Source organism: Mesorhizobium sp. WSM1386 (assembly GCF_055901595.1).
This window is the reverse complement of the sequence record NZ_CM148373.1, coordinates 1,989,876-2,047,393: the sequence shown is the minus strand read 5'-3', so window position 1 is coordinate 2,047,393 and position 57,518 is coordinate 1,989,876. Positions and strand designations below refer to the sequence as shown.

General features: G+C 64.0%; 52 protein-coding genes (2 of these 52 cut by a window edge). 28 read left to right on the top strand and 24 right to left on the bottom strand.

Annotation, left to right across the window (positions count from 1 at the left end; translation table 11 throughout):
- The 11 genes from AC0NIH_RS10015 to AC0NIH_RS09965 all read left to right on the top strand — a co-directional run.
- On the top strand, positions 1 to 7 hold the end of the coding sequence (locus tag AC0NIH_RS10015; RefSeq protein WP_473465187.1) for an endonuclease/exonuclease/phosphatase family protein. 848 nt of this gene lie to the left of the window's left edge; the window shows 7 of its 855 coding nt (coding positions 849-855); the start codon falls outside the window, past its left edge; it ends in the stop codon at positions 5 to 7.
- Between the two features lie 62 nt (positions 8 to 69).
- Positions 70 to 405, top strand: coding sequence for a hypothetical protein (locus tag AC0NIH_RS10010; protein ID WP_084555498.1), 336 nt, complete (start codon positions 70 to 72; stop codon positions 403 to 405).
- Between the two features lie 100 nt (positions 406 to 505).
- Positions 506 to 1,108 (top strand): ANTAR domain-containing response regulator, encoded by a 603-nt coding sequence (locus AC0NIH_RS10005; protein WP_013893260.1) that lies wholly within the window; start codon positions 506 to 508, stop codon positions 1,106 to 1,108.
- A 2-nt stretch (positions 1,109 to 1,110) separates the two neighbouring features.
- Positions 1,111 to 2,349 (top strand): CmpA/NrtA family ABC transporter substrate-binding protein, encoded by a 1,239-nt coding sequence (locus AC0NIH_RS10000; RefSeq protein WP_473465215.1) that lies wholly within the window; start codon positions 1,111 to 1,113, stop codon positions 2,347 to 2,349.
- 354 nt (positions 2,350 to 2,703) lie between these two features.
- On the top strand, positions 2,704 to 4,020 hold the full coding sequence (locus AC0NIH_RS09995; protein ID WP_473465212.1) for a CmpA/NrtA family ABC transporter substrate-binding protein: 1,317 nt from the start codon (positions 2,704 to 2,706) through the stop codon (positions 4,018 to 4,020).
- Positions 4,021 to 4,150: 130 nt separating this feature from the next.
- A complete protein-coding gene (gene ntrB / locus AC0NIH_RS09990) occupies positions 4,151 to 5,041 on the top strand; it encodes a nitrate ABC transporter permease (protein ID WP_473465184.1) in 891 nt (296 codons plus the stop codon).
- Between the two features lie 10 nt (positions 5,042 to 5,051).
- Positions 5,052 to 5,849 (top strand): ABC transporter ATP-binding protein, encoded by a 798-nt coding sequence (locus AC0NIH_RS09985; protein WP_013893256.1) that lies wholly within the window; start codon positions 5,052 to 5,054, stop codon positions 5,847 to 5,849.
- 4 nt (positions 5,850 to 5,853) lie between these two features.
- Entirely contained in the window at positions 5,854 to 8,304 is a 2,451-nt protein-coding gene (gene nirB / locus AC0NIH_RS09980; RefSeq protein WP_473465182.1) for a nitrite reductase large subunit NirB, read from the top strand.
- A gap of 217 nt (positions 8,305 to 8,521) precedes the next feature.
- Entirely contained in the window at positions 8,522 to 8,851 is a 330-nt protein-coding gene (gene nirD / locus AC0NIH_RS09975) for a nitrite reductase small subunit NirD (RefSeq protein WP_013893254.1), read from the top strand.
- 2 nt (positions 8,852 to 8,853) lie between these two features.
- Positions 8,854 to 11,700: a nitrate reductase gene (locus tag AC0NIH_RS09970; protein ID WP_473465179.1), complete on the top strand. Its 2,847-nt coding sequence runs from the start codon at positions 8,854 to 8,856 to the stop codon at positions 11,698 to 11,700.
- A gap of 426 nt (positions 11,701 to 12,126) precedes the next feature.
- Positions 12,127 to 13,041: a hypothetical protein gene (locus AC0NIH_RS09965; RefSeq protein WP_023765711.1), complete on the top strand. Its 915-nt coding sequence runs from the start codon at positions 12,127 to 12,129 to the stop codon at positions 13,039 to 13,041.
- A 114-nt stretch (positions 13,042 to 13,155) separates the two neighbouring features.
- On the opposite strand, the gene amaB is transcribed toward AC0NIH_RS09965, so the two are convergent.
- The 9 genes from amaB to AC0NIH_RS09920 all read right to left on the bottom strand — a co-directional run bounded on the left by amaB (position 13,156) and on the right by AC0NIH_RS09920 (position 27,005).
- On the bottom strand, positions 13,156 to 14,670 hold the full coding sequence (gene amaB, locus AC0NIH_RS09960; RefSeq protein WP_473465176.1) for an L-piperidine-6-carboxylate dehydrogenase: 1,515 nt from the start codon (positions 14,668 to 14,670) through the stop codon (positions 13,156 to 13,158).
- Between the two features lie 179 nt (positions 14,671 to 14,849).
- Entirely contained in the window at positions 14,850 to 16,124 is a 1,275-nt protein-coding gene (locus AC0NIH_RS09955; RefSeq protein WP_023778441.1) for an RNA polymerase sigma factor, read from the bottom strand.
- On the bottom strand, positions 16,121 to 16,495 hold the full coding sequence (locus tag AC0NIH_RS09950) for a YciI family protein (protein WP_023765714.1): 375 nt from the start codon (positions 16,493 to 16,495) through the stop codon (positions 16,121 to 16,123). The genes AC0NIH_RS09955 and AC0NIH_RS09950 overlap by 4 nt, the downstream gene beginning before the upstream one ends.
- A 106-nt stretch (positions 16,496 to 16,601) precedes the next feature.
- Entirely contained in the window at positions 16,602 to 17,693 is a 1,092-nt protein-coding gene (locus AC0NIH_RS09945; protein ID WP_473465172.1) for a DNA topoisomerase IB, read from the bottom strand.
- A 197-nt stretch (positions 17,694 to 17,890) separates the two neighbouring features.
- The gene (locus tag AC0NIH_RS09940; RefSeq protein WP_473465169.1) at positions 17,891 to 18,829 is read right to left on the bottom strand and encodes a glycosyltransferase family 2 protein; all 939 of its coding nucleotides are present in this window, start codon (positions 18,827 to 18,829) and stop codon (positions 17,891 to 17,893) included.
- Between the two features lie 147 nt (positions 18,830 to 18,976).
- Positions 18,977 to 19,861, bottom strand: a complete 885-nt coding sequence (locus AC0NIH_RS09935; protein WP_473465167.1) for a transglutaminase family protein — start codon at positions 19,859 to 19,861, stop codon at positions 18,977 to 18,979.
- A 57-nt stretch (positions 19,862 to 19,918) separates the two neighbouring features.
- Positions 19,919 to 22,330: a circularly permuted type 2 ATP-grasp protein gene (locus tag AC0NIH_RS09930; RefSeq protein WP_473465165.1), complete on the bottom strand. Its 2,412-nt coding sequence runs from the start codon at positions 22,328 to 22,330 to the stop codon at positions 19,919 to 19,921.
- 6 nt (positions 22,331 to 22,336) lie between these two features.
- The gene (locus AC0NIH_RS09925; protein ID WP_473465162.1) at positions 22,337 to 25,699 is read right to left on the bottom strand and encodes a transglutaminase family protein; all 3,363 of its coding nucleotides are present in this window, start codon (positions 25,697 to 25,699) and stop codon (positions 22,337 to 22,339) included.
- Positions 25,700 to 25,808: 109 nt separating this feature from the next.
- Positions 25,809 to 27,005, bottom strand: coding sequence for an acyl-CoA dehydrogenase (locus AC0NIH_RS09920; RefSeq protein ID WP_352709948.1), 1,197 nt, complete (start codon positions 27,003 to 27,005; stop codon positions 25,809 to 25,811).
- A gap of 103 nt (positions 27,006 to 27,108) precedes the next feature.
- Between AC0NIH_RS09920 and AC0NIH_RS09915 the strand changes: the two genes are divergently transcribed.
- Complete coding sequence (locus tag AC0NIH_RS09915) at positions 27,109 to 28,020, top strand: LysR family transcriptional regulator (protein WP_473465160.1); 912 nt, start codon at positions 27,109 to 27,111, stop codon at positions 28,018 to 28,020.
- On the opposite strand, the gene AC0NIH_RS09910 is transcribed toward AC0NIH_RS09915, so the two are convergent.
- From AC0NIH_RS09910 to AC0NIH_RS09875, 8 genes are all read right to left on the bottom strand, one after another.
- A complete protein-coding gene (locus tag AC0NIH_RS09910; RefSeq protein WP_023765722.1) occupies positions 28,021 to 30,342 on the bottom strand; it encodes a Tex family protein in 2,322 nt (773 codons plus the stop codon).
- Positions 30,343 to 30,468: 126 nt separating this feature from the next.
- Complete coding sequence (locus AC0NIH_RS09905) at positions 30,469 to 31,647, bottom strand: serine hydrolase domain-containing protein (protein ID WP_473465157.1); 1,179 nt, start codon at positions 31,645 to 31,647, stop codon at positions 30,469 to 30,471.
- 35 nt (positions 31,648 to 31,682) lie between these two features.
- The gene (locus AC0NIH_RS09900) at positions 31,683 to 32,879 is read right to left on the bottom strand and encodes a serine hydrolase domain-containing protein (RefSeq protein ID WP_473465154.1); all 1,197 of its coding nucleotides are present in this window, start codon (positions 32,877 to 32,879) and stop codon (positions 31,683 to 31,685) included.
- Between the two features lie 63 nt (positions 32,880 to 32,942).
- Positions 32,943 to 33,977, bottom strand: a complete 1,035-nt coding sequence (locus AC0NIH_RS09895) for an extracellular solute-binding protein (RefSeq protein WP_023765725.1) — start codon at positions 33,975 to 33,977, stop codon at positions 32,943 to 32,945.
- A gap of 23 nt (positions 33,978 to 34,000) precedes the next feature.
- A complete protein-coding gene (locus tag AC0NIH_RS09890; RefSeq protein ID WP_023765726.1) occupies positions 34,001 to 34,801 on the bottom strand; it encodes an ABC transporter permease in 801 nt (266 codons plus the stop codon).
- Positions 34,794 to 35,714 (bottom strand): ABC transporter permease, encoded by a 921-nt coding sequence (locus AC0NIH_RS09885; protein WP_473465151.1) that lies wholly within the window; start codon positions 35,712 to 35,714, stop codon positions 34,794 to 34,796. The genes AC0NIH_RS09890 and AC0NIH_RS09885 overlap by 8 nt, the downstream gene beginning before the upstream one ends.
- Entirely contained in the window at positions 35,714 to 36,808 is a 1,095-nt protein-coding gene (locus AC0NIH_RS09880; protein WP_473465209.1) for an ABC transporter ATP-binding protein, read from the bottom strand. Before AC0NIH_RS09880 ends, AC0NIH_RS09885 begins: the two co-directional genes overlap by 1 nt.
- A 142-nt stretch (positions 36,809 to 36,950) precedes the next feature.
- On the bottom strand, positions 36,951 to 38,630 hold the full coding sequence (locus AC0NIH_RS09875) for an amidohydrolase (protein ID WP_473465148.1): 1,680 nt from the start codon (positions 38,628 to 38,630) through the stop codon (positions 36,951 to 36,953).
- A gap of 259 nt (positions 38,631 to 38,889) precedes the next feature.
- Between AC0NIH_RS09875 and AC0NIH_RS09870 the strand changes: the two genes are divergently transcribed.
- Positions 38,890 to 39,543: a TetR/AcrR family transcriptional regulator gene (locus AC0NIH_RS09870; protein ID WP_023765730.1), complete on the top strand. Its 654-nt coding sequence runs from the start codon at positions 38,890 to 38,892 to the stop codon at positions 39,541 to 39,543.
- Positions 39,544 to 39,566: 23 nt separating this feature from the next.
- Positions 39,567 to 40,598 (top strand): histone deacetylase family protein, encoded by a 1,032-nt coding sequence (locus AC0NIH_RS09865; RefSeq protein WP_287269848.1) that lies wholly within the window; start codon positions 39,567 to 39,569, stop codon positions 40,596 to 40,598.
- Between the two features lie 63 nt (positions 40,599 to 40,661).
- On the opposite strand, the gene AC0NIH_RS09860 is transcribed toward AC0NIH_RS09865, so the two are convergent.
- A complete protein-coding gene (locus AC0NIH_RS09860) occupies positions 40,662 to 41,855 on the bottom strand; it encodes a TMEM43 family protein (RefSeq protein ID WP_224686216.1) in 1,194 nt (397 codons plus the stop codon).
- Positions 41,856 to 42,362: 507 nt separating this feature from the next.
- Here AC0NIH_RS09860 and AC0NIH_RS09855 point away from each other — a divergent pair.
- Complete coding sequence (locus AC0NIH_RS09855; protein ID WP_023765733.1) at positions 42,363 to 43,073, top strand: helix-turn-helix transcriptional regulator; 711 nt, start codon at positions 42,363 to 42,365, stop codon at positions 43,071 to 43,073.
- Entirely contained in the window at positions 43,070 to 43,840 is a 771-nt protein-coding gene (locus AC0NIH_RS09850) for a helix-turn-helix transcriptional regulator (RefSeq protein WP_473465145.1), read from the top strand. The genes AC0NIH_RS09855 and AC0NIH_RS09850 overlap by 4 nt, the downstream gene beginning before the upstream one ends.
- A gap of 68 nt (positions 43,841 to 43,908) precedes the next feature.
- Here AC0NIH_RS09850 and AC0NIH_RS09845 read toward each other — a convergent pair whose 3' ends face one another.
- Genes AC0NIH_RS09845 through motA form a run of 6 tightly spaced genes read right to left on the bottom strand, consistent with a single transcriptional unit; the run spans position 43,909 to position 48,743 of the window.
- Entirely contained in the window at positions 43,909 to 44,343 is a 435-nt protein-coding gene (locus AC0NIH_RS09845) for a hypothetical protein (protein WP_013893227.1), read from the bottom strand.
- Positions 44,340 to 45,422 (bottom strand): flagellar biosynthesis protein FlhB, encoded by a 1,083-nt coding sequence (gene flhB / locus AC0NIH_RS09840; protein WP_023778456.1) that lies wholly within the window; start codon positions 45,420 to 45,422, stop codon positions 44,340 to 44,342. Before flhB ends, AC0NIH_RS09845 begins: the two co-directional genes overlap by 4 nt.
- Positions 45,423 to 45,425: 3 nt before the next feature.
- Positions 45,426 to 46,436: a flagellar motor switch protein FliG gene (locus AC0NIH_RS09835; protein ID WP_013893225.1), complete on the bottom strand. Its 1,011-nt coding sequence runs from the start codon at positions 46,434 to 46,436 to the stop codon at positions 45,426 to 45,428.
- Positions 46,437 to 46,482: 46 nt separating this feature from the next.
- Positions 46,483 to 46,869 (bottom strand): flagellar motor switch protein FliN, encoded by a 387-nt coding sequence (gene fliN, locus AC0NIH_RS09830; RefSeq protein WP_013893224.1) that lies wholly within the window; start codon positions 46,867 to 46,869, stop codon positions 46,483 to 46,485.
- 18 nt (positions 46,870 to 46,887) lie between these two features.
- A complete protein-coding gene (locus tag AC0NIH_RS09825; protein ID WP_473465141.1) occupies positions 46,888 to 47,835 on the bottom strand; it encodes a FliM/FliN family flagellar motor switch protein in 948 nt (315 codons plus the stop codon).
- Positions 47,836 to 47,867: 32 nt separating this feature from the next.
- Positions 47,868 to 48,743 carry a flagellar motor stator protein MotA gene (motA, locus tag AC0NIH_RS09820; RefSeq protein WP_023765737.1) on the bottom strand — a complete coding sequence of 292 codons (876 nt, stop codon included), beginning with the start codon at positions 48,741 to 48,743 and terminating at the stop codon, positions 47,868 to 47,870.
- A 158-nt stretch (positions 48,744 to 48,901) separates the two neighbouring features.
- On the opposite strand from motA, the gene AC0NIH_RS09815 reads away from it, so the two are divergent.
- From AC0NIH_RS09815 to flgH, 12 genes are all read left to right on the top strand, one after another.
- Positions 48,902 to 50,023 (top strand): DUF1217 domain-containing protein, encoded by a 1,122-nt coding sequence (locus AC0NIH_RS09815; protein ID WP_473465138.1) that lies wholly within the window; start codon positions 48,902 to 48,904, stop codon positions 50,021 to 50,023.
- Positions 50,024 to 50,025: 2 nt separating this feature from the next.
- Positions 50,026 to 50,748 carry a flagellar basal-body rod protein FlgF gene (gene flgF, locus AC0NIH_RS09810; protein WP_473465135.1) on the top strand — a complete coding sequence of 241 codons (723 nt, stop codon included), beginning with the start codon at positions 50,026 to 50,028 and terminating at the stop codon, positions 50,746 to 50,748.
- 1 nt (position 50,749) lies between these two features.
- Positions 50,750 to 52,150 carry a flagellar protein export ATPase FliI gene (fliI, locus tag AC0NIH_RS09805; protein WP_473465132.1) on the top strand — a complete coding sequence of 467 codons (1,401 nt, stop codon included), beginning with the start codon at positions 50,750 to 50,752 and terminating at the stop codon, positions 52,148 to 52,150.
- Positions 52,131 to 52,976, top strand: a complete 846-nt coding sequence (locus AC0NIH_RS09800; RefSeq protein ID WP_473465130.1) for a hypothetical protein — start codon at positions 52,131 to 52,133, stop codon at positions 52,974 to 52,976. Before fliI ends, AC0NIH_RS09800 begins: the two co-directional genes overlap by 20 nt.
- A 171-nt stretch (positions 52,977 to 53,147) precedes the next feature.
- Positions 53,148 to 53,528, top strand: a complete 381-nt coding sequence (flgB, locus tag AC0NIH_RS09795; protein ID WP_023778463.1) for a flagellar basal body rod protein FlgB — start codon at positions 53,148 to 53,150, stop codon at positions 53,526 to 53,528.
- Positions 53,529 to 53,530: 2 nt separating this feature from the next.
- A complete protein-coding gene (gene flgC, locus AC0NIH_RS09790) occupies positions 53,531 to 53,947 on the top strand; it encodes a flagellar basal body rod protein FlgC (protein WP_023765742.1) in 417 nt (138 codons plus the stop codon).
- On the top strand, positions 53,944 to 54,267 hold the full coding sequence (gene fliE / locus AC0NIH_RS09785) for a flagellar hook-basal body complex protein FliE (RefSeq protein WP_473465127.1): 324 nt from the start codon (positions 53,944 to 53,946) through the stop codon (positions 54,265 to 54,267). Before flgC ends, fliE begins: the two co-directional genes overlap by 4 nt.
- Before the next feature lie 10 nt (positions 54,268 to 54,277).
- Positions 54,278 to 55,066, top strand: a complete 789-nt coding sequence (gene flgG / locus AC0NIH_RS09780) for a flagellar basal-body rod protein FlgG (protein WP_013893214.1) — start codon at positions 54,278 to 54,280, stop codon at positions 55,064 to 55,066.
- Between the two features lie 2 nt (positions 55,067 to 55,068).
- Positions 55,069 to 55,617, top strand: coding sequence for a flagellar basal body P-ring formation chaperone FlgA (flgA, locus tag AC0NIH_RS09775; protein ID WP_473465125.1), 549 nt, complete (start codon positions 55,069 to 55,071; stop codon positions 55,615 to 55,617).
- On the top strand, positions 55,614 to 56,855 hold the full coding sequence (locus AC0NIH_RS09770; RefSeq protein WP_473465122.1) for a flagellar basal body P-ring protein FlgI: 1,242 nt from the start codon (positions 55,614 to 55,616) through the stop codon (positions 56,853 to 56,855). The genes flgA and AC0NIH_RS09770 overlap by 4 nt, the downstream gene beginning before the upstream one ends.
- A 3-nt stretch (positions 56,856 to 56,858) precedes the next feature.
- On the top strand, positions 56,859 to 57,443 hold the full coding sequence (locus tag AC0NIH_RS09765) for a MotE family protein (protein WP_473465120.1): 585 nt from the start codon (positions 56,859 to 56,861) through the stop codon (positions 57,441 to 57,443).
- Positions 57,440 to 57,518, top strand: partial view of a flagellar basal body L-ring protein FlgH gene (flgH, locus tag AC0NIH_RS09760; protein WP_023778466.1) — the start only. 632 nt of this gene lie beyond the right edge of the window; 79 of the gene's 711 nt are visible here — the first part of the coding sequence; the start codon lies at positions 57,440 to 57,442; the stop codon falls past the right edge of the window. The genes AC0NIH_RS09765 and flgH overlap by 4 nt, the downstream gene beginning before the upstream one ends.

The following is a 57,518-nucleotide window of genomic DNA, read 5'->3' as shown; positions in this document are numbered from 1 at the left end:
CGTGTAGATGCAACGGGAACGCCCGGTTCTTCCATGAGTTTATACCTCTTGGACAGGCAGGAGGATGAAATGAAAAAATTGATTTTGGCTTCCATGCTGGCATTTGCCGCGACAGCGGCAGTGACTGCACCAACGCGAGCCGCAAGCGTGATTATCCAGTCCGACGACGGCAACCGATATTCATCCGACGATGATTCCGACAGCGGAATTGTTATCCGCCGTCACCACAATCGGTATTATGACAACCAGTATGATGACGACCAGAGCGTCCAGTACGACAGTGATAGCGATTACCGGGATCGCGTATACCGGCGCCACCACCGGCACCATCGCTGCCACGTCGAAACGGTCGTGCATTGGCGCCACCACCACAAGGTGATTGAAGACGTTCGCGTCTGCGGCTGATCTCATGCGGCGAACGCCATGACGCGCATGGCTGCGGTCTCATTGATGGACATGGCTATGCCGCATTGCACAATTTGACGGCCTTGCCCACAATGCAGGCATGATCCGCCCCGCCCTAGCCGTCCTGGTGATCGATGAAAATCGCATCCGCGCCTCGATAATCGAGGCCGGCCTGCGCGAGGCCGGCCATCAGCAGGTCACCGTCATTCACGATGTCACCGGCATTGCGCGGCGGATCGCCGAGATCGAGCCTGACGTCATCGTCATCGACCTCGAAAACCCCAACCGCGACATGCTGGAAAACATGTTCCAGCTGTCGCGCGCCGTGAAGCGCCCGATCGCCATGTTCGTCGACCGCTCCGACCAGGCCTCCATCGAGGCCGCGGTCGATGCCGGCGTTTCGGCCTATGTCGTCGACGGCCTGCGGCAAGAACGCGTCAAGCCAATCCTCGACATGGCCGTAAGCCGCTTCAACGCCTTCTCGCGCATGGCGCGCGAACTGGAAGAGGCGCGCAGCGAACTGGAGAGCCGCAAGGTGATCGACCGTGCCAAGGGCATCCTGATGAAGTCGCGCGGCCTGACGGAAGAAGCCGCCTACACGCTGCTGCGCAAGACCGCGATGAACCAGAACCGCAAGATCGGCGACATCGCCCAGAGCCTGGTGACTGCCGCCGGGCTGCTGGGACCGGCGGAGGACGAATGACGATGGGCGCCGAGCACCAGATAACCGCCGGCTTCATGCCGCTTTTCGACAGCGCCGTGCTGGTCGCCGCCGGCGAGCTTGGCTTCGCCAGGCGCGAAGGCATCGACCTGACGCTGCATCGCGAGACCTCATGGGCCAACATCCGGGACCGCATCGCCATCGGCCACTTCCATCTCGCGCATATGCTGGGACCGATGCCGCTCGCCTGCAATCTCGGGCTGACACCGCTCGCTTCCGAGACCATCGTGCCGTTCTCGCTCGGGCTCGGCGGCAATTGCGTCACCATCTCCAATGCGGTGTGGGAAGGCATGGCGGCGCACGGCGCGGCGCCCGATCTCGATCCGGCGCGCGCGGGTGCGGCACTTGGCGCGCTCATCCGCGAACGCGCGGCCGCTGACCATGATCCGCTGCGCTTCGCGGTCGTGCACCCGCATTCAGGGCATAATTACGAACTGCGCTACTGGCTGGCCGCTTGCGGCATCGATCCCCAGCGCGAGATCGAGATCGTCATCGTGCCGCCGCCCTTCATGGCGGACGCACTGGCCGCCGGCCGCATCGATGGCTATTGCGTCGGCGAGCCCTGGAACAGTGCCGCGGTGGCGGCCGGCACCGGCCATATCGTCACCGTCAAGGCGCTGTTGTGGCGCAACAGCCCGGAGAAGGTGGTCGGCGTGCGCAAAGCCTGGGCCGAGCAGTCCCCCGAAGCCCTGGCGGCGCTCTTGCGCGCGCTGCATCATTCGGCGCGCTGGTGCCAGGATCCGGCGAACCGCGCCGAATTGGCCGATGTGATGGCCAAAGCTGGTTTCCTCGGCCTGCCGCCGGCTGTGCAGATGCCGATCCTCACCGGCCATCTCCAGTTGGGTGGCGGGGCGGACCTGGATATCGACGACTTCTTCGTGCCCTTCGACAAGGCGGCGAACTTCCCGTGGAAGAGCCATGCCTTGTGGTTCTACACGCAGATGGTGCGCTGGGGGCATGTCGCGCACACGCCCGACAATCTCGCCATTGCCCGCGACTGCTACCGTCCCGACCTCTACCGTTCGGCGCTGAAGCCGCTGGGCGTGGCGCTGCCGGGTGCCAATTCGAAGGTCGAGGGCGCGCTCAAGGCAGCAACCGCGGTCGGCGCGACCGGGGCGGGCCTGGTGCTTGGCCCCGACGGTTTCTTTGACGGCCAGATCTTCGATCCGGACCGGATCGAAGCGTATGTCGAGAAGCAGAAATCGGCCCGCGCGGAAGCTTGATCGTTTCCGCGCCATTCTTGTGCATTGCACAAAAATTGTGCGCGCGATTGCTCTGGTGAACAATCTTTGGTCTGCTCGCCATGGCGCCTGACGCTTTGACGATCGGCGTTTAGCAATGATTTCATTGATATTTTTCCCTCACCGTCAAACTGGCACGGTTCCTGCTTTGAAATAAACAGGCCCTTCGCGGGTCACGGAACAGGCGTCCAATGGCGGGCGCCACAGGCAAAGCTGCCGCTCAGGTCAAGACGCGATCCGATTCCCGGACGCGACGACCTGGCCGGCGGCTTTTTTGTTTTTGGGTCAATCGACGGCGCGGATCGCGTTCAACCGGAGACGACGATGAAGAAGACAATGAAGAAATTAATCGGCACCGGCACATCGCTCGGGGATGTGACGCGTCGTGATTTTCTGGTCAGCAGTGCGATGACAGCCGGCCTGTTCATCGCCGCCCGCAAACTCTTTCCGTCCGGCGCCCATGCCGCTACCTCCGCTCCGGAAGTCACTGGCGCCAAGCTCGGCTTCATCGCGCTGACAGATGCCGCACCGCTGATGGTCGCCAAGGAGAAGGGGCTGTTCGCGAAATTCGGCATGCCCGATGTCGAGGTGCTGAAACAGGCCTCGTGGGGCGCGACGCGCGACAATCTGATGCTCGGCGGCGCCGCCAACGGCATCGACGGAGCCCATATACTGACGCCGCTGCCCTATCTCATGCACACCGGCAAGGTGACGCAGAACAACCAGCCGATGCCGATGGCGATCGTGGCGCGGCTCAACTACGACAGCCAGGGCATTTCGGTCGCACAGGAATATGCGGCAACCGGCGTCGGCCTCGATGCCTCGAAACTCAAGGACGTTTTCGCGGCCAAGAAGGCGGCCGGCAAGGACATCAAGGCCGCCATGACCTTCCCGGGCGGCACCCACGATTTGTGGCTGCGCTATTGGCTGGCCGCCGGCGGCATCGATCCCGACAAGGACGTCTCGACCATCGTCGTGCCGCCACCGCAGATGGTGGCCAACATGAAGGTCGGCAACATGGACGTGTTCTGCGTCGGCGAGCCGTGGAACGAGCAGCTCGTCCACCAGGGCGTCGGCTTCACCGCGGCCACGACGGGCGAGTTGTGGAAGGGCCATCCGGAAAAGGCGCTCGGCCTGCGCGCCGAGTTCATCGACAAGTACCCGAACGCCACCAAGGCGATCCTGATGGCCGTCATGGAGGCCCAGCAATGGTGCGAGGCCACGCAGAACAAGGACGAGATGGCCGCCATCATCGGCAAGCGGCAATGGATGAACGTGCCGGTCGCCGACATCATTGGCCGCCTCAAGGGCGACATCAACTACGGCAATGGCCGCGTCGCCACCGGCACCGATCTCTACATGAAGTTCTGGAAGGGCGGCGTCTCCTATCCTTTCAAGAGCCATGACAGCTGGTTCCTCGCCGAGAACATACGCTGGGGCAAATTCGCGCCCACCACCGACATCAAGGCGCTGGTCGACCAGGTCAACCGCGAGGATCTGTGGCGCGAGGCGGCCAAGGATCTCGGCATTGCCGCCGCCGACATCCCGGCATCCTCCTCGCGCGGTGTCGAGACCTTCTTCGATGGCAAGGTCTTCGATCCGGCCAACCCGTCCGCCTATCTCGACAGCCTCAAGATCAAGGCTTCGGCCTGACCTTCGCAAACGGCGCGTTGCGCCGTTTGTCGTGACCAGCGCAAACGGCACGTTGCGCCGTTCTCGTCCCCAGGCAACGGACCGTTCGACCGCCGGCCCTTACCATCTGCCCACGGAGTTTTTCCCAGACATGTCTATCCAGACTATCGAGGACACCAAGGTGAAGGCCTTTCCAGCCAAACCGGCCGAAGTCATCACCTTCACCGTCAAGGCTCGACGCCGCTTCGATCCGGTCGCGATCGCCGGAAAGCTGGCGAGCACGCTGGTGCCGCCGGTCGTCGTCATCGCTTTGATGCTCGTCGTCTGGCAAATCGCCTGCTCGTCGCCGACATCAAGCCTGCCGCCACCCAGCCAAGTGTGGAACGAGGCCTACGACCTCATCGCGCATCCGTTCTTCGACAACGGCCCGCAGGATATCGGGCTGGCCTGGCGGGTGCTGATCTCGCTGCAGCGTGTTGCCATCGGCTTCGGCATGGCGGCGGTCGTCGGCGTTGCACTTGGCGCGCTGGTCGGCCAGTCGATCTGGGCGATGCGCGGCCTCGATCCGGTGTTCCAGATCCTGCGCACCGTGCCGCCGCTCGCCTGGCTGCCGCTGTCGCTGGCCGCGTTTCGCGATTCAAGCCCGTCGGCGCTGTTCGTCATCTTCATCACCTCGATCTGGCCGATCATCATCAACACCGCCGTCGGCGTGCGCAACATCCCGCAGGATTACCGCAACGTCGCCCGCATCCTGCGGCTCAACCCGCTCGAATTCTTTATCAAGATCATGGTGCCGGCCGCGGCACCCTACATCTTCACCGGCCTCAGGATCGGCATCGGCCTGTCGTGGCTCGCCATCGTCGCCGCCGAAATGCTGACCGGCGGCGTCGGCATCGGCTTCTTCATCTGGGACGCGTGGAACTCGTCGCGGCTGCCCGACATCATCGTCGCGCTCGCCTATATCGGCGTCACCGGCTTCTGCCTCGACCGCCTGGTCGCCGCGGTCGGCGTCTTCGTCACCCGCGGCACGACGGCAAAGTGAGGAGAGCGTGATGACCGCCTATCTGAAACTCGACCATATCGACAAATCCTTTGCCCGCGGCGGCCAGGTCAGCGAGGTCCTGAAGGACATCCGGCTGACCATCGACAAGGGCGAATTCGTCTCGATCATCGGTCACTCCGGCTGTGGCAAGTCGACCTTGCTCAACTTGATCGCCGGGCTGACCACCGTGTCCGCAGGCGCCGTGCTGCTCGAGAACAAGGAGGTCGACAGCCCCGGACCCGAGCGCGCCGTGGTGTTCCAGAACCACAGTCTTTTACCGTGGCTGACGGTCTACGAGAACATCAACCTGGCGGTGTCGAAGGTCTTTGGCCGTTCCAAGAGCAAGGCCGAGCGGCACGACTGGATCATGCGCAATCTCGATCTCGTGCAGATGGCGCATGCAAGGGACAAGCGGCCGGCGGAAATCTCGGGCGGCATGAAGCAGCGCGTCGGCATCGCGCGCGCGCTGGCCATGGAGCCGAAGATCCTGCTGCTCGACGAGCCGTTCGGCGCGCTCGACGCGTTGACCCGCGCCCATCTGCAGGACGCGGTGATGGACATCCATTCCAGGCTCGGCTCGACGACGATCATGATCACCCATGATGTCGATGAGGCGGTGCTGCTCTCCGACCGCATCGTCATGATGACCAACGGCCCGGCCGCGACCATCGGCGAGGTGCTTCCCGTGCCGCTGGCCCGTCCGCGCCGGCGCATCGAACTCGCCTCGGACCGCACTTTCCTGCGCTGCCGCGAGGCGGTGCTGAAATTCCTCTACGAACGCCACCGCTTCGTCGAAGCCGCGGAGTAGACCAATGACCGAAAAGCTCGTCATCATCGGCAACGGCATGGCCCCTGGGCGCATGCTGGAGCACCTGTTGGAGCAGGCCCCGGGCCGCTACCAGGTCACCATCTTCAACGCCGAGCCCAGGGTGAACTACGACCGCATCATGCTGTCGCCGGTGCTGTCCGGCGAAAAGGCGTATGAGGAAATCATCATCCACGGCGATGGCTGGTACATCGCCAACGACATCACGCTGTACAAGGGCCACAAGATCGTCGCCATCGACCGGACGGCCAAGACCGTCACCTCGGACCACGGCGTCACCGAACCCTACGACAAGCTGGTCATCGCCACCGGCTCGGTGCCGTTCATCATCCCGGTGCCGGGCCACAATCTGCCCGGCGTGCTCACCTATCGCGATCTCGACGACGTCCAGGCAATGATGCTTGCCGCCCAGTCCAGGTCCAAGGCCGTGGTCATCGGCGGCGGCCTGCTTGGGCTCGAGGCAGCGGCCGGCCTGAGCGCCCAAGGCATGGACGTCACCGTGCTGCACGTCATGCCGACGCTGATGGAGCGCCAGCTCGATCCGGCCGCCGGCTATCTCCTGCAGCGCGCGGTCGAAGAACGCGGCATCAAGGTCATCACCAAGGCCAACACACAGGCGATCACGGGCAACGGCAAGGTGGAGCAGGTCGAACTTGCCGACGGCACAGTCATCCCGGCGACTTTGGTGGTGATGGCGGTCGGCATCCGGCCCAATGCGGCGCTGGCCAAAGAGGCGGGCATTGCCGTCAATCGCGGCATCGTCGTCGACGCCGGCATGCGCAGCAACGACCCCGACATCTTCGCGCTCGGTGAATGCGCCGAGGTCAACGGCATGGTCTATGGGCTGGTTGCGCCGCTCTACGAGATGGCGCGCGTTGCCGCGAGCCAACTCGCCGGCGACGAGGCTGCTGCCTTCGTCCACATGGACACGCCAACCAAGCTCAAGGTCACCGGCATTGACCTGTTCTCGCTCGGCGATTTCGCCGAAGGCGAGGATCGCCAGGAGATCGTGCTGCGCGACGCCGCCGCCGGCGTCTACAAGCGGCTGGTGCTCAAGGACGACCGCATCATCGGCACCGTGCTTTATGGCGAGACGGCGGACGGCGCCTGGTTCAACGACCTCAAGAAGAAACAGACCGACATATCGCATATGCGCGATACGTTGATCTTCGGCCAGTCCTACCAGGGGGGTGCCCCGCTGGACCCTATGGCGGCCGTTGCAGCCTTGCCGGATGATGCGGAAATCTGCGGCTGCAACGGCGTCTGCAAGGGCAAGATCACCAGCGCGATCACGGCCAAGGGCCTGACCTCGCTCGACGACGTCAGAGCCCACACCAAGGCCTCGGCTTCCTGCGGGTCCTGCACCGGGCTTGTCGAGAAACTGATGGTGCTGACCATCGGCGACAACTACAACCCGGCCGCCGTGCAGCCCATGTGCGGCTGCACCACGCTCGGCCATGACGAGGTGCGCCGGCTGATCAAGGCCAAGGGGCTGAAGACCATTCCAGCCGTCATGCAGGAACTGGAGTGGAAGACCTCCTGCGGCTGCGCCAAATGCCGGCCGGCGCTCAACTACTACCTCGTCTGCGATTGGCCGGACGAGTACGCCGACGACTATCAATCGCGTTTCATCAACGAGCGCGTCCACGCCAACATCCAGAAGGACGGCACCTATTCGGTGGTGCCGCGCATGTGGGGCGGCGTCACCAATGCGGCCGAGCTGCGCGCCATCGCCGATGTCGTCGACAAGTTCGAGATCCCGATGGTCAAGGTCACCGGCGGCCAGCGCATCGACATGCTGGGTATCCGCAAGGAAGACCTGCCGGCGGTGTGGGCCGATCTCGGCCAGGCCGGCTTCGTCTCCGGCCACGCCTACGCCAAGGGCCTGCGCACGGTGAAGACCTGCGTCGGTTCCGACTGGTGTCGCTTCGGCACGCAGGATTCGACCGGCCTCGGCATCCGCATCGAGAAATTCATGTGGGGCTCGTGGACCCCGGCCAAGGTCAAGATGGCGGTGTCGGGCTGCCCGAGGAACTGCGCCGAGGCGACCTGCAAGGATGTCGGCGTCATCTGCGTCGACAGTGGCTACGAGATCCATTTCGCCGGTGCCGCCGGCCTCGACATCAAGGGCACCGAAGTGCTCGGCCTCGTGAAGACGGAAGACGAGGCGCTGCAGCATGTCGTGGCGCTGACGCAGATGTACCGCGAGCAGGGCCGCTATCTCGAGCGCATCTACAAATGGGCAAAGCGCATCGGCATCCCCGAGATCAAGCGCCAGATCATGGACGATGCGGACAAGCGCAAGGCCTATTACGAGCGCTTCGTCTTCTCGCAGAAGTTCGCCCAGGTCGATCCGTGGTCGGAGCGCGTTTCGGGCAAGGACAAGCACGAATTCCGGCCGATGGCTTCGGTCGGGTTTGCCGAGGCGGCGGAGTGATGGAGATGTTTGCGCGAGGCGCCCCCCTCTGGCCCGCCGGCCATCTCCCCCTCAAGTGGGGAGATCGGATGTCGTTTCGGTTTTCGCCAATCTCCAAAGCCGGCAGCTGGATGCCACCGTCGAAGCTGCCAATCTCCCCCCTTGCGGGGGAGATGTCCGGCAGGACAGAGGGGGGTGCCTGGGCGCATTTCTATCAAAGAGAGACACGGGTGCCCACATGAACTGGATCGCAATAGGCACCCTTTCCGACATTCCGCGCCGTGGCGCGCGTTGCGTCGCCACGCCAGAGGGCAAGGTCGCTGTCTTCCGCACCGCCGACGACCAGGTCTATGCCATCGATGACCACTGTCCGCACAAAGGCGGGCCGCTTAGCCAGGGCATCGTCCATGGCGCCGCGGTGACCTGCCCCCTGCACAATTGGGTGATCTCGCTGGAGACTGGCAAGGCGCTCGGCGCCGACGAGGGCGCGGTGCGCACCATCCCGGTGAAACGGGAAGGCGAACATCTGTTCATCGCGCTGGAAGCGCTTGCCAGCCGCGCGGCCTGAACATGGAGATTGACGCAGCGCGCGAGGTGAGGACCACCTGCCCCTATTGCGGGGTGGGCTGCGGCGTGCTGGCGAAGGTCGCCGCGGACGGGCAAGTGTCCGTCCGCGGCGACCCCGACCATCCCGCGAATTTCGGCAGGCTCTGTTCGAAAGGTTCGGCTTTGGCCGAAACCATCGACCTCGACGGCAGGCTGCTTCATCCCGAAATCCACGGCCTCCGGGCCGGCTGGGACGAGGCGCTCGACCTTGTCGCCTCGACCTTCTCGCAAACCATCGCCGAGCACGGACCGGATGCGGTCGCCTTCTATGTCTCCGGTCAGTTGCTGACCGAGGACTATTATCTCGCCAACAAGCTGATGAAGGGTTTTGTCGGCTCAGCCAACATCGACACCAATTCGCGGCTCTGCATGGCCTCGTCGGTCGCCGGCCACCGCCGCGCCTTCGGCTCCGACACGGTGCCAGGGAACTACGAGGATCTCGAGCTTGCCGACCTGATCGTGCTGGTCGGCTCCAACCTCGCCTGGTGCCATCCCGTCCTCTACCAGCGCATCGCCGCGGCCCGCGAAAGGCGGCCGGACATGAAGATCGTGCTGGTCGACCCGCGCCGCACCATGACCTCGGACATTGCCGACATGCACCTGGCGATCGCGCCGGACGGCGACGTCGCCTTGTTCACCGGTCTGCTCGCCTGGCTCGGCCAGCACAATGCGCTGGACCGCGCCTATATCACCGCGCACACCACCGGCTTCGGACAAGCGCTTTTCGCCGCCTCGGCGCTCGATCTGGCGGGCGTTGCCGCAGCGACGGGCCTCGGCGAAGAAGAGCTTGTCCGTTTCTACAGCCTGTTTGCCGCGACCGCGAAGACGGTGACCGTCTACAGCCAAGGCGTGAACCAGTCGTCCTCAGGCACCGACAAGGTCAACGCCATCATCAACTGCCATCTCGCCACCGGGCGTATCGGCAGGCCTGGAGCCGGACCATTTTCGGTGACCGGCCAGCCCAACGCCATGGGCGGTCGCGAGGTCGGCGGCATGGCCAACATGCTCGCCGCCCATATGGAGATCGAGAACTCCGAACACCGTGACCGCGTGCGGCGCTTCTGGAATGCATCTGATGTCGCGCAAAAGCCTGGCCTGAAGGCGGTCGAGATGTTTCAAGGTGTGGCCGACGGGCGCATCAAGGCGCTGTGGATCATGGCCACCAACCCGGTCGATTCGATGCCGGACGCCGATGCCGTCGAGGCCGCGATCAAGGCTTGCCCGTTCGTCGTGGTCTCCGACGTGCTGGCCAGCACGGACACCGTCCGCCACGCCCATGTCCGGCTGCCCGCCGCCGCCTGGGGCGAGAAGGACGGCACTGTCACCAATTCCGAGCGCCGCATCTCGCGCCAGCGCGCGTTTCTCAGCCTGCCCGGCGAAGCGCGGCCCGACTGGTGGATCATCGCCGAGGTGGCGCGTCGGATGGGATTTGGCGCGGCGTTTGCGCATGAGACGCCGGCGGCGGTTTTCGGCGAGCATGCCGCGCTGTCTGGGTTCGAAAATGAAGGCGCGCGGGATTTCGATATTGGTGCTTATGCTGGAATCGATGCGGAGGCCTATGAGGTGCTTGAGCCGTTCCAATGGCCAGCGCCGAGCTCAGGCACCCCCCTCTGGCCTGCCGGCCATCTCCCCCGCAAGGGGGGAGATCAGCTGTTGTCGCGGCCTTCGCCAATTACCGACGACGCAGGAGATATGCCGGCATCAAAGCTGCCAATCTCCCCCCTTGCGGGGGAGATGGCCGGCAGGCCAGAGGGGGGTGTTCAAGCTGGGCTTAAACCAGAGGGTGAAAGCACCCGCTTCTTCGCCAACGGCAATTTCTACACCCCCGACCGCAAGGCGCACTTCATCGCCATCCGCGCCACCACGGAAATCCGCACCACACCTGACTTCCCACTCGTCCTCAACACAGGCCGGATCCGCGACCATTGGCACACGATGACGCGCACCGGCAAAAGCCCACGTCTGTCCCAGCACATCGCCGAGCCCTTCGTCGAAATCCATCCGGCGGATGCAGAACACCATGGCATTGGCGATGCCGACATCGTGCGCATCTCCACCCCGCGTGGCGAAGTATTCGCGCGTGCGCTGATCACGGCCCGCCAGCGCCGTGGCAGCCTCTTCGCGCCGATGCACTGGACCGATCAGTTCGCCGCCAAAGGGCGGCTCGACACGCTTACCGCGCCGCTCACCGATCCAATCTCAGGCCAGCCGGCGCTGAAACACGTCGCGGCCCATATCGAGAAATTTGCGGCCAGGGCCTTTGGTTTCGCGGTGACGCGGCAACATCCCCAGGCAATTGCCGCTCCCTATTGGGCGGCAGCCCGCTGCAAGGGTGGGTGGCGGGTCGAGCTTGCTTTCGCCGAGGCCGAGGTCGATTGGACGGGCTTTGCCCGGTCACTGTTTGGTGTGGAGCCGCGAGCAGAAATGCTTGCCTATCACGACCGCGAGGCCGGCCAGCATCGCATTGCCGCTTTCGATGGCGAGCACCTTGTCGGCGCCTTGTTCGTCGCGCCCGGTCCGGTCGCGGTGTCGCGCGGCTGGGCGGCTGAACAGTTGGAAACATCCCACGCCGGCCAGCGCGAACGCTTCCGCATCGTCGCCGGTCGTGCCGGCGCCGAACGGCCCGATGCCGGCGCGACCGTCTGCTCCTGCTTCAGCGTCGGCGTCAACCAGATCGTGACGGCCGCGGCGGCCGGCTGCACGACCGTCGAAGCCATCGGCGATGCGCTGAAGGCCGGCACCAATTGCGGCTCCTGCCGGTCCGAGATCCGCGCCATCATCCTGGCCAACCGCGTCCAGGCCGCCGAATGAGCTGCGTCCAGCGCGACCGGATCAGCCATGTTCCACGCGCCGGCGGCCCGCCAAAGACAAGCAGGTCGCCGGCATTTTTGCCAATCACGATCTTCTTTCGATAATCCACTCAGTCACTTTTCGGAGTTGGAACGCGACAAAGCTTCGCCGCCAGGCGATGTCTTATCGCTCGTCAAACCATGGCTGGTCTGCACTCATGTCCGAAAGGCGTGCCCCGCCGCTCGGAATGACGCGGAAACCAAGCCTGTCCCTCATGAAGGTCAATTAAACGGGCGGCCGTTCGGCTGACTATTATTGGAAGGGGTTTTCCAAGCCCTAGCAATCAGTTAGCGGACTGGATCATGACCCATCGCCGTAGCTCCATGCCTTGGTTGGCCCAGTTCTCCGCAATTGGTACGTCTGGACACAAGTGTTGAAGACTGGAAAATGGGAAACGTAACTTCGCCATGCGAGTTTGATTCAAGCATCAGGAGACCAGCGCTGAATCTGGAAGACATAGCCCGACATCCGGCCCTGCACCGCTACGTTCAAGAACAGTCGAAGGCGCTGATCCGAATCTATGAGGAGAGCCCACGGCTAGCGTCCATTTTTGCCACGCAGCAGCGCTGGCTGTTGGGTCATGTCGGCCTGGCCATGCACTTCAGGCGCGACCCGAACGACCGCCGCAAGGACCTGACCGTATCGCGCTTCATCGAGGTCGTGCACAAGAACGAGGTAGCCAGCCGCAACACTGCGGACGCCTTCATCAAGGAGATGCTGCACTACAACATCGCCGAGTATGTGGCGGGTGGGGATGGCCGCACCCATCCCCTGCAACCGACGGCGGCCACCATCGAGAGATTCACCGGCTGGGTGATCGCCCATCTACGCACGCTTGACTATATCGATGGGGGCGACCGGCTGGCCAGATACCTGGACCGGCCCGACATGCTTGCCACGCTGCAGCCTCTGGTGGCTGACGGCCTGCTTGCCTCGAAGCCGGTGCGCGAACCCAACCGGACCTTTTCGCTGTTCATCTGGCTCAACAATGGCGGCATCGTCATGGACTGGCTGATGTCAGGCATCGATCCCGACCATGCCGACCTGGAGCGGATTCCGACCAGCGTGGTTGCGATCGGCGACTTCGCCAAATGGCTCAAGCTGTCGCGGACCCATCTCGGCCGCAAACTGCGCACCGCCGAGGAACTCGGCAGCATCGGCTGGCTCGGCCAGCGAGGCCATTCGGTGATGTGGGTATCACACGGATTCTACGAGGAATACATGACCGTCCAGGCCGCCAAGTTGGCCGTCGTCGACGATGCCTTCAAAGCTTGCTTCCCGCCATCGCAAGCCGGCACCTGAGAGGCGCCGCGCGAGAGGGACGCGGTCAAGCTGGCCATCATCGCCAACGCCTTGCCAAAGCCCGTGTCGATTGATGCTCGCCGAGCACACTGACACGGGCCTTGGTCGGCAAGCTCAATCGATGTCGAACGAGACGCCCTGGGCAAGCGGCAGCGCCTTCGAATAGTTCACCGTATTGGTGGCGCGCCGCATATAGGCCTTCCACGCGTCGGAGCCGCTCTCGCGGCCGCCGCCGGTTTCCTTTTCGCCGCCAAACGCGCCGCCGATCTCGGCCCCCGACGTGCCGATATTGACGTTGGCGATGCCGCAGTCCGAACCGTCGACGCCAAGGAAACGCTCGGATTCCTGCAGGTCGCGGGTGAAGATCGACGACGACAGGCCGGCGCCAACCGCGTTGTGCTCGTCGAGCACGGTATCGAAATCCGAATATTTCATCACATAAAGGATCGGCGCGAAGGTCTCTTCTGTCACCGGCGAGACCTGTTTCGGCATCTCGACCAGCGCCGGGTGCACGTAGTAGGCGTCCGGATGATCGTTCTCGACCCGCACGCCGCCAGTCACCGTGCCGCCATGGGACACCGCTTCCTTCAAGGCCTTCTGCATGTTGTCGAAGGCAGCCTTGTCGATCAGCGGCCCGACCAGCGAAGAGGTCTCCAGCGGGTTGCCGACCGACACACTTTCGTATGCCTTCTTCAGACGTGGAACCAAGGCGTCATAGACGCTGTCATGCACGAACAAGCGCCGCAGCGTCGTGCAGCGCTGGCCAGCGGTGCCCATCGCTCCAAAGGCAATCGCACGCAGCGCCATGTCGAGGTCCGCCGTCGGGCAGACGATGCCGGCATTGTTGCCGCCGAGTTCCAGCACGGCGCGCGCGAAGCGCTTGGCCAGGCGCGGCCCGACGTCCCTGCCCATGCGGGTCGAGCCGGTGGCCGAAACCAGCGGCACCTTGGGATGGTCGACCAGGATCTCGCCGACCGCCCGATCGCCGATCAGCACCGGCGCTAGGCCCTGCGGCGCGTCCGCGCCGAAGCGCTTGACGGCGCGTTTGAAGATCGCCTCGCAGGCAAGTGCGGTCAGCGGCGTCTTCTCCGACGGCTTCCACACCACCGCGTCGCCGCAGACCAGCGCCAGCGCTGCGTTCCACGACCACACCGCGACCGGGAAGTTGAAGGCCGAAATGACGCCGACGACGCCAAGCGGATGCCAGGTTTCCATCATCCGGTGGCCTGGACGCTCGGTGGCGATGGTCAGGCCGTACAATTGCCGGGACAGACCGACGGCGAAATCGCAGATGTCGATCATCTCCTGCACTTCGCCGAGGCCCTCGGACGGGATTTTGCCGACCTCGATCGACACCAACCGGCCGAGCTCGGCCTTATGCGCACGCAGTTCCTCGCCAAGCAGGCGCACCAGTTCGCCGCGCTTCGGACCCGGAACCAGCCGCCAGGATTGGAATGCCTTGTGCGCGGCATCGATGGTCTTGGCCGCCTCAGTCGGCGAGATGGTCTTCAGCGCCGCGATCTCCTCGCCCGTCACCGGGCTGCGCACGATCAGGTCGCCGCCAACAAGCGCGTCCTTGGCGACACCCAGTTTCGCCAGAAGTTCGGCCGTTTCCTTCGCTATCGTCATTTTTGTCCCTTTCAGATCCCGTCGCTCAGATGGCTTCGGTCAGAGCTTCGCGCCACGTTCCCGCGTGCCGGCTGGCATCTCGGGCACAGTCATGGCGTGGCATTACGCGTTTCAGGGGGAAATCGCCACCCCGGCATGGTCCAAGCCCAACCTGCACGATTGAGCCAGGCAGACGGAGCTTAGTTGGCCTTTTTTGCCGGCGCGCGCACGGCGCCGTCCTTCATCAAGCGGTCGATATGCATGCGGATATGGGCCGCTTCCGCAGCCGTATTGGCAAGCGCGATGGCGCGGTCGAAAGCGATGCGCGCCTCGTCGCCCCGGTCGAGCTGCATCAACAGCCCGCCCTTGAGGCCGAAGAAGTGGAAATAGCCGGAAAGCCTCGGCTCCAGCGGTTCGATCATGGCAAGGGCTGCTTCCGGGCCGCTCACCTTGGAGACCGCAACCGCGCGGTTGAGCGTCACCACCGGCGATGGCTGCATTTGTTCGAGCAGGCCGTAAAGCAGGTCGATCTCCACCCAGTCGGTATCCTCGGCCTTCGTAGCCCGGGCGTGCAGCGCCGCGATTGCCGCTTGCACCTGATAGGGACCCGGCTTGCGATGGCGCAACGCCTTGTCGACCAGCGCCAGCCCCTCATCGATCATCTTGCGGCTCCACAGGCCGCGATCCTGGTCCTCGAGCAGCACGATCTCGCCGTCTTGGTCGAAACGGGCCGGCGCCCGCGCATGCTGCAGCAAAAGCAGCGCCGTCAGCCCCATGATCTCCGGTTCGGTCTGGAACAACCTGAGCAGCAGCCGGGCCAGCCGGATTGCCTCCTCGCAGAGCGGCGCACGGGCCGGCGCCTCGCCGCTGTTGGTCGAATAGCCTTCGTTGAAGATCAGGTAGACCATGGCCGCCACCGCAGCCAGCCGTTCCGAGCGCTCGACCGCGCCCGGCGTCTCGAACGGCACGCCGGCGTCCGCGATGCGTGCCTTGGCGCGGGTGATGCGTTGTTCCATTGCGCTTTCGCCGACCAGGAAGGCGCGCGCGATCTGTTTGACGGTGAGACCGGAGACGATACGTAGCGCGACGGCGATCTGCTGTGTCGCGGGCAAATCAGGGTGGCAGCAGATGAACAGCAGCCGCAGGATGTCGTCGCGGTAATGCGCGCCGTCCAGCCGCTCGGCGATATCGCTTTCGGCATCCTCCAGATCGGAGATCTGGTCCTCTTCCGGCATCGGCGCCTGCTTGGCGCGCTTGCGCACCGCGTCGATGCCGCTGTTGCGGCCGACGAAGATCAGCCAGGCCGCCGGGTCGCGCGGTGGCCCGTTCTGCGGCCAGTTCTTCAACGCCCTGAGGCAGGCATCCTGGAAAGCTTCCTCCGCGGTGTCGAGATCGCGGAAATAGCGCAGCAGCGCGCCCATCGCCTGCGGGCGGGCGGCACTGATCGCGGAGCTGATCCAGGCAAGTTCGGTCATACGGCAACCTTGGTGGGATTGAAAATGGAGACCGGCCGGATCTCGTAGGAACCGCCGCTCGGGTTGACCTCGGAGAGTTCGCGCGCGAATTCGACCGCCTCGTCGAGATCGGCGCAATCAAGCGTGTAGAAGCCGAGGAACTGTTCCTTGGTCTCGGCGAACGGCCCGTCGATGACGACCGATTCGCCCTTGACCTTCCGCAGCGTCGTCGCCGCCGTCGTCGGCAAAAGCCGCGCCACCGGGCCGAGCCGGCCGGCATTGGCGTACTTCTGCTGAACGTCGAGGAGATCGGTCATGACCTTGTCGTCCTGCTCCTTGCTCCAGGAGCAGACGACGTCTTCGGAGGCATAGCAGAGGATGGCATAAAGCATGGGCGGTCCTTTTCTGTATCAAAGGACGAAACAGTAAGACCGATCCCGACATGACGTCGATAAAAAAATCCGACGGCTTTGGATTTGCCGCCGCTGGCAACCGCAATCAACCTTCATGTGCCCTCAACCATCTCAGCACGAGCGCTTCCTCCTCGTCGAGACCGTCGATGGAACGCTTGTGCCTGTTGGCTTCGGCCATTTCGGCAAGTAGGCGCCCCTGTGACCAGGCTTCGAAGACCCGCGGGTGGATATAGCATTTTCGGCAGACGGCGCGGGTGTTGCCCAACCGCTCGGCCACCTTGTCGATGACGCTGTTCATCACCCGCTTTTGCTGTGCCTGGCTTTCGGGCAATTCCGTCTGCGCAAACAGCGACGCGGCATGGATGGTGCCGCCCCATGTGCGGAAATGTTTCGAGCTGAACGCATCGCCGGCAGCGCCCCTGATATAGCGGTTGACATCGTCGGAGCGGACCGGACGCCTGTTGCCCTCCTCGTCGAGATACTGGAACAGCTTCTGGCCCGGCAGATCCTGCGCACCGCGCACGATGCCGGCGATGCGGCGGTCGACCAGCTTCAGTTTCCATTCCTTGCCGGATTTGCCCTTGAACGCAAAGCGCAGGCTCGATCCCTTGATGTCGACATGGCAGTCTCGCAACGTCGTCAGGCCGAAGCTCTTGTTGTCGCGGGCATAGGCGGCATTGCCGACGCGGATCATCGTGTTGTCGAGCAGCCAGACGATAGCGGCGACGACACGCTCGAACGGCAGGCCGTGACGGCGCAGGTCGCTGTCTATGGTGCGCCGCAGCTCCGGCAGGCTTTCGGCGAAGGCGACGAGGCTCGAATATTTGGCGCTGTCGCGTTCTTCGGCCCATTGCGGATGATAGCGATACTGCTTGCGCCCCCGCTGATCCCTTCCGGTCGCCTGGATATGCCCGTTCGCGTCGGGCGAAATCCAGACATCCGTCCAGGCCGGCGGAATGACGATCGCCTTGATACGCGCCCTCGCGGCATTCGAGACCGGTCGTCCGTCAGGTCCCTTGTAGGAAAATCCCTTGCCTGCCTTCAGCCGGCGAATACCGGGCTCGGCATCGCTGACATAGGTCAGCGCGGCGTGTTCGGCCGAGGTTTGCGCCCCGTTTTTCGGCACAGCGCCGCTGTCGGCCGACGTGCCGCGCGATAATCCGGATCTCTGCAGCATGACCGCTCCACGCCAAATATCCGTAGATAAGCCGTTGGCTGACCGCTGGTTCCACCGCCGGCCGCAAAGTCGATGGCAACCGACATCCGTCGGCCGGCGAGATGCGGGGAATCCAGAGCAATTCCAGGAAAAGTATGAAACGGTTTCCCGGAAAAGCGCAGCGCTTTCCCTTTGGGAATTGCGTCAAAAAGAAAGAGTTAGAGGGCGCTTTGCAGTTCTATCCGTGGTGCCGAGAGACGGCATCGCACGGCGAGCTTCAGCCTGTAGCGCAGGCAGCGCCAGGCTTCCGACCGCCGCTTCGGCGCGGCCGCGGCTACCGCCAGGAAGCGCGCGGCGGTGTCGAGGTCGCCGCGTGCATAGTGGACGCGCGCGATCTTGAGGGCGACAAGCCCCTCCCTGGTCTTCAGCGCCGAGACCGGGATGCTGCAATCGGTGAGTTTGCGCAATTCATGGCGCCACTCCAGGAAGCGCCGCACCGGGTTGATCGCGAAACGATCGTCGGAACGGGCCGGCGAAACCTCATAGACCATGACGGGCTGCGGAATCATGGCCAGCGACGCCTTGCTCATCAGCCGCGCCCAGAACAGCGTGTCCTCGTCATAGGCAAGGCTGACCGGAAACCGTGTTTCGCCGATCAGGCGCCGGGATGCCAGCACGCTGCCCACGGCCACCGAACGTATGTCGCCTTTGACATAGGCCGAAGCGTTTGCGAGGCAGGCGTCCTGATAGCCGTTCGGCACCTTGATCTGCCGGTCCTGGCCATTCACGCGTCGGCGGTAGGCGCCAACGATCATGTCGGCTTTCGGCTGGCTCTGCGCCTGCCGCAGCAGCGCGCGCAATCCACCTTGAAGATGCAGGTCGTCGGCGTCGATCAGATACACCCAGGGATGGAGCGCCTGCGCCAGCGCCGCGTTGCGGGCGCCACCGGCATCGCGGCAGTCGGCCGGCAACACGCGTAGCGGCAGCGACAGTTGTGCCGCCGCCTGCCGTGCGACCGCCGCCGTGTCGTCCGTCGATGCGTCGTCGACCAGCAGGACCTCGCCGATGACCTCCGCCTCGCCTCGCAGCGACGCCAACGTTGTCCCAATGGTAGCCGACGCGTTGTGGGCAGGAATGACGACGCTGACCGCTTTCAATTACAAAATCCCGCGCCTGCGCGCTCTAGCAGTATAATGATTGTCCCCTCGAAACGAACATAGAATAGCGGCCCCTTCGATGTTTGAGAAGCCGCTTCATCCACCCGCATTTGCAGCGACAGGGTGCGCCTCCTGTTTCGGTCCGCCTCATGCCTTTTCGAGGGCGACCGGAATGACGTCGACAGCCTGCTCGCCGACCTGCCCGCCGGTGGTCTTCAACACACCGACGATCGGTGCCACGTCCGAATAATCGCGGCCGAAGCCGACCGTGATATGGTCGTTGCTGGCCCGCATGCCGTTGGTCGGGTCGAACTCCTGCCAGCCGGCGTCGCGCCCGCACCACACCTTGACCCAGGCGTGCATGGCATCGGCGCCTTCCAGCCGTGGCCTCCCCTTCGGCGGAATGGTGCGCAGGAAGCCGCTGACATAGCCGGCCGGAATGCCGAGCCCGCGCAAACCGGCGATCATGATGTGCGAAAAATCCTGGCAGACCCCACGTTTCAGCTTGAAAGCATCGCTGGCCCGGGTCCGCACCGTCGTCGCCTCGCCATCATAGGTGAAGTCGCGATGGATGCGCTCGCACAGGGTCATCGCCGTACCGGCGGCCGAGTTGCCGACGCTGTCCTGCGCATAGGCGGTGATCGCCGCATCGATGCCCGCGTGGCTGCTGGCAGTCAGAAAGTGATGCGGCGAGGCAGACGCCAACGACCGCACCGCGGCGAGTTCCTGCCTGAGCCGGCCGATATCGGGCGACACATCGAGCCCCGGCTCGGGCCTCGACACCGAAACGCGCGCGCTCATCCTGATGTCGAGCGCGTCATGCGCATCGCGAAAGGCGATCGAGGTAACGCAGTTGCCGAAGAAGTCAGAGAAATCCGACCGTTCATTGGGCGCCGGCGCAAAGGACAGGGACGCCGCGATGACGCGCTGCACGCCGGAAATCGTCGACGGCAGAACACGGATCTGATGGCGGCCGCCGCCGGCGGCGGCTGCGTAGTCGTAGTGGAGATGAAGCCTGATGTCGTAAAGCATGCCCTACTTTTCTTGTCTTGGCCCGAGTTCCTGTCGCAAAACCGTGCGATCTGGGGCCTAGCCGAAATAGGCCTTCGAAAGGCTGCTGTAGAGGCCGCCTATCTCTCTGGCGAGATCGTCCAGAGCCTTTGCCGTCATGTCCGACGGCTCCTTGATGGCGATGGCCGTGTTGAGCTGCAGGATCTCCTTGGCCGCCGGCGACATATGCCCCTCGCCGCCAACCGAGGGCAACAGGCCGATCTCGGCCTTCAGCCTTTCGAGCTGGAACAAGATAGAGCGCGGATTGAGCGGATCGAGCGCCAGAAGATCGATCACCGTGCGACGGCCTGCCTGCACCGGATATTGCCGGCGATGGGTCATGACGCTGTCGCCGATCTCCAGCATCATGTCGAGCGCCCCGTCCGGCGCCTTGGTGCTGGTCAGCCGGGCGAGCGTGCGGGCGATCTGGATGCCGCGCTCCAGCCGCCGGCCGATCTCGAGGAAGCGCCAGCCGGCGAAGCGGTACATGTTCTCGTGCAGCAGGCCGGAGAAGCCGGCAAGCTTGCGCAGGATGACGGTCATGGCCCGCGTCGCGTCATCGCCCGGCGCCACCGTCGTTGCGAACTGATGAATGGTCTTCGACAGGTCCTTGAGCGCCAGCCAGCCATCCGGCGAGAAGCGGTCGCGGATCTGGCCCGCGCTGTAGACGGCGCTGTCCAGCGTACCGATCAGTCCCGACGGTATAGCCGTTTCGACGTCGATGCCGAACGGTTCGAGATAATCCCTGATGTCGGCCAGCAGCGGCATGTCCGGATCGGACGTCTCGGCGAGCCGCACATGATAGGCGCGCAGGATGCGCACCGTGTCTTCCGAGCGTTCGATGTAGCGGCCGAGCCAGGTCAGGTTTTCCGCCGCGCGGCTGGGCAGGCTGCCTGGCCTTGTGCGGTTGAAACTGTCGCCCTCCTGCGGCAGCAGCGTTTCGCGCTCCACCGGCCGGTCGCTGACCACCCAGACGTCGGCCGCCTGGCCGCCGCGCTGCATGGCGATCGCCGTCGGGTCGAGCGACAGGCCGACGCGGGCAAAACCGCCCGGCATCACCGTCCAGCCCTCGGGCGTGCGCGCCAGATAGACGCGCAGGCTCGCTGGCCGCGGCTCCAGCCAACCGCCGACATAGACCGGTGTCGTCGAAAGCGTCACCGCTTCCTGGCCGACGAAGGCGCCGCCCTCGCGTTCGATGTGCGCCACTAGCTCCGCCCGCTCTCCGGCCGACAGCGCCGAGCCGAGCTTGGTCTGGCCGTCATCCTCGAAGGCAAGCCTCGTCGATAGTGCCGGGCCGATCACCATGCGGTCGATATTGGCCAGCACATGCGCGCGTTCGGATTGTTGCCCGCACCACCATGTCGCCACGCTGGGCAACTTGAGTTCCTCCCCGCGCAGCTCGCGCGCGATCTTGGGCAGGAAGCCGAGCAGCGCCCGCGTTTCCATCAGCCCCGAACCCAGCGCATTGACCGTCGCAACCGCACCCTTGCGGATCGCCTCGACCAGCCCCGGCGTCCCGATCTGCGAATCCGATCTCAGTTCCAGCGGATCGGCGAAAGCGGCATCGAGCCGTCGCCATAACACGCTGATCGGCATCAGGCCCGACACGGTGCGGACCATCAGCCGGCCGCCGGAAACGGTCAGGTCCTCGCCTTCGAGCAGCATGATGCCGAGGTAGCGGGCGATATACGCGTGCTCGTAATAGGTTTCGTTGAGCGGCCCCGGCGTCAGGATGGCGACGCGGCCGTCGGTTTCCTTGGCCATGCCGATCAGCGCATCGCGGAAGCGACGGAAGAAGCCCGCGAGCCTATGCACATGCATCTCGCCATAGATGTCGGACAGTGCGCGCGTGGTGGCGACGCGGTTCTCCAGCGCGAAACCGGCGCCGGACGGCGCCTGCGTGCGGTCGCCCAGCACCCACCAGCTTCCGTCTGGTCCACGGCCAAGCTCGAAGGCGCAGAAATGCAGGAAATGGCCGCCGGCCGGCCTGGTGCCGACCACCGGCCGCAAATATTCCGGGCTGGCGGCAATCAGCCCCGCCGGCAGGATGCCCTTTTCGACAAGCCGGTTCGGCCCATAGATGTCGGCGATGGTTTCCTCGAACAGCTCGGCGCGCTGGACGAGGCCGGCGCTGATTTCGGCCCATTCGGCGTCTTCGATGAGCAGCGGCACATGCGCCAGCGGCCATTCGCGTTCAATGGCGCCGGCCTTGTCATAGACGCGGTAATAGACGCCGGCATCGCGCAGATACTGGTCGGCGCGAGCGAAGCGCTGGCCGAGCCTTTCGGCGCCGAGTTCGTCGAGCGCCTCGATGAAATGCTTCCAGACCGGGCGGGGATTGCCCGAGGCATCAACCATCTCGTCGACGACGCCGTCAATCGGCTGGTAGTGCTCCAGCAGGCTGTGGGTCTGCGGCTTGCCGCGTACCCTTCTGTGATTCCCCTTTGCCATCGCTGATCAGAGTCTTGCCGGCCGCCGAAGGTCAAGGGTCATCGGGAAATCTTCCGCCGGTTGTTCCTCGCGCAGCACATAGCCCGATGGCGTGTGGCCGCGCGGTTCGAAGCGGGCGAGCCGCCGTGCCTCGGCCTCGTTGCCGTTGACCGGGAAGGTGTCGTAATTGCGCCCGCCGGGATGCGCGACGTGGTAGACGCAACCGCCGACCGCCCGGCCGGACCAGCGGTCATAGATGTCGAACACCAGCGGCGTGTTGACCGGCAGCGCCGGATGAAGACCGGAGGCCGGCTGCCAGGCCTTGAAGCGGACGCCCGCCACCGCGACCTCGCGGTTGTCGGTAACCTTCATCGGCACGATCCGGCCATTGCAGACGATCGCATGACGCTCGGGGTTGAGACCCTCGGTCTTGACCTGCAGCCGCTCGACCGAGGAATCGACGAAGCGCACGGTGCCGCCGATGGCCCCCTGCTCGCCCATGACGTGCCACGGCTCCAGCGCCTGCCGCAGCTCCAGCTTGATGCCAGCATGCTGGACCTCGCCGCAGAAGGGAAAGCGGAATTCGAGCTGGGCGTCGAACCATTCCGGACGGAATTTGAAGCCATTGAGGTTGAGGTCGTCCAGCACATCGAGAAAATCCGCCCAGACATGATGCGGCAGCATGAAACGGTCATGCAGCGAGGTGCCCCAGCGCACGAAGCGCCCGTCGAGCGGGTTTTTCCACGCGCGAGCAATGATCGCCCTGACCAGCAATTGCTGTGCCAGCGACATACGCGCATTGGGCGGCATCTCGAAGCCGCGGAATTCGACCAGCCCAAGACGCCCTGTCGGACCGTCCGGCGAAAACAGCTTGTCGATGCAGATTTCCGAGCGGTGCGTGTTGCCGGTGACATCGGTCAACAAATTGCGGAACAGCCGGTCGACCAGCCACGGCAGAGGTGCAGAGCCGGTATTCGGATGCGGCACCTGCGCCATGGCGATCTCGAGTTCGTAGAGCGAATCGTGACGCGCTTCATCGAAGCGCGGCGCCTGGCTGGTCGGTCCGATGAACAGGCCGGAGAACAGATAGGACAGCGAGGGATGCCGCTGCCATTGCAGCACCAGGCTCTTCAGCAGATCGGGCCGGCGCAGGAACGGACTGTCATTGGGCGTCGCGCCGCCGACCACCACATGGTTGCCGCCGCCGGTGCCGGTATGGCGGCCGTCGATCATGAACTTGTCGGCGCCAAGCCGCGTCAGCCGCGCCTCCTCGTAGATCGCCGTTGTCGTCGCCACGCAGTCCTGCCAATTGGCAGCCGGATGGATGTTGACCTCGATGACGCCGGGATCGGGTGCCACGCGGATGACGTTGAGGCGCGGATCATGCGGCGGGCCATAGCCCTCTATATGCACGGGAAGACCTATGGCCTTAGCTGCATTCTCGGCGGCGGCAACCAGTTCGAGATAGTCCTCCAGCGCCTCGACCGGCGGCATGAAGACGCATAGCCGTCCATCGCGCGGCTCGACGGAGAGCGCCGTGCGCACGGCGCCGCCGATCTCGGTAATCTCCTGCTCGACCCGGTCCTGCTGTCCGGTCGCGGCGGTAAATGAGGCAGCCTGCTGGCGCCGCGCCATCTCGTCGGCGCCTTCAAGCTCGGCTGGCGCGGGCCCTGGCAGCATGGCTTCACGCGCGGGCAACGGGCCGCGCGGCAGCGACGGGTCCACCGGTACGATGTAAGGGAATTGCGCAGGCGGCACATAAGGCAGCGTGCCGAGCGGCAGCCGATAGCCGACCGGTGAATCGCCTGGCACCAGGAACAGCCGGCCGCGCCGCGTCGTCCATTTTTCGGACCGCCAGCGAGGGTCCGACGCCTGGCTGTTCCACCGCTGCACCGGCAGCACATAGCCCGACGGCTTGGTCAGCCCGCGCTCGAACACCCTGGCCATGCGGCTGCGTTCTTCCGGGTCTTCCAGCTTGGAGTTCGACGGATCGACATTCTCTGGCAGCTTGCCTTCCTTGAGCAGCCACTCGGCCGGATCCTCATAGGCCTCGCTGACCATGGACGTGTCGATGCCAAGCTCACCGGCGATCGCCGTCAGCAGGTTTTCCGCCTGCTGCGGGCCAACATTGTCGGCCGCGCTCTTTTCGTGCGCGATCAGCGACGGGTCGCTCCATACCGGCTGACCGTCGGTGCGCCAGTAGAGTGAAAAGGTCCAGCGCGGCAGGCTTTCGCCGGGATACCATTTGCCCTGGCCATAATGCAGGAAGCCGCCAGGCGCGAAGCGTTCGCGCAGCCTTCGGATCAGCGCATCGGCCTTTTCGCGCTTGGTCGGCCCGACGGCGGCGGTGTTCCACTCGGCGGATTCAAAATCGTCGATCGACACAAAGGTCGGTTCGCCGCCCATGGTCAGCCGCACGTCCCCGGCCGTCAGTACGGCATCGACCTTGTTGCCGAGCGCGTCGAGCGCCTGCCAGCTTTCGTCGGAGAACGGCTTGGTGATGCGCGGATGCTCGGCGATGCGATCGACCCGCATCTCGAAGCCGAACTCGACATTGGCGAAGCTCGCCATGCCGGAAATCGGTGCCGCATTGCGGAAATGCGGCGTTGCCGCCAACGGCACATGGCTCTCGCCGGTGAGCAGGCCCGAGGTCGGATCGAAGCCGATCCAGCCGGCGCCCGGAAGATAGACCTCGCACCAGGCGTGCAGGTCTGTGAAATCGACGGATGTACCGGCTGGACCGTCGAGCGCAACGAGATCAGGCTTGAGCTGGATCAGATAGCCGGAGACGAAGCGCGCGGCGATGCCGAGATTGCGCAGGATCTGCACCAGCAGCCAGCTCGAATCCCGGCACGATCCCTTGGCCGCGGCCAGCGTCTCCTCCGGCGAGAACACGCCGGTTTCCATGCGCACGATATAGGCGATCTCGCGCTGCAGCCTGGCATTGAGATCGACGAGGAAATTGACCGTATTCTCCGCGCTGCGGTCGATGGTCTTCAGGAAGGCCGAGAGCAGCGGTCCCGCCGGCTCCGGCGTGCGGTAGATGGCGAGGTCGTCGCAGATCTCTTCCGGATATTCGAACGGAAACGTCTCGGCGGACGGCTCGACGAAGAAATCGAACGGATTGTAGACCGTCATGTCGGCGACGAGATCGACCTCGATCTTGAGCTCCGTCACCGGTTCCGGAAACACGAAGCGGGCGAGGAAGTTGCCGTAGGGATCCTGCTGCAGGTTGACGAAGTGGTTCGCCGGCTCGACCTTCAGCGAATGGCTCAGCACCTTGGTGCGGGAATGCGGCGCCGGCTGAAGCCTGATGATTTGAGGACCGAGCACCACCGGCCGGTCGTATTTGTAATGGGTCAGGTGATAGACGGCTGCCAGAATTGCCATAGGGCCCCGGAATTCAGCGTTTCAAACGAACGCTAGACCCTGACACATCAGACGGCCATTCTCCAAGCAGAGATGTTGCGGTGCACCTAATTTAAGCAACGGTTGCCGCTCAGAAAAACGCCTGTATCCCCGTCTGCGCCCGCCCGAGGATCAGCGCGTGCACGTCATGCGTGCCCTCGTAGGTGTTGACCGTCTCCAAATTCTGCGCGTGGCGCATGACGTGGTAGCCGATCTGGATGCCGTTGCCGCCGTGCATGTCGCGGGCCTGGCGAGCGATGTCGAGCGCCTTGCCGCAATTGTTGCGCTTTACGATCGAGATCATCTCCGGCGCCATCTTGCCCTCGTCCATTAGCCGCCCAACCCTGAGCGAGCCCTGCAGGCCAAGCGCGATCTCGGTCTGCATGTCGGCGAGCTTCTTCTGGAACAACTGCGTGCCGGCGAGCGGCTTGCCGAACTGCTTGCGGTCGAGGCCGTATTGGCGCGCCCGGTGCCAGCAATCCTCGGCGGCGCCCATGGCGCCCCAGGAAATGCCGTAGCGCGCCCGGTTGAGGCAGCCGAACGGGCCACCAAGGCCCTTGGCGTTGGGCAGCAATGCGTCCTCGCCGACCTCGACGCCTTCCATCACCACCTCGCCGGTGATCGACGCGCGCAGCGACAGCTTGCCGCCGATCTTCGGCGCCGACAGCCCCTTCATGCCCTTTTCCAGCACGAAGCCGCGGATCTCGTCCTTGCCGTTGTCACCCTTCAACTTCGCCCAGACGACGAACACGTCTGCGATCGGCGCGTTGGAAATCCACATTTTGGAGCCGGTGAGCTTGTAACCGTTGGCGGTCTTCTCGGCGCGCGTCTTCATGCCGCCCGGGTCCGAGCCGGCATCCGGCTCGGTAAGGCCAAAGCAGCCGATCCATTCACCCGACGCCAGCTTCGGCAGGTATTTCTTGCGCTGCGCCTCCGAGCCATAGGCGTGTATCGGATACATAACCAGCGACGACTGCACAGACATCATCGAACGATAACCGGAATCGACACGCTCGACTTCCCGCGCGACCAGCCCGTAGGTGACATAGTTGGCACCGAGCCCGCCATATTCCTCGGGGATGGTGATGCCGAGCAGACCCGCCTCGCCCATCTCGCGAAAGATGCCGGCATCGGTCTTTTCCTCGAGATACGCTTCCTCGATGCGTGGCGCGAGCTTGTCGGCGGCAAAGGCCGCCGCGCCGTCCCGCACCATGCGCTCGTCTTCCGAAAGCTGGCCCTCGATCAGGAACGGGTCTTCCCAGACGAATGCATTCTTGTCGGCGGCCATGGCTTCTTGATCCTCAAAACGGGTGAAGTCCGGCTTATCGGTCCGTGGCCTGAAAAAATCAAACGAAATTGCTTCACCAATCAATGAGCGTTAGGAATGAATGATGAGTGTCCAGCGCCGCCTTTTGCCCAACATCAGGGCCCTTGCCGCCTTCGAGGCGGTGGCCCGGCTTGGCAGTTTCACCGCCGCCGCGCAGGAGCTCGATCTGACGCAGGGCGCGGTCAGCAGGCAGATCAAGCTGCTCGAAGATCAGTTCGGCCGCCGTCTGTTCGAGCGTGACAGTCGCAATGTCCGGCTGTCGATAGCGGGCGAAATCTATGCCGACGCGGTGCGTTCGGCCCTCGGCCAGTTGCGCGACGCAGCTCTTGGATTGATGAGCAATCGGCATAGCGGCATCCTGAACCTGGCCATCTTGCCGACGTTCGGCACGCGCTGGCTGATGCCGATGATCCCCGATTTCGTGGAAAGAAATCCCGATATCACCATCAACTTCGTCACCCGCGTCGGCCGCTTCGACTTCGCCCGGGAGAGGCTGGACGCCGCCATCCACTACGGCCTGCCGGATTGGCCCGAGGCGGACTCGACGCTCCTGGTGCGCGAGACGGTGGCGCCGGTGGTGTCGCCGGAATTCCTCGCCGGCCGAGCCATTGCCACGGCGGCCGATATCGGCCGCCTGCCGCTCCTGCACATGGCGACGCGACCCGGCGCCTGGACCGAATGGTTCGAGCACCAGGGCCTGAGCGCGCCGACCGGACCGGGCATGCAGTTCGAGCAGTTCGGCACCGCCGCCCAGGCCTGCATGGCGGGACTCGGGGTCGCGCTGTTGCCGCTGCTCCTCATCACGGGTGAATTGCAGCGCGGCCAGCTCGTGCCGGCGCCAGGCCAGCCCATGCAAAGCCGCAGCGCCTATTATCTCGTCGTGCCTCACGACAAGAGAGGCCACCCGCCCGTCGCCAGTTTTCGCGACTGGTTGCTGGGCCAGCTTGAGAAGGAGCCGACCGTTCTGGCTTGGTAGCTACTTCCGCTTCAGCGCATCCGCCAGCGCGGCGCCAAACGCGCCCTGCTGGGCCGGCCGTTCCGGTTGCCGCTGCGGCATTGGCGAACGTGGCGTCGGCTTGCCGCCACCATTGTCGCGTGGCCCTCTCGATGCGCCGCCCTCGCCGCCATCCTTGCGCATGGAGAGCGCGATGCGTTTGCGCTTGATGTCGACGTCGACGACGCGCACCTTGACCACGTCGCCGGCCTTGACCACCTCATGCGCGTCCTTGATGAAACGGTCGGCCAGCTGCGAGACATGCACCAGCCCGTCCTGGTGGACACCGATATCGACGAAGGCGCCGAAGGCGGCGACATTGGTGACGGTGCCTTCCAGCAGCATGCCGGGCTTCAGATCCTTGATGTCGTCGACCCCGTCGGCGAAGGTCGCGGTCTTGAAGCCGGGACGCGGATCGCGGCCGGGTTTTTCCAGCTCGGCCAGGATATCGCGCACTGTCGGCAGGCCGAAACGCTCATCGACGAAGACGCGCGGATCAAGCGCCTTGAGCGCCGCGCTGTCGCCCATCAGCGAACGCACATCACGGCCGCAGGCGGCGACGATCTTCTTGGCCACGCCATAGGCTTCCGGATGCACCGAGGAGGCATCGAGCGGCTCGCTGCCATTGGCAATACGCAGGAAGCCGGCGGACTGTTCGAACGCGCGGGGTCCAAGGCGCGCTACTTTCAGCAAATCCTTGCGACTGGCGAAGGGGCCGGTCGCGTCGCGATGCGCGACGATGGCGTCGGCCAGCGACGCACCGAGACCCGAAACCCGCGCCAGCAATGGCGCTGAAGCGGTGTTGAGATCGACGCCGACCGCGTTGACGGCATCCTCGACCACCGCTTCCAGCGACCGGCCAAGCCGGTACTGGTCGACATCGTGCTGGTACTGGCCGACGCCGATCGACTTCGGCTCGATCTTGACCAGTTCGGCGAGCGGATCCTGGAGACGTCGCGCGATCGACACCGCGCCGCGCAACGACACATCCAGGCCGGGGAATTCCGCCGCCGCCGTCGCCGATGCAGAATAGACGGAGGCGCCCGCCTCGCTGACGATCACCTTCAACGGCTTCGGTCCGCCGTCGGACGGCATGTCGGACAGCATGTCCGCGACCAGCTTCTCCGTCTCGCGGCTGCCGGTGCCGTTGCCGATGGAAATCAGCTCGACCTTGTGCAGGCGAACGAGCCTGGCGAGTTCCGCCTGCGTGCCCCTCACATCGTTCTTTGGCGGGAAGGGGTAGACGGTCGTCGTCGTGAGCACCTTGCCGGTGCCGTCGACCACCGCCACCTTGACGCCGGTGCGGATGCCGGGATCGAGCCCCATCGTCGGCCGCGACCCTGCCGGCGCGGCGAGCAGCAGATCCTTGAGATTGCGGGCAAAGACATGGATCGCCTCTTCCTCGGCCCGCTCGCGCAGGTCGCGCATCAGATCGAGCGTCAGGTGCAGCGAAAGCTTGATCCGCCATGTCCAGCCCGCGACCTCCATCAGCCAGCGGTCGCCCGGCAGGCTGCCGCCGATGGCATAGGCATTGGCGACCATTCGCTCGACCGGCTTCACCGGCGAGGTGTCATCGGCATCGACCTCGATGTCGAGCGACAGCACCTCCTCGTTGCGGCCGCGCAGCATGGCCAGCGCGCGGTGGCTCGGCACATTTGCCCAGCGTTCGACATGGTCGAAATAGTCGGAGAATTTCGCGCCCGCCTCCTGCTTGCCGTCGACCACTCTGGCGCGCATGAAGGCGCGTTCCTTCATGTAGGTCCGCAATTTGCCGACAAGATCGGCATTTTCGGCGAACTGTTCCGACAGGATGTCGCGCGCGCCTTCCAATGCGGCCTTGGCATCGGCCACCTCTTCGCTGACATAGGCCAGCGCCAGTTCGGCGGGCACGAGCGAACGATCGGCGAGGATGGCCTCCGCCAGCGGCCCCAACCCGCGCTCCCGAGCGATCTCGGCCTTGGTGCGGCGCTTGGGCTTGTAGGGCAGATAGATGTCTTCCAGCTCCGCCTTGGTGGCGGCGGCGATGATCTTGCCCTCGAGTTCCTCGGTCAGCTTGCCCTGCTCGCGGATGGAGCCAAGGATCGTGTCACGTCGCGCGTCGAGCTCACGCAGATAGGCCAGCCGCTCGGCAAGGTCGCGTAGCTGCGTATCGTCCAGCCCGCCGGTGACTTCCTTGCGATAGCGCGCCACGAACGGCACCGTCGCACCTTCATCGAGCAGTTCGATCGCCGCGGCCGCCTGCTCGGGCCGCGCCGCGATCTCGGTCGCGATGATGGCTGCGATGCGCTTGATGTCGGATGCCATGTCATTCCCACTCTTGTCGAAAGAGCGGCGACCATAGGCGCTGACATCCGGTCCGCCAACCGCCGCGCTTCCGTCAGCCCGGCGGGTCCACAGGAAAGCACTCGCTAATTTGGTGGCAGGAGGCGTTTAGACCATCCGGCTCAGCGCTTCGAAAAACGCCACAAGCTCGAGATCGAGCGCATCGTCGACCGGCTGCGGCTGCGACGACATCTTGGCGATCACCACTTCGGTCCTGGGGTCGACATAGAGCCACTGGCCATGGATGCCGATGCCGCAATAGGCGCCGTTCTCGTGTCCGGTCTGGTACCATTTGTTGCGATAGCGCCCCTTGGGGAACAGTGGCAGCATCGCGCCGCGCTGCCAGGCTTCCGCGCTGCCGCCGGTGCTGGTCGTGTCGCGCACCCAGGCCTCCGGCACGATGCGCCGGCCATTGGCCGTGCCGCCCTGACGCATCATTTCGCCGACACGCGCCAGATCGCGCGGCGTCACCGAGATGCCGCCGGCGGTGCGTGCGGTGCCTTCCATGTCGACGCCGATAGAAGCCTCGCTGACGGCGCCGAGTGGCAGCCAGAGCTTCTCGCGCATCAGATCGTTGAAGCGCTGGCCCGAGGCACGCTCCAGCAACAGGCCGAGCAGGTCGGAATTGGGCGAACGGTAGCGGAAGGTCTGGCCATGCGGCTCGGCCAGCCGCTGCAAGGTCAGGATGAATTCGCGCAGGCTTTCGGTGCCGCCGCCCGGGTTCCACAGCGTCGCCCGGCGATAGCGGGCAAAGGCGCTTTCCGGATCGAGATAGGCTTCCTCGAAATCGAGGCTGACGCTCATGTCGAGCACATGCCGCGCACTCGCATCGCCATATGCCGAGCCGGCGGCCTCCGGAATGTAGTGCGCCACTGGCGCTTCCGGATCGAACACCCCCTCGCCTTCCAGCATCCCGGCGACAATGGCGGTCACCGACTTGCTGATCGAGAAGATGATGTGACGGGCGCCGAAATCCATATGCGGCGCGAACCAGTCGCCAATGATCTTGCCGCCTTTCATGACTGTCAGCGCGTCGGTGCTGGAGCGGACGAGAAATTCGGCCACCGTTTCCGGCGTGCTGGCGACCGAGACCTTTTCGCCAAGCAGGCCACCGAGATCTTGCATCGGTGCCTCGATGCCCCCGGCCGCCGTGACGCGCGCCGTCGGCACCAGTTCGCCGAGATTCTGGAACGACCATCGGTTGAACGGGCTCTCGCGCCAGTTGGCGAGCAGCACCTCGTTGCGACGGAAGCCGTAGCGGGTCTCGAACGCGGTCATGCCGGTCATGGCGTTTCCTCTTGGAGTCGTTTTTTCTAGGGGGCTCAGCTCAACGCGGCGGCGATGGTATGCACGGCCCTCAATGTCGCCATGGAGTAGGCGAGATTGTTGAAATCCGGATAGCTCGACAGCTTCACCACGACCATTCCCGTGTTCCAGTCGATGTGGATCATCTGCCCGAACACGCCCCGGCACATCAGCGCGCGCGAGCTGGGATCCTCGATCCAGAACTGGTTGCTGTAGCTGCCTTCCGGCAGGCTGGCGGAGAAATCGGGGCCGTGCCTGCCATTGCGTGTCGTCTCGATCCATTCGGCCGGCACGATGCCGCCGCCATTGCCGAGGATCATCTGGCCGAAGCGGCCATAGTCGCGCAACGTTGCATTGAAGCCACCATCGGCAAGCGCATAGCCGGCGCTGTCGACGGTAAAGCAGGCGCTTTCGTCGGCGCCGAGCTTTTGCCAGAGCTCTTCCGAGACCAACTGCGCCAGCCGCTTGCCCGTCACCCGTTCCATGATGAAGGCGAGCACGTCGGTCTCGATCGAGCGGTACTCGAATTTCGCGCCGTGCGGACGGATTGTGTCCTTCAAGCCCAGGATCAGGTCGAACATATGCGAAGGCCAGCGAAAGTCCGGATCGCTGCCCGGCGGCACCGGCTTCCAGCCGGTCGCGACATCGACCTGGCCGATGTCGGAGTAGCGGTCGGTGTATTCCTCGGAGAAGCGCACGCCCGTGGTCATGTCCAGCACATGTTGGACGCTGGCCCCGGCCCATCCCGTTGCCTTCAGCTCTGGCAGGTAGTCGGTCACCGCCTTGGCTGGATCGATCAGGCCACGGCCGGCCAATATGCCGAACACCGATCCGGTGACGGACTTCGCCATCGACTGCGACAGATGCAGCGTGCGCTCGTCCATGCCGTTGAAATAGCGCTCATAGGCGACCCTGCCGTTTTTGAGCACCAGGAAGCCATCCGTGTAGGTCTCGTCGAGCAGCCCCGCGAGCGTCGAAGGCTGGCCCTCGCTGCCCTCGACCGGCAGCCCTTCGAGATCGACCTCGGCGCGTTCGAGGCGATGGCGATGCCCATTGCCGCGCCAGACTTCGGCGGTCGGCAGAATTTCCCTGATGTGCTGGAACGCCCAGCGGTTCCATGGCGGCCTGTCCCAGTCGAGCTTCGGCGGCACCATGGCGGGCGGCGAGCCTTGCATGATCGGCGGCCGCGGATCGCTGTTGCGATAGGAGTCCATGAAAGCCATTCCCGGAACAAAAAGGACCCGGCGGCGTGTGCCGCCGGGTCCATCGCGTAGCGATTACTTCTGCAGCTCGGTCCAGATTTTAGTGTAGAGTTCCTGCGTTTCAGGCGGGCACATCTTCTGGAATTCGCCTTTCGGCTTGGCGTCGGCGGGAATGATGACTTCCGGCGCGTCCTTCATGTCGGCCGGCATGTACTTGTCCGAGCCGGTGATGGCGTTGGCATAGCGGTGGAAGGCCGAGAGGCCAGCCGCGTTTTCCGGATCCATGATGAAGTTCTGGAACAGCTTGGCGTTCTCGACGTTCTTGGCTTCCTTGAGGACGACGACATTGTCGCTCCACAGGCCAAAGCCTTCCTTCGGATAATTGTAGTGGATGGCCGGGTTGGCCAGCCGCTGGCGCAGCGCCGAGCCGTTCCAGTCGCTGGTTGCCTTGAAGTCGCCGGCGCCCATCTTTTCGATGGTGTTGTATTCCATGGCGATCCAGTTCGGCTTGGCCGCCACCAGGAGGTCACGTACCTTCTTCAGCACCGCCTTGTCATCGGTGCACTGCTGGCCGCCGACATATTTGATCGCCGCGAAGATGACGTCGCCCATTTCCGGGACGACATTGACCTTGCCCTTCAGTTCGTCCGGCGTGTTGAAGACAATGCCCCACGTATCGGCTGGGCCCTTATAGGCATCGGTGTTGACGACGACGCCGATCGTGCCCCAGGCCCACGGCACGGAATATTTGCGGCCGGGGTCGAATTCAGGATTGGCCCATTCCGGCGCCACGTTCTTGAAGTTCTCCATCTTGCCCGGATCGGTCTCCAGCACGAGACCTTCCTTGATCCAGATCGGCACATAGGTCTGCGACGGAACCGCGATGTCGAAACCGGTGCCGCCCTGGCGAATCTTCGCAAGCGCGGTGTCGTTGGAATCGTAGTCGGTGATGGTCACCTTGACCTTGTATTTGTCCTCGAACTTCTTGATCACGTCGGGGCTGGTGTAGTTGCCCCAATTGTAGATGTTGAGCACGCCCTCGGCGCGGGCAAGCCCCGTCGATGCGAGCAACGCCAACCCCATGGCGGTCGCTGTTGTCTTCCAGTTCATCGTTCTAACTCCCATTTCAGGTTTCAGTCTCGTTTCCTGCTGACGAAGAAAAACAACGTGACGATCGCGACCGAAAGCAGCAGGAAAGCGGTCGATATCGCGTTGATCTCGGGTGTAATGCCACGGCGGATCTGGCCGAGCATGTAGGTGGGCAACGTGTCCTGGCCGCCCGACTTGACGAACTCGGTGATGACGACATCATCGAGCGAGATGACGAAGGCCAGCATCAGTCCGGCCAGGATGCCGGGCCACAAAAGCGGCAGCGTGATGCGGCGGAAGGTCTTCCACGGCGTCGCATAGAGGTCCGCGGCCGCACGTTCCAGCGTCAGGTCCATATTCTCCAGCCGCGCCCGGATCGGCAGGTAGGCGAAGGGAATGCAGAACGCCGTATGCGCGGCGACCAGGTAGCCGATCCCCGAATAGCCGGTGAAGATCTTTATGCGCGAGAAGAAGATCAGCAGCGCCACGCCGGTGACGATCTCGGGCACCATCAGCGGCTGGTTTATCGCCGCGTATTTGAAGGTGAGGCCGGGATAGGATGCCGTGCGCGTGGTGGCGAGCGCGGCCATGGTGGCGAAGATGGTCGAGAGCACCGCCGCGATGGAACCGATCTGGAAGGATCGCAGCGTCGCATCGATGACCTGCGTGTTCTGGTATGCCGACTGGAACCACTTGAACGAAAACCCGCCCCATTCCGATGTCGAGCTGGCCGCGTTGAAGGCGTAGATGACCAGCACGATGATTGGCAGATAGAGCACGACGAAGCAGGTCGCGGCGATCGCCGTGAACCCCGGCTGGTGCTTGATGGAGAAGTTGTCAGCCATGACGCACTCCCGACTTGCCGGCATTGCGCACATAGGCAAGCAGCGCCACCATGACGATGATCATCACCGTGATCGACAGCGCCGAGCCGAGCGGCCAGTTGCGGCCCTGGCCGAACTGCAGTTCGATCAGGTTGGACAGCATCATGTTCTTGCCGCCGCCAAGCACGCTCGGCGTCACATAGGCGCCGAGTGCGGGGATGAAGACCAGGATCGAGCCGGCGATGACGCCGGGTTTGACCAGCGGGAAAATGATCTTGCGCAGCACCTTGAAGCGTGTCGCGTAGAGATCATAGCCCGCCTCGACCAAACGAAAATCGAGCTTCTCCATGCTGGCATAGATCGGCAGCACCATCAGCGGCAGGTAGACATAGGCCATGCCGACCAGGATCGCCGTATCGGTGTAGAGGATCTGGATCGGCGCCGAGACGATGCCGAGCTTCAAGAGGATCGTGTTGATGATGCCTTCGTTGCGGATGATCTGCAGCACGGCGAAGGTACGGATCAGGAGGTTGGTCCAGAACGGGATGGTGATCAGGAACAGCCAGAGATCCCTCGTCTTCTCGCTGCGCGTCGCCATGAAATAGGCGGTCGGGAAACCGAGCGCCAAGGTCGCGAGCGTCGTCACCACCGCAAGCTTGACCGAACGCCAGAGGATGGTGACATGCGCCGCAGCGAGCGAAAGCGTGTCGTCGAAAATGTCGCGCTCCAGCAGCACCGATGTCCAGGCGTTGGACGAGAACTGCCATTTCACGTCGCCATAGGCGCCGGGCGTCAGGAACGAATAGACAAGCACGATCAGCAACGGGCCGGTCGCGGCAAACAGAATGACCAGCAGCGCCGGTGCTGACAACAGCCAGCGGTCACGCACATCGCGCCGCTCCGCTGCCTTGGCGACTTCTTCCGCGGTCGCCATCAGTCCCTCAGCACTTGCGCGGCGTCGTTGCCGATCATGATGCCGACCTTGTCGCCGCGTTCGAAACCGCAGCCGGCGCTGCGCGTGTTCTGCTGGCGCACGGTGAAAGCCTCGCCGCTGTCGAGCTGGACATGGATATGCGTATCGGTGCCGAAATAGACGATGTTTTCGACCGTGCCCGCGAGGTCGCCCTTGTCCTTCGTCAGCTTGGCATGCTCGGGCCTCACCACCACGGTGGCGTTGTCCTTTGGCTGGAAGCCTTCGGCAATGGTCGCCTCGATGGCCGTGCCGGATTTGAGCGTCGCGCGCGCCCTTCCGTTGCCGATGCCCGATATCGCTGCGGTGAGGAAGTTGGTTTCGCCGATGAAGTCGGCGACGAAGCGTTCCGCCGGCTTGTCGTAGATGTCCCAGGGCGAGCCGACCTGCAGGATCTTGCCCGACGACATCACCGCGATGCGGTCCGACATCGTCAGCGCTTCTTCCTGGTCGTGGGTGACGAAGATGAAGGTGATGCCGGTCTCGTCCTGCAGCCGCTTCAGCTCGATCTGCATTTCCTTGCGCAGCTTGTAGTCGAGTGCGGACAGCGGTTCGTCGAGCAACAGCACTTTGGGCTGCGGCGCCAGCGCCCGGGCCAGGGCCACGCGCTGCTGCTGGCCGCCGGAGATCTGGCTGGTGCGCCGGCCCGCCAGCGCTTCCATCTTGACCAGCTTCAGCATCTCGGCGACGCGCGCCTTGATCTCGGCCTTGGGCTTACCCAGCATTTCCAGGCCGAAGCCGATATTGTCGGCCACCGTCATGTGCGGAAACAGCGCGTAGGACTGGAAGACGGTGTTGACCGGCCGCTTGAAGGGCGGCAACGGTGCGATGTCCTGGCCGTAAAGCAGGATCTCGCCGGCGGTTGGAAAATCGAAGCCGGCGATCAGCCGCAGCAGCGTGGTCTTGCCGCAGCCGGATGGTCCCAGCAGCGTGAAGAACTCGTTTTCGCGGATGGTCACCGAGACCGTATCGAGGGCAGCGACCTGCCCTTCCCCTGATCCGAAAATTTTACTGACGTTTACGACTTCAATTGCATTCCGATCCGGTTTTTCCGGCACGATACGCCTCACTGTTGACCCCGCTCTTGCTGGCGAGGTTTTTCCCCTGTTGGATGTGACCACACGGCCGGTAGGTTGGCAAGTCCGGCATTGAATCACAGTTCAGTAGTCATTCATCCGGCTAGCAAGCCGCATGCCATTGTCAGGCCTGGTAGGTGACCTTGCCGCCGCAGATCGTCGTCACCGGCCGCAGTCTGTGCAGTTCGGCCGGCGCGGTCCTCTCGATATCATCGGACAAAACCACCAGATCGGCCATATAGCCTGGTTTCAGCATACCCTTGCGGTGCTCGGCGAACTCCGCATAGGCACCCTCCACCGTGTACGCGGTGAGCGATTCATGCAGCGAGAAGCTCTGGTCCGGGTCGCTTTCTGCCCATGGTTTGCGCATCACTGCCGCCTGAATACCCAGGATCGGATCGATCGGCGACACCGGCCAGTCCGATGCGAACACGACATGCGCGCCGGCATTCTTCAAGGTCCGCCAGGCATAGCTCAGCGGCCAACGGGCCGGCCCGATGCGCGACACGGTCGGCTCCAGCGGAAAATCCATGGCGCCGGGCGGATGCGGCGGCTGCATGGAAGCGATGACACCGAGTTCGGCGAAGCGCGGCACGTCCGATGTGGTTATGACCTCGATATGTTCGACGCGATGCCGGCTGTCGCGCTTGCCATTGGCCTTTTGCGCCGCCTCGTAGCCGTCGAGCACGGCGCGGACGGCGCCGTCGCCGATCGAGTGCACGGCGATCTGCAGTCCACGTCTGTCGACGGCAACCGCCAGATCGATGAACTGCTGCGGCGTGAACAGTGGCTCGCCGACCCAGTCGGTGCGATCGGCATAAGGCTCGACCATCACCGCCGTCCAGGAATCGAGCACGCCATCGTAGAACACCTTGACCATGCCCGAGGACAGCCACTCGCTGTTGTAGCGCTCGGTCATCACGGACGCCTTGTCGAGCATGTCGAGCGTCATGAAATTCTTGTAGTGGAACGGGATCTGGACGCGGCAGGGCAAGCCTTCCGCGGCCTCGATCTCGGCCAGCAGCTCAAGCTGGTAGAGGTTGCCGTCCATGTTCTGGATCGAGGTGATGCCGTGGCGCGCGCACCAGGCAAGCCCGCGCCGCATGATGTCACGGTCGGCGGCGCGTTCTTCCGCCGAAGGCATCGGATCCGGCTCGCCGCCTGTCGCCAGCCCCAGCCGCACCCGGCTCTCGCCGGCAAGGTCGAGCACCGGACCGAAGGCCTCGCCCTCGCGCAATTCACCGGCGGCCAGGCCATCGTAACCCATGACGATCTCGTTGCCCGGACCAAGCGTGCGGCCGTGCAGGATGCCGGCCATCTCCAGCGCCCTGGTGTTGGCCCACATCGTGTGATGGTCGGGCGCGGCCATGCAGAAGGGCCGGTCCGGCAGGATTTGATCGAGATGGTGGCGCGTCACCCGCTCGCTTCCAAGCACGGTATAGTCGACGCCCTGCCCGACCAGCATCGCGGCATTGGGCCGTGTCGGCGCATAGTCGCGGATAGATTTTTGCAACGTCTCGAAGCCATGGACACCGCCAAGCTGAAGATGCGCGAGCTCGGCCCCGCCGGAGAAAAGATGCATGTGGGCTTCGATGAAGCCCGGGATCACCGAGCCGCCCTTGGCGTCGATCACTTTTGTGGCCGGACCTTTGAGCTCTTCGATGGAGGCCCGGCTGCCGATGGCGACGATGGTGCCGTCCTTGACGGCAACGGCCTCGGCGGTGGGATTGTCATCGTCCATGGTCAGCACATGACCATTGATGACGATCAGATCCGCATTGTGACCCGCACCTGTGACAGACATCGCGACTCCGCGCTTTTGACGACTGACTGAGACCGGCAATCCTCTTGTCCGACAAGCTGCCACGTCACCGCAGCGGCGCTATCGGACGAAAAATGATGCCAGTGCGCTGTCTCTGGAAATTCCCCTTGTGATCCCTGAAAACAGCGTGGATAAAAGAATGCGACTAATTATTCGCGTTTGTCAACGTACCGAATTTCGAATGTATTGGACAGCACCTGCACCCGTATTGAGACCCGGCAGGGAACGAGGACATCAAGCAGTGAAGCGCAGTCTCAGCCGCGAAACCAGGATGGCGCTCGAACCGCGCAAGCAGCCGCGGCAACAGCGGTCGAGCAAGGTGGTCGACCGGATTCTCGACGCGGCGCTGGTCTTGACACGGGAGCAGGGAACCAAGGCGCCGACGACGCTCGCCATTGCCCGGCGCGCCGGCCTGTCGGTCGGTTCGGTCTACCAATACTTTCCCAACAAGGAAGCCATTCTCCTGGATCTCGCCCGACGCTGGCTGTCCTCCTTTCCCGAGGTGATCGCGAGGCGCATCGAGGTCGCCCCGCCCACCAACCGCGACGAGTTTCGCCAGGAAGTGCGCAAGCTCTTCATCGACACGTCCACGCTCTATCGCGACAACGCCACCCTGATGCCGGTGATCGAAGCCATTTCCGGTAACGCCGACCTCAGGCCGATCCAGGACGAATATGACGAGCAGATCATCGCGCTGTACGCCGCATGGCTGCAGCATGTGAATCCGGCCCTTGAAGACGAGATCGCCAGCCGGCTCGGCGTGCTGATGATGGATGTCGGGCACGCCTGCCGGCTCGTAGGGCTGAAAAGAGATCGCAAGACATACGACCTCATCGAGGACGATGTGGAAAGAATGTGGCTCGCTTTGGTGACCCCCTATCTCAACCTTGACTGATTTCGCATTTCGAGAGGAATTTTATGAAGACTGTCTATTCGCCGCTTCATGCCGGTCATGCCGGCCAGATGGAACTGGTCACATCGGCGATCGTGCCGGGTTTTGAAAAGCCCTCGCGCGCCGAATTCATCAAGGCGCGGGTCGAAAGCGAGAAGCTCGGTCCGATCGTCCTGCCGCTCGAGCACGATCTAGCCGCCGCCAAACGCATTCACAAATCGGACTATATCGACTTCCTGCCGACGGTCTGGCCGCAATGGGTGGCCTCAGGTCACGAGGGCACGGCCATGCCCTTCACCTGGCCGACGCGCGGCCTGCGCGGCGACGTGCCGCCGAAGCGTGTCGATGCGCTGCTCGGCTACTATTCCTTCGATGCCGGCGCCACCTTCGTCGAAGGCACGTGGGCGGCGATCAAGTCATCCTATGACGTGGCGCTCACCGCCGCCGGCCTGGTCAAGGCCGGCGAAAGGTCCGCCTTCGCGCTCTGCCGTCCGCCCGGCCATCATGCCGGCGCCGGCTTCATGGGCGGCTATTGCTACATCAACAACGCCGCCGTCGCGGCGCAGTGGTTCCGCGATCAGGGTGCCAAGCGCATCTCGATCCTGGATGTCGACTATCACCACGGCAACGGCACGCAGGAGATCTTCTATGACCGCGCCGACGTGCAGGTTCTCAATCTGCATGGCGACCCGATGGTCGAATATCCGTTCTTCCTCGGCCATGCCGACGAGCGTGGCGCCGGCGCGGGCGAAGGCTTCAACATCAACTATCCGATGCCCTTCGGCACCGGCTGGGACGTCTGGAACGCCTCGCTGGAGGACGCCTGCGCCAGGCTCGCCGCCTACGCGCCCGACATCGTCATCGTCTCGCTCGGCGTCGACACCTTCGAGAAGGACCCGATCAGCCAGTTCAAGCTGACCAGCCCCGACTATCCCAAGATCGGCCGCCGCATCGCCAAGCTCGGCCTGCCGACGCTGTTCGTCATGGAAGGCGGCTATGCCGTCGAGGAGATCGGCATAAACGCCGTGGGCGTGCTGACCGGTTTCGAAGATCGGTAGCCTTCTCGCAAGCACAGCGACAGGCACGAAAGAAAAGGGCGGCGCGGCCGCCCTTTTTGCAGGCTACGCCGCGGTGCCAGTGCTTGGCGCGGCCATCGGCGCCACTGGCTTGCGTGACCGGCCGAGATAATAGACCGTCGCCGCAGCGATGACGCCGGCGGCCAGGATGCCAACCGCCAGAACCGGCCGATACCAGAACCAGGCAATCGCGATTGTCGTCGTGCCGACCAGGATCGCCAGGAAGAAGGCGATGATGCCGGTTCCCATCCGCGCCATGCTGCCGAGGAACGGGATGACGTCGAGGATCACGCCAATCGGGCTGAGGAACAGGGCAAAGCCGATCGTCAAGAGCAGCAGGCCAGCGGCACGCAGCAGCCAGGTGATCAGCGTGTTGGCGCTGACCGCCTCGGCGAACATCTTGTCGGCCGGTACCTGGCCCATATCGACCATCAGCAGCGCATCGCCTGCCTCGGTCTGGTAGGACTCGAACCGGCTGCCGGCCTGGCGCGCGACAATGCTCACCACGCCGAGCGGCGCAAGCTCGTAGCCGATGCGGTAATCGCCGAGCGCCGGCGTTGTGTTGTCGGTACCGAGATAGATCCTGCCGTCGACGATGCTGAGCGGCTTCGTACCGGTGTAGGCGGCCTTTATCGCGGCCGATTGGCTTGGCGATAGCGAAAGATCCTTGTCGCCCTCGATGCGATCCAGCACCGGCGCATCGAGATCGAAGGCGACGAGCTTGCCTTCCGGAATCTGGAAGGTCCGGCTGTGGATCGCCATCGGCGGATTCTGATGGCCATCAGGCTTCTTGAAATCCGACGAGTCGATCTGGCTGTCGTCCCACACCTTCGAATAGCTGTAGGTCGTCTCCGTCTCCTCGCCGCCGCCGAGCTTCTTGGTGGTCTCGGATTTGGAGTCCTCCTTCCACTGATACATCTCGACGCTGCGCGACAGGCGCAGGCCTTGCGCAGCGATCCCGAAATCCGGATCCGACAGCCCGCTATCGGCTGTCACCGGCCCGCTGACATGCACCAGTTTGCCGTCATTGGCGGCGTCGACACTGTCGGCACCGGCCGAGACGACGGCGCCGGCGCCCTCGGCCAGCGAGCGCGCCGTCTGCACCGCGCGGCCTTCGTTCCAGAACAGCCCGATCACCATCAGCACGACCAGAAGCAGGCCGAATATGACCCCGCCGACAGCGCGCTTGATCCGCCCGAACCACGAGACGGATGTAACTTCCCGAAATGAATCGCTCATTGTTTCCCCCGAAACCGGACCATGCCATGAGCCTGCGTACGACTGCCCCGACGACTTCGTCAAACATGCCGTCTACAGGCTCGATTGCCGGAGATGCCCACCCCTTCGGCATTTCGAATCTATCGCAACGGGCGGGCCGCCGATATGGCCGGCTTGCGCAGTCCCGACATTTTCACGCCTCGAAGGCTACGAAAATCGCCTCCTGAGTCGCACCTCGAGTCCATCAGATTCGATTTTGTCAAATCGCGTTTGATGTCGGATTCATCTGCGGGTAGATTAGACCCGAATCAGCCGGTCCTCGGGGGGCGCGGCGACCACCCAAAGTCTCACGTTCCGGAAATTTTCCGGCGCCAGACGCGGACGGCTTCGCGTTCCCTGAATGGATTCCGTCTGATTGGGCGCGGCCCCGCGCCTCGTGTGTGTCTCGTAAAAGTAACGCGTTTTCGGGTTCGGCGGCTGGCTCTCCAGCATCCGGACATCAGAATCGATTCCGGCCAAAAGCAACAGATGAGCAGTCCCGCCGCGCTTCTTCAATCCGACACATTAGGCTCGCGCCTGACGTCGCGCGGTGATCTCACCAGCTTTTTCATGGAATTGACCGCCGAGATCGGCGCTGACAGCTACATGCTGGTCGCCATCGTCCATGACCAGGACCGCAACGACGCGCGCATCGTCTCCTCGAACTGGATATTCGACGCCATCGAATTGATCGGCAAGCGGCTGATCGCCGGCCTTGCCCAGGGTGCTCTCACCGTTGCGCCCGGTATCCGTCCAAGACCGCTGGTGGCGGCGCAGGCGCCGGATGCGGATGGACTGGTCTCCGGCGAAGAGGCGCGCCTGCTCGACGTACTGGGCCATGCCGAGATCTATTCGCTGCGGCTGAATGTCGGTCGTCAGCGCCTGTTCGCCCTGTTCTCGGCGGCAAGTGCCGGCAAGATCGACCAGCCGGCGCTGATGAAGGCGCAACTGAAGTGCTGCTATGCGCTCTCGCACATTCCGCAGTTGATCGCCGCCGCCGCCATGCAGGATCCGCTGTCGGACCGCGAGCGCGAATGCCTGTTCTGGGTTTCGGAGGGCAAGACCACCGATGAGGTCGCCGTCATCCTTGGCGTCTCGTCCAACACCGTCAACAGCTACATCACCCACGCCATCCAGAAGTTCGCCGCCAGCAACCGCGCGATGGCAATCGCCACGGCGATCAGGAGTGGCATCATTTGAAAAACGCCGACATTAAGGAAGCAGCCGAAGCCCTTTTCAACGAGCAGCGCAACCCGTTCGGCGCCTTCTCGCTCGGCTCCGAAACGCATCACGCGGTCACCATTCCCGATGCCGTGCGCCGCTGCCGCTGGATATCGGTCGACATCAACGCCTCGGCCTTCGGCCTGTTCTTCGTCAGCCCGTCACCGGAGCGGGCACGGCTGGTCCCGTGTTTCGATTCCGACTATCCCGGCATCGCGGTGGCGACGAAGTTCATCTCAGGCGCCAATGGCGAGGAGATCGTGCGCCATACCCGCAACTCGACGGAGCCGCGCTGGTGGACGGATGACGGCGTCGCGGCGATGGCTGAGATGTTCGGCAAACTCGCCTGGACCGAACAGATCGCAGCGCTGGCGCCCGGCACCAGCGGTATCGCCCTTCCCGTCCATGCCGACCGCGGCCAGTGCGGTCTCGTCGTCTTCCTCGGATCGGAGATCGCCCTCCCCCAGGATACGCTCTACGAAATCCATGCCCGCTGTTTTTCGCTGTTCGCCGCTGTCGCCCGGATCCGCCCCAGCGATGCCGGCAGGATGCGCGCCATCTCCAAGCGCGAACTCGAATGCCTGAAGCTGACCGCCAACGGCAACACCAGCGAAGAGATCGCGCGGCTGCTGAAACTGTCGGTGCACACCGCCAACCAGTACCTGACCCAGTCGACGCAGAAGCTCAACGCAGTCAACCGCAACCAGGCGGTGGCCAAGGCGCTACGGCTCGGTTTGATCGAGTAGCGGTCAAGGTCTGTTGAGGTTCAGGTATCAGCGATTTGCAGGCCGGCATCACCTGAATATCAATAGGCCTAGAAGGCCAGCGGCTCGACCCTGCGGATACGCGCCTCTTCGATCACGGTCTCGAGCAAGGCCGTATTGTGCTCGGGATCTTCGCCCGGCTTTTCGAACGACACGTAGTTGACCACGACCGAGTTGCCGTTCTCGCTCAGCGTCAGCTGAAAATAGACCGTCGCCCCGGGTGGCCGCAGTTCCAGGTCGAGCACGATGCGCGGGCTGCCGCTCCAGTCGACATGCGCCTCGCCACCATGGCCGAGCCTGAGCGTGCCGGGCATGAAGAACAGCTCCGCCGCTGAATCGACCAGGTCCGACAGGCAGGCGAAATGCTCCAGCCGGATGAAGGCGATATAGTCGGCGACATCGATCAGCCTCAGTTCGCCCACCACTTGCTCGATGGCGCTGGCGACGATGATCTCGCGGGATTTTGCGTGCGGTTGGCGATTCATGAAATCTGTCTGCGCTCAGCCTTTTTCGAGTAGACGATCCGCACCAGTTCGGCGACGGCTTGGTAGAATTGCGACGGGATCACATTATCGACCGAAACTTGCTTGTACATGGAGCGGGCGAGCGCCACGTCCTCGAAGATCGGGATGTTGTGTTCCCTGGCGATCTCGCGGATTTTCAGCGCCACCAGATCCTGCCCCTTGGCCACCACGAGCGGCGCCGAATCCTCGTCGCGCACATATTTCAGCGCGATCGAGAAGTGGGTCGGGTTGGCGATGATCAGCGTCGCGCGCGGCACCGCCGTCATCATCCGCTTGCGCGCGCGGTCGCGTGCCAGCGAGCGCAGCCGCGACTTGACGATCGGGTCGCCCTCGGACTGCTTGAACTCGTCCTTGACCTCCTGCTTGCTCATGCGCAGGTCCTGCTTCCAGTGGAAGCGCGACCAGACGATGTCGATCGCCGCGATCAGGCCCATGACGAAGACGATCGCCACCAATATGTCGACCGCGATGCCGCGGATGACGAGGCCGAAGGCAACGGGATTGGTGATCATCCCGGCAAGCAGCTTGCGGTGATCTTCCGACAGCGTGAAGGAGAGCACGGCAATGGCGAAGCCGACCTTTCCCAGGGATTTCAGGAACTCGACCCAGCCCTGGACACCGAACATGCGGTTCCAGCCCTTGACGATCGAGATGCGCGAAAACTGCGGCCTGATGCGCTCGCCGACGATTTGCGGCATGTTCTGCAGCACCGAGGCGCCGATGCCGGCGACGGTCAACAGCACCAGCAGGCTGACGAGGGCGCGGCCCACTTCCAGCATGACGAGTTTATAGAGCGCGATGACATCGGTCTCGGTGTCCATCGGCCAGGCTTCCGGCTTCTCGAGGAACGTCGCCAGGAACATGCCGAGGTCGATGATGGCATCCTTGGCATAGAAGACGGTGAACACCAGTATGGCGACGAAGGAGGCGAGAAGCGCGGTTTCCCTCGAATGGGGCAGCTTGCCCTGTTCGATGGTGTCGCGGATCTTCTTTTCCGTCGCCTCCTCGGTTTTCGAATCCTTGTCGACGGCGTCGGACATGCCTTAGGCGGCGTCCTGCGTCGAAGGAAGTTCGAACGCGCCTTCGCGCGACAGACGGATCGTCGTCGTCACGATGGTCTTGCGTGCCGCCGTGATGTCGGCGGCGGGAATGCCTTCCGACCCCTCCCCGAGTTCGGCTTCGATCATCCGTCGCGACCGTGCGCCGATCGCCGACAGCACCGCCTCGGCGAGCGCCGCAGACGTGCCGCGCAACGCCAGCGTGACAAGTTCGGTCGACAGTCCGTCGAACAGCAGCACGCGTGCCTTCTGCGTAAGCAGCGGCAGGTCGTCGAAAGCGAACAGTCGCGCGCGCACGCCGTCGAGATCGGGCGTACCGGCGGCTTCCAGATCCTGCATGACCTCCTCGAGCAGCGGCTTGTCCAGTTCATTGAGCACGCTGGCGACGCGTGCCTGCCCCACCGACGTATCCTTGGTCGAGGTCTCCGCCAGCACGCTGGTGCGCAGCCGGTTCTCGACAATCCTGGCCGCGGCATCCGGAACATTGGCCATGGTCACCATGCGCTTGATGATTTCGCCACGCATCGGCTTGGTCAGCGTCAAAAGCACCCCCGCCGCCGTCTGCGGCGCCAGCTTCGACAGCACCATGGCCGCTGTCTGCGGATGTTCGCCGGCCAGGAACGTGCCCAGCCGCGCCGGCTCGAGCTTCTCGAGCTCGGGCCAGATCGGTGGTGGGCCTTCCGGAGCGACCTCGAATTTCTTGTCGCCCATGATCGCGCTCATCTCTTCGGGCGAGAGCGATTCATTGAGGATCGTGTCCATCCTGTCGGCGGAATCGAGCAAGCCCGCGCCCTCGGTGAATTCGGCCTCGAATTCGGCGACGATGCGCTCGAGATCGCTCTGTGGAATGGTCCTGAGCAGCCGCGCACCCTCGATCAGCGCCTTCAACTCCTCCTGCTTGAAAAATTTCAGGAGACGGCTGGCCGACGGCTTGCCCATCGCCACCAGGATGGCGGCCGCCTTCTGCGCGCGCGTCAGGGTCGCCGGCGTCGTCATATTGCCTCTCGCCTCCGCTGCCACTGGCAAGCCCCGCAAACCATGTCTAGGCGCCCTTCGTACCGGCGATGATTTCGGTCAGCCTGATGCCGAAGCGCGAGGGATCGCTTTCCAGCACCGTGATCTCGCCACGCGCGATCTTGCGGCCGTTGACGACGACGTCGACCGGTTCGCCGATGCGGCGGTTGAGCGCGACCGTCGACCCTTTCTGCAACGCCATCAGGTCGGACACAGCCATCTCGGTGCTGCCGAGAATGATCTGGACATCGACGGGGATGTTCATGATGACGCTGGAATTGGCTCCCGCCGCGGCCCGGAAGGCTGCGTCTGGGCGCTGTTCCTCTTCATGCAGGACCCCACGCAATTCCTCGATGGCGCGGTCGAGCTGCTCGTCCGGCTGGTCGAGGTCTGGTTCTGCCTTGGTCTTGGCCATGTATCGTCTCCAAAATGCTCAGGCGCGCCCGGCGCCAGCCGGCATCAACCCGTCGATAAAGTCCTGCCCGGCATCGAAGGGATGCCTGATCCGGACGGTGTAATTCTGCCCCAGTTTGCCGAACTCGCATACGAACAGCGTCTGGCCGCGCGCGCCGAGGCGAGCCCGCGATTGCGCCGTTTCCTCGAAATCGATGACCTGGCCCACTTCCAGCCTCGCAAGGTCGCCCAGCGTCAGCCGCGCCAGCGGCATGGTGGCTTCGAGCGCCACCGTCGAGCGCATCACCTCTTCAGAAAAGCGTGCGCGCCAACTGGTGCCGGGATCGGCCTCGCTGGCGCTGGCGATACCGTCGCGGCCGGCCAGCACGATACGCTGCGGCATCGTCACCGTGATGCTGCCGCTGTCGACCGGCGTCGAGATGCCAAGGACGATGCGAATTGCCGCGCCGTCGCGCAAAACATGCCGCCTGGCCTCGATGCCGGACATGGCCCTGGGGGCCGGCAGTCGCAGTTCGAGCGAGCGCTGCCCCGATCCGTTCAGCGCCTGCGCCACCTCCTGGAACACCATGGTCGAGACATCGGCCTCGAGCGGCGACAGGTCGCGCTCGATCGGCGACACCGGCATGTCCGGGTCGCCGCCAAACAACGTGGAGACCATGATCGCGATCGCGGCTGCGTCGATGACGAGTGTCATCGCGTCCGACGAAGCCGGTGAGCCGACCACGGTCATGGCGAAATTGTCGCCGGCGCGCGAGCGCGCCTCGGTAACGCGGCTGACCTCGACCGCCTTGAGATCGACGATGACGGGGACGCCAAGCCCGCTCGACAGTCCCTTCTGCAGCAGCGGCACGGCGCGTTCGGCCATGGCACGGCCGGCGTCGATGACCTGATCGGCCTCGCCGCTGTCACCGACCAGACGCTCTATGATCAGCGAGCGCGCTTGCGCGGGGCTGCCTGGACTGGTCATGACCGTGTGGGCACCGATCTGTCGTGCATCGCTCAGGCGGCCTTCTTCTCGGCGGCGCCGGTGTTCATCGTGCTCTGCTCGACGGCGTCGATGGTCGGCCGCTCATAGGACGAGATGGTCTTGCGGCCGAACTCGATCGCCACCTGCGGCAGGGCGCCGTTCATGTAGGCGAGCAGCGTCTGCTTGACGATGATGTAGAGGCGGTTCTTCTTCTCGCGCACCGTCTTGATCTTGGTGGCGACAGGCCCGACCACGGCGTAGGACAGGAAGATGCCGAGGAACGTGCCGACCAGGGCGGCGCCGATCAGGCCGCCGAGGATTTCCGGCGACTGGTCGAGCGCGCCCATCGCCTTGACCACCCCGAGCACGGCGGCGACGATGCCGAGCGCAGGCAGGCCGTCGCCGACCGCGACCAGCGCGTGATAGGCCTTCATCTTGTCGGACTTGATGGTCTGGATTTCCTCGTCCATCAGCGCCTCGATCTCATGCGAGCGGGCATTGCCGATGATGATGATGCGGCAGTAGTCGCAGATGAAGGCCATCAAATCGTGGTTCTTGAGCACGGTCGGAAAGGCCTGGAAGATCGCCGATTCTTCCGGATTGTCGATATGCGCCTCGACCTCGCTGCGCGATTTCGAGCGCAGCTCTCGCATCAGGCTGTGCAGCACGCCGAGCGTCTCCAGGTAATCCTGTTCCTTCGGCACCGCCTGCTTGAAGGCCTCGAGGATGCCCCTGCCGGTATCCTTGACCGTCTTCATCGGGTTGGCGACCAGGAAGGTGCCGAGTGCAGCGCCGCAGATGACCACGGCTTCCCACGGCTGGACCAGCACGTGCAGATGCCCGCCCATGGCCATGAAGCCGCCGAGGACGCAGCCAAGCGTCACCACCAGTCCAATCAGAATGCCCACGACAGGTCCTTCCGCATTTCACATCAGGTGCAAGGGATAGTCCCCGTGCCTTGTGTGAGGCTTGAATCGGAGCCGCCATGGAACGAATTGAGGCGATTCAGTTTCGCGCAAGGAAGTGGCGCTATTGTGCTGGCATTGCTTCGGCCGGAGGCGCGTCCTTGCTCAATACCTTTACCAGCTACCAGTTGATCACCAGAGACATCTCGAAGTCGATCGACCGGATCGAGAAACAGCCGACGGTCGATCGCGATACGCAATATTATCTCGCCAACATCACCAAGGTGAGATCGATCGACGATTTCGTCAAGAACGATCGGTTGTTCAAATATGCCATGAAGGCCTACGGGCTTGAAGACATGGACTACGCCAAGGCGTTCATGGTCAAGGCGCTCAAGGAAGGCGTCACCAATCCCGACAGTTTCGCCAACAAGCTGACCGACAAGCGCTATGCCCAGTTCGTCAGCGCATTTAATTTTGCCGCCAACGGCGCCGATGCGACGATCTACAACAAGGCGCAGCAGCTGGTGACGAAGAACTACGCCACGCAGGCGCAGATCGCCGGTCTCGATCCGAATTCCGACTATGTGAAGGGCGAGACGACCTATTATCTCGCCAACATCACCAAGGTGAAGTCCGTCGACGATCTGATGTCGAACAGCCGGCTCTACACCTACGCGCTGGCTGCATATGGTCTGGACTCCGCGACCGAGGACAAGGACCTGATCAAGCAGGTCCTGCAAAGCAAGGTGAGCGACCCTGACAGCGTCGCCAACAAGCAGACGAACCCAGCTTACGCGGGACTGGCTTTGGCCTTCAATTTCGAAGCCAATGGCGAGAACGCCACCACCATCAATCCCGCGCAGCAGCCGACCGTCGACAAGTATCTGCGCCAGACGCTCGAAGAGGATGCCGGCCAGACCAATCAGGGCGTGCGGCTGGCGCTTTATTTCCAACGCAAGGCGCCTGACATAACCAGCTGGTACGACGTGCTGGCCGACACCGCTCTTGCCAGCGTCGTGCGCACCGCGCTCGGCCTGCCCGATTCCTTTGCCACCGCCGATATCGACAAGCAGGCGCAGTTGTTCGAGCAGAAGCTCGACCTCACGGACTTCACCGACCCCGCGAAGCTCACCAAGTTCCTGACCCGCTTCACCAGCATGTACGAGATCAACAACCCGACCTCGACCGCGGTGTCGTCGATCAGCGTGCTCTTTGCCAAGCCGGTCACGTCGGGCATCTCCACCGACCTGATGATGGCCATGCAGAAGTTGAAGTTCTGACCATGCGGGACAGTCTCTACGTCGCCCTTTCCGCGCAAATGGCGCTCGAGCGCCGGCTCGACACGATCGCCGACAATGTCGCCAACGCCAATACTGTCGGGTTTCGCGCCACGGGCGTGAAATTCGAGGACGTGGTGTCCGGCACCGGGCAGAAGTCGGTCTCCTTCGCTTCGTCCGGCAAGACCTATCTTTCCGGCGCCCACGGCCCCTTGACCGAGACCGGCAACCCGTTCGATTTCGCCATCCAGGGCGACGCCTGGTTCGCCATCGACACGCCCGCCGGCCCTGTTATGACCCGCGACGGCCGGTTTTCCATGAACGAGAATGGCGAGCTGATGTCGATCGAGGGCCATCCGGTGCTCGATGCCGGCGGCGCGCCGATCCAGCTCGACCCGCGCAACGGCCCGCCCAAAGCAGGGGCCGACGGCTCGCTGCGCCAGAACGACCAGCTTGTCGGCTCGATCGGGCTCTACAATTTCGATCCGGGCGTAAACTTCGTGCGCTACGGCAATTCGGGCATCGTGCCGGCACGCACGCCCGAACCGGTCACCGATCGCTCCGATTTCGGCATCGCCCAGGGCTTCGTCGAGGAGTCCAACGTCAATCCGGTGCTGGAAATGACGCGGCTGATCATGGTCCAGCGCGCCTTCGAAAACACCGCGGCCCTGATGCGGCAGACGGAATCCTCCACCGATGAGGCGATCAAGACGCTCGGCTCGAAGTAGCATGTCGCTCCAACAGCCATCCATCCGCGCACCCGAGAGACAGCTGCAGCCGGCGCCGGAAGACCGTCTCGCTGCACTCGAGCGTGTATGGCGCCGCTTCAGCGGCGCCGACGGGCTGGTCAAGTGTGGCGGCCTCGTCACCGAAGTCACGCCCACGCACTACAAGGTGCGCGGCCTTTCCGATTTCGCTCGGTTGGGCGATATCGTCGAGCAGCGTGGCCTGGCCGGCGCGCGCCGCGGCGAGATCGTCAAGATCAGCCGCGACGAGGTTGTCGTAGCCCCCTTCGAACGCAGTGCCGATGCCGGTATTGGCGATGCCGTCTTCCGCCGCGGCCCGCTCGCCGTAGCTCCGCACGGCTCGTGGCGCGGCCGCACCATCGATGCGCTGACCCGGGCGATCGACGGAGGCCCGCCGCTCGTCAGGGGTGACGACATGGCGGCCAGCGCCACCACGCCCGGTGCCATGGCCAGGCAGCGGGTCGGCACGGCGTTCATGACCGGCGTCAAGGTCATCGACATCTTCACGCCGCTGTGCCTGGGCCAGCGCCTCGGCGTCTTTGCCGGCTCCGGTGTCGGCAAGTCGACGCTGCTTGCCATGCTCGCCGGTGCCGACGCTTTCGACACCGTCGTCGTGGCGCTGATCGGCGAACGCGGCCGCGAGGTCCGCGAATTCCTCGAGGATACGATCGGCGACAGCATGGCCAAGACCGTGGCCGTGGTCGCCACCAGCGACGAGAGCGCGATGATGCGCCGGCGCGCACCCGACACCGCCATGCGTGTCGCGGAGCACTTTCGCGACCAGGGCCACCGTGTGCTCCTGGTGCTGGATTCGATCACCCGCTTCGCCCATGCTTTGCGCGAAGTGGCAACGGGAACCGGCGAGCCGCCGGTCGCCCGCGGATACCCCGCCTCGGTTTTCACAGAACTGCCGAAGCTGCTTGAGAGAGCTGGGCCAGGAGCCGAGGGAAAAGGCTCGATCACCGCCATCATTTCCGTGCTGGTCGATGGCGACGACCACAACGACCCGGTCGCCGATTCCGTGCGCGGCATCCTCGACGGCCATGTCGTGCTCGACCGCGCGATCGCCGAACAGGGTCGCTATCCGCCGGTCAATCCGCTGTCGTCCATATCGCGTCTGGCTGGCAAGGCGTGGAGCCTCGAGCAACGCGCCCTGGTGACCCGGCTGAAGTCGATGATCTCGCGCTTCGAGGACACACGCGACATTCGCCTGCTCGGCGCCTATCAGGGTGGCGTCGATGCCGAGCTCGACATTGCCGTGCGCCAGGTGCCGCTGATCTACGAGGCGCTGACGCAGTCGCCCAGGGACCGTCCTTCGACCGATCCGTTCTCCGACCTTGCCCGTTATCTCAAGGGAAAGCAGAATGCCGAACCAGGAGAGTGAACGACAGTACACCGAACGCGTCCTGCGCGAGATGATCGCCGAGGCGAACGCCGCGGAGGAAGCCAGGACACGGGAAGCGAATGCGGCCAAGGCAAAAGCCGCTCGTGCCATAGCCGCCAAGGCCGAGGCTGTTCTGGCCAGGGCTGTCAAGCCGATCCTGCCCAGGGCCGGCAGAGCCGAGCCTATCGTGCCCAGGGTTGTCGGACCCACCCTTCACGAGGTTCCTCATGTAGAGGCTGCCGAGATGGCGCAGGCCAGCCGCAACTTGCTGATCGACGACCTGTTCCGCGTCACCGAGTGGCCCCAGCCGCCAAAGGCGCAATTTCCCAGGGTGGGCAAGAAGCCCGACCGGCGAAGCGATGTCGTCATTGCCGCGCTCGGCATTGCGCTCGGTCTCACCTGCGCCCTGTTTCCCTGGTACATCTTCTTCAATCAGGACCAGTTCGGCGTCCAGGCGATCAAGTTCGGCGGCACCGGCACCAATTCCGGGCGTGAGGGTGGCGGCGTGGTCGCCGAACGCAGCGCTCCGCTGACTGCGAAGGACGTTCCCAACGCCAATCTCGACCTGTTTGCCACGGCAACGGTGCAGGACGATCCAAGGCCGGCATCGCCGCCCGGCGATCAGCCCTTTCCTGCCGACGTCGCGAAATTCCGTATGGTCCACGTCGCCAACGGCCGCGCCATGATCGAGGACGACACCGGCCTGTGGCTCGTCCAGCGCGGCTCGAAATTGCCCGATTCCAGCAAGGTGTCGGCGATCGAACAGCGCAACGGCAAATGGGTCATGCTCACCAGCACCAACCAGGTGATCGAGCTTTCCAGGTAGTCGACGCGGTTTGCCCTAAATGAAAGGGATAAGGCCTGATGCCTGGACAAACAGTGCCCGTTTGTCCGAGAAAACCGAGTCACGCTTTTGGGCATCCCGCTCTAGCGGTCGTCCGCAAGGTCCGCGCAAGACTGGCGGCCTAGTCTCTGGGGCATCTGCCCGGAGATTCCCATGGAGCCCGTTTCCCTTTTCGATCTCGCCGCCAAGCAAGCGCAGTGGCTGGCCGTGCGCCAGTCGGCGGTCGCCGGCAACATCGCCAACGCCAACACGCCGGGTTACACGGCAAACGATGTCGAGCCGTTCGAAAAGGTGCTCGACCGTGCTGCCGTGTCGCTGCAGGCCACCCAGGCCGGCCATCTTGGCAGCGCTGCCACCAACGCCGGCTTCGCCATCAAGCCGCAGGAAGACGACGGTGTTGTCATGCCGTCCAAGAATTCGGTGGTGCTCGAGGACCAGCTTCTCAAGGCCGGCGAGGTGCGCCGTTCCTTCGAGCTCAACACGGCCATCGTCAAGGCATTCCACTCGATGATGATGATGGCGGTTAAGAGCTGATCATGGACGCGCTGACCGCAGCCCTGAAAGTCGCAGCATCCGGCCTTGGCGCCCAGTCCGAACGCCTGCGCGTTGTTTCTGAAAACCTCGCCAATGCCCAGTCGACCGGCGCCACGCCCGGCTCCGACCCGTATCGCCGCAAAACCATCAGCTTCGTTTCCGAACTTGACAGAGCCTCGGGCAGCTCGACCGTCGAAGTGAACTCGATCGACCGCGACCCGAGCGACTTTCCCGTCGAATTCCAGCCCGGCAACGAAGCCGCCGATGAGAAGGGCTACGTCAAGATGCCCAATGTCAACGTGCTGATCGAAATGGCCGACATGACCGAAGCCAACCGCTCCTACGAGGCCAACCTGCAAGTCGTGAAGCAGGCGCGCGACCTCATTTCCATGACCATCGACCTGATGAGGAACCAATGATCGTGAACGGCATCGGCGCGCTTAACCTGAAGCCTGGTCTGGGCGACACTACGACTGACCTGCTTCAAGGCGGCGTTGCGCCCGCGGCGCCCGGCAACCTTGGCACGTCCTTCGCCGAGGCGCTGAGCCAGGCCGCCTCCAAGACCGTCAGCACGATGCAGAATGCCGAGCAGGTGTCGATGCAGGCGCTCAAGGGCGACGCCGATACCCGCCAGGTCGTCGATGCCGTGATGAGCGCGCAGCAGGCGCTTCAGACCGCCGTCGCCATCCGCGACAAGGTTGTTTCGGCCTATCTCGAAGTCAGTCGCATGGGCATCTGAGGAGCAGGTCATGAAAGCACTCGCCATCGCCGCCACCGGCATGAATGCCCAGCAGACGAATCTGGAAGTCATCGCCAACAACATCGCCAACATCAACACTACCGGCTACAAGCGGGCACGCGCCGAATTCTCCGACCTGCTCTACCAGGTCGACCGCACGCAAGGCGTGCCCAACCGCTCCAACGCCTCGCTGGTGCCGGAAGGCGTCTCGATCGGCCTCGGCGTCAAGACGACGGCCGTGCGCAACGTCCACACCCAGGGCGAACTGACCAGCACCGGCAACAGTTTCGACATGGCGCTTACCGGCCGGGGCTGGTTCCAGATCGAGGGCGCCGATGGCGGCACGCTCTACAGCCGCGCCGGTGCCTTCAACACGAACGCCACCGGTCAGTTGGTGACCGTGGACGGAGCCAGTGTCATTCCGGCCATCAACGTGCCTGTCGACGCCGTCGAGGTCATCGTCAACAAGACCGGCCAGGTCTTCGCCCGCATCGACGGCCAGACCGACCTGCAGAACCTCGGCCAGCTTCAGATCGCGAACTTCGCCAACGAGGCGGGCCTCGCCCCGCTCGGCGACAACCTGTTCCAGGAGACGACCGCCTCCGGCCCGGCCAATGTCGGCGTCCCCGGCGACCCCGGCTTCGCCACCATCCAGCAGGGCTATCTCGAGGCCTCCAACGTCGATCCGGTCAAGGAAATCACCGAGCTGATCTCGGCGCAGCGCGCCTATGAGATGAACTCCAAGGTCATTCAGGCCGCCGACGACATGGCCTCCGTCGTCTCCAAGAACATCAGGTAACGATGGCCATGCCGATCTCCTGCTCCGCATTCCGCCACACCGCGCTCGTCCTTGCGCTGGTGACCGGCGGCATGCCGGCTTTCGCCCAGGAATCGACAAACCAATCGGCAGGTCAATCGGCAAATCAATCGGCCACTCAGATCGCCAGCAATCAAGCCGTCGGCGAGGTCGTGCTGATCCCCAACCGGGTCATCTATCCCGGCGAGACCATCGAGCTCACCGCCTTGAAACAGGTGACCCTGATCCCGGGCAAGCACAAGCCCGAGGCGATGGCGACGCTGGCCGAGGAACTCCAGGGCAAGGTCGCCAAGCGCACATTGCTGCCCGGCCGCTATATTCCTTCGACGGCCATTCGCGATGCCTGGCTGGTCGAACAGGGCGCTGCCGTGCAGGTCTTCTTCATCTCGGGCGGCCTGACGATATCGGCCACCGCCGTGACATTGCAGCCAGGTTCGGCCGGCGACCTCATCAAGGTTCGTAACAGCGACAGCGGCAAGATCCTCTCCGGCACGGTGATGGCCGACGGAACCATCCAGGTCAGCGCTTCATGATGCGTCCGCTTGCCCTTCTGCTGGCGGCCTTGCTCGGCCTGCAGCCGGCGCTGGCTGACGGCCTGACACCCAAGGCCAAGCGCGAACTCGCGGCCAGGAATGGCGGCGTCTCCGACGATCCCGAATATGATCCGGCCACCACCACTCGCATGTTCCGCGTTTCGCCCGGGCCAAGCTCGCTGCCGCCTGGCCAGGTCGCCTCGCGCATCAAGGACATCGCCCAGCTGCAGAGTTCGCGCGACAACCAGCTCGTCGGCTACGGCCTGGTCATCGGGCTTGCCGGATCGGGCGATAGCCTGCGCAATTCGCCGTTCACCGAACAGTCGATCCGCGCCATGCTCGAAAACCTCGGCATCGCCACCGAAGGCGGCAGCGCACGCGCCAAGAACGTCGCCGCCGTCATCGTCACCGCCAACATGCCGCCCTATGTGCAGTCGGGTGCGCGCATCGACATCGACGTCTCCTCGATGGGCGACGCGACCTCGCTTGCCGGCGGCACGCTGATCATGACGCCGCTGAAAGCGGCGGACGGCGAGATCTACGCCGTCGGCCAGGGCGCGGTCATCGTTTCGGGCTTCACCGCCCAGGGGCAGGCCGAGCAATTGACCCAAGGCGTGCCGACCGCCGGCCGGGTGCCGAACGGCGCCATCGTCGAGCGTTCGGTGAAAGCCGAGTTCGACGACCAGGCGATCCTGACGCTGCAATTGCGCAATCCCGATTTTTCGACCGCCATCCGCATCGCCGACGCAATCAACGACTACACCAGCCAGCGCTTCGGCATGCGCGTGGCGGGCGAGCGCGATTCGCGAACCGTGCAGATCAGGCGGCCGAAGAATGTTTCGGCGGCGCGCTTCTACGCCGAGATCGAGAATCTGGTGGTCGAGTCCGACACGCCGGCTCGCGTCGTCATCGACGAGCGCACCGGCACCATCGTCATCGGCAACGACGTCAAGATTTCGCGCGTCGCCATCAGCCACGGCACGCTGACCGTGCGCATTACCGAAGCGCCGCGCGTCGTGCAGCCCGAACCCTTCTCCAAGGGCGAAACCGCCGTCGAGCCGTTCACCGCCATCGACGCCAGCCGGCCGGACGCCCGTGTCGCCGTGCTGGACGGGCCGGACCTGCAGACCCTCGTTTCCGGCCTCAACCGGCTCGGCGTCAAGCCGGACGGCATCATTGCCATCCTGCAAGGCATCAAGTCGGCCGGCGCCCTGCAAGCCGATCTGGTTCTCCAATAGGCGATGCCGATGATCCTTTCCCTCTCACCCCATGAAAAACGTCGCTCCGGCGCGATCCTGCTCGCCACAGCTGCCCTTGCGGCCATGTCCTTTTCCGGCAGCGCGCGCGGCGAGGATACCGTTCGCCAGGTTCTGCCCGGAGCGCAGCCCGCCGTGGCGCCACAGCAATTGACACGGCAGAAGGCACCGGACCAAAGCGAGATCGAGCGCTTTTGCTCAAACATAGCCGATGCCGCCCGTGACCGCCGCTATGCCTTGCAGGCCGAGGAGCTGAAGCAGCTCCAGGCCGGTATCGACGAGCGCATGAAGGCTCTGGACGAAAAGAAGGCCGAATACGAGACCTGGCTGAAGCGGCGCGAGGTCTTCCTGGCCCGGGCAGAGGACGGCGTCGTCAAGATCTATGCCGGCATGAAGCCCGATGCCGCGGCCGAGCGCTTGGCAATCGTCAACGCCGACCTGGCCGCGGCCATCCTGATGAAGCTCGATTCGCGCAAGGCTGGCGTCATCCTCAATGAAATGGACCAGAAGGCGGCGGCGACGCTCACCGGCATCATGGCCAGCGCAGCCCGAAGGGTAGATCCGTCATGATCCGCAGAACGCTCATCCTGTTCGCGGTGGCTGCGCTGTCCGGCTGCGGCACCAACCTCAAGGAAGTCGGCAAGG

Excerpts from the sequence above, each read along its gene's own strand:
- AC0NIH_RS09955 (WP_023778441.1), bottom strand. The coding sequence starts at position 16,124 with ATGACCGAACTTGCCTGGATCAGCTCCGCGATCAGTGCCGCCCGCCCG.
- amaB (WP_473465176.1), bottom strand. The coding sequence starts at position 14,670 with ATGACGATAGCGAAGGAAACGGCCGAACTTCTGGCGAAACTGGGTGTC.
- nirD (WP_013893254.1), top strand. The coding sequence starts at position 8,522 with ATGAACTGGATCGCAATAGGCACCCTTTCCGACATTCCGCGCCGTGGC.
- AC0NIH_RS09945 (WP_473465172.1), bottom strand. The coding sequence starts at position 17,693 with ATGCTGCAGAGATCCGGATTATCGCGCGGCACGTCGGCCGACAGCGGC.
- AC0NIH_RS09965 (WP_023765711.1), top strand. The coding sequence starts at position 12,127 with ATGGGAAACGTAACTTCGCCATGCGAGTTTGATTCAAGCATCAGGAGA.
- AC0NIH_RS09845 (WP_013893227.1), bottom strand. The coding sequence starts at position 44,343 with ATGAATCGCCAACCGCACGCAAAATCCCGCGAGATCATCGTCGCCAGC.
- AC0NIH_RS09970 (WP_473465179.1), top strand. The coding sequence starts at position 8,854 with ATGGAGATTGACGCAGCGCGCGAGGTGAGGACCACCTGCCCCTATTGC.
- flgA (WP_473465125.1), top strand. The coding sequence starts at position 55,069 with ATGGCCATGCCGATCTCCTGCTCCGCATTCCGCCACACCGCGCTCGTC.
- fliE (WP_473465127.1), top strand. The coding sequence starts at position 53,944 with ATGATCGTGAACGGCATCGGCGCGCTTAACCTGAAGCCTGGTCTGGGC.
- AC0NIH_RS09915 (WP_473465160.1), top strand. The coding sequence starts at position 27,109 with ATGAGTGTCCAGCGCCGCCTTTTGCCCAACATCAGGGCCCTTGCCGCC.
- flgG (WP_013893214.1), top strand. The coding sequence starts at position 54,278 with ATGAAAGCACTCGCCATCGCCGCCACCGGCATGAATGCCCAGCAGACG.
- AC0NIH_RS09930 (WP_473465165.1), bottom strand. The coding sequence starts at position 22,330 with ATGGCAAAGGGGAATCACAGAAGGGTACGCGGCAAGCCGCAGACCCAC.
- flgC (WP_023765742.1), top strand. The coding sequence starts at position 53,531 with ATGGACGCGCTGACCGCAGCCCTGAAAGTCGCAGCATCCGGCCTTGGC.
- AC0NIH_RS09825 (WP_473465141.1), bottom strand. The coding sequence starts at position 47,835 with ATGACCAGTCCAGGCAGCCCCGCGCAAGCGCGCTCGCTGATCATAGAG.
- flgB (WP_023778463.1), top strand. The coding sequence starts at position 53,148 with ATGGAGCCCGTTTCCCTTTTCGATCTCGCCGCCAAGCAAGCGCAGTGG.
- AC0NIH_RS09895 (WP_023765725.1), bottom strand. The coding sequence starts at position 33,977 with ATGAACTGGAAGACAACAGCGACCGCCATGGGGTTGGCGTTGCTCGCA.
- flgF (WP_473465135.1), top strand. The coding sequence starts at position 50,026 with ATGCGGGACAGTCTCTACGTCGCCCTTTCCGCGCAAATGGCGCTCGAG.
- AC0NIH_RS09995 (WP_473465212.1), top strand. The coding sequence starts at position 2,704 with ATGAAGAAATTAATCGGCACCGGCACATCGCTCGGGGATGTGACGCGT.
- AC0NIH_RS09835 (WP_013893225.1), bottom strand. The coding sequence starts at position 46,436 with ATGACGACGCCGGCGACCCTGACGCGCGCGCAGAAGGCGGCCGCCATC.
- AC0NIH_RS09885 (WP_473465151.1), bottom strand. The coding sequence starts at position 35,714 with ATGGCGACCGCGGAAGAAGTCGCCAAGGCAGCGGAGCGGCGCGATGTG.
- AC0NIH_RS09890 (WP_023765726.1), bottom strand. The coding sequence starts at position 34,801 with ATGGCTGACAACTTCTCCATCAAGCACCAGCCGGGGTTCACGGCGATC.
- AC0NIH_RS09985 (WP_013893256.1), top strand. The coding sequence starts at position 5,052 with ATGACCGCCTATCTGAAACTCGACCATATCGACAAATCCTTTGCCCGC.
- nirB (WP_473465182.1), top strand. The coding sequence starts at position 5,854 with ATGACCGAAAAGCTCGTCATCATCGGCAACGGCATGGCCCCTGGGCGC.
- AC0NIH_RS09935 (WP_473465167.1), bottom strand. The coding sequence starts at position 19,861 with ATGCTTTACGACATCAGGCTTCATCTCCACTACGACTACGCAGCCGCC.
- AC0NIH_RS09925 (WP_473465162.1), bottom strand. The coding sequence starts at position 25,699 with ATGGCAATTCTGGCAGCCGTCTATCACCTGACCCATTACAAATACGAC.
- AC0NIH_RS09860 (WP_224686216.1), bottom strand. The coding sequence starts at position 41,855 with ATGAGCGATTCATTTCGGGAAGTTACATCCGTCTCGTGGTTCGGGCGG.
- AC0NIH_RS09800 (WP_473465130.1), top strand. The coding sequence starts at position 52,131 with ATGCCGAACCAGGAGAGTGAACGACAGTACACCGAACGCGTCCTGCGC.
- AC0NIH_RS09900 (WP_473465154.1), bottom strand. The coding sequence starts at position 32,879 with ATGGACTCCTATCGCAACAGCGATCCGCGGCCGCCGATCATGCAAGGC.
- AC0NIH_RS10000 (WP_473465215.1), top strand. The coding sequence starts at position 1,111 with ATGGGCGCCGAGCACCAGATAACCGCCGGCTTCATGCCGCTTTTCGAC.
- AC0NIH_RS09905 (WP_473465157.1), bottom strand. The coding sequence starts at position 31,647 with ATGACCGGCATGACCGCGTTCGAGACCCGCTACGGCTTCCGTCGCAAC.
- AC0NIH_RS10010 (WP_084555498.1), top strand. The coding sequence starts at position 70 with ATGAAAAAATTGATTTTGGCTTCCATGCTGGCATTTGCCGCGACAGCG.
- AC0NIH_RS09875 (WP_473465148.1), bottom strand. The coding sequence starts at position 38,630 with ATGTCTGTCACAGGTGCGGGTCACAATGCGGATCTGATCGTCATCAAT.
- AC0NIH_RS09865 (WP_287269848.1), top strand. The coding sequence starts at position 39,567 with ATGAAGACTGTCTATTCGCCGCTTCATGCCGGTCATGCCGGCCAGATG.
- AC0NIH_RS09920 (WP_352709948.1), bottom strand. The coding sequence starts at position 27,005 with ATGGCCGCCGACAAGAATGCATTCGTCTGGGAAGACCCGTTCCTGATC.
- flhB (WP_023778456.1), bottom strand. The coding sequence starts at position 45,422 with ATGTCCGACGCCGTCGACAAGGATTCGAAAACCGAGGAGGCGACGGAA.
- AC0NIH_RS09770 (WP_473465122.1), top strand. The coding sequence starts at position 55,614 with ATGATGCGTCCGCTTGCCCTTCTGCTGGCGGCCTTGCTCGGCCTGCAG.
- ntrB (WP_473465184.1), top strand. The coding sequence starts at position 4,151 with ATGTCTATCCAGACTATCGAGGACACCAAGGTGAAGGCCTTTCCAGCC.
- AC0NIH_RS09765 (WP_473465120.1), top strand. The coding sequence starts at position 56,859 with ATGCCGATGATCCTTTCCCTCTCACCCCATGAAAAACGTCGCTCCGGC.
- fliN (WP_013893224.1), bottom strand. The coding sequence starts at position 46,869 with ATGGCCAAGACCAAGGCAGAACCAGACCTCGACCAGCCGGACGAGCAG.
- AC0NIH_RS09910 (WP_023765722.1), bottom strand. The coding sequence starts at position 30,342 with ATGGCATCCGACATCAAGCGCATCGCAGCCATCATCGCGACCGAGATC.
- AC0NIH_RS10005 (WP_013893260.1), top strand. The coding sequence starts at position 506 with ATGATCCGCCCCGCCCTAGCCGTCCTGGTGATCGATGAAAATCGCATC.
- AC0NIH_RS09855 (WP_023765733.1), top strand. The coding sequence starts at position 42,363 with ATGAGCAGTCCCGCCGCGCTTCTTCAATCCGACACATTAGGCTCGCGC.
- fliI (WP_473465132.1), top strand. The coding sequence starts at position 50,750 with ATGTCGCTCCAACAGCCATCCATCCGCGCACCCGAGAGACAGCTGCAG.
- AC0NIH_RS09950 (WP_023765714.1), bottom strand. The coding sequence starts at position 16,495 with ATGCTTTATGCCATCCTCTGCTATGCCTCCGAAGACGTCGTCTGCTCC.